At 67.6% G+C, this 51841-nt stretch carries 63 protein-coding genes and 1 tRNA gene; 41 read left to right on the plus strand and 23 right to left on the minus strand.

The window, feature by feature from the left end:
• The 13 genes from MMF98_RS15245 to MMF98_RS15305 all read left to right on the plus strand — a co-directional run.
• Window positions 1-129 (plus strand): EF-Tu C-terminal domain-related protein (locus MMF98_RS15245; RefSeq protein ID WP_481000464.1); only part of this gene is annotated, 129 nt, incomplete at its 5' end.
• A 6-nt stretch (window positions 130-135) separates the two neighbouring features.
• Window positions 136-450, plus strand: coding sequence for a 30S ribosomal protein S10 (rpsJ, locus tag MMF98_RS15250; protein WP_243307437.1), 315 nt, complete (start codon window positions 136-138; stop codon window positions 448-450).
• Window positions 451-687: 237 nt separating this feature from the next.
• Window positions 688-1362: a 50S ribosomal protein L3 gene (rplC, locus tag MMF98_RS15255; protein WP_243307438.1), complete on the plus strand. Its 675-nt coding sequence runs from the start codon at window positions 688-690 to the stop codon at window positions 1360-1362.
• Window positions 1362-1982, plus strand: coding sequence for a 50S ribosomal protein L4 (gene rplD, locus MMF98_RS15260; RefSeq protein WP_243307439.1), 621 nt, complete (start codon window positions 1362-1364; stop codon window positions 1980-1982). Before rplC ends, rplD begins: the two co-directional genes overlap by 1 nt.
• The gene (gene rplW, locus MMF98_RS15265) at window positions 1979-2293 is read left to right on the plus strand and encodes a 50S ribosomal protein L23 (RefSeq protein ID WP_243307440.1); all 315 of its coding nucleotides are present in this window, start codon (window positions 1979-1981) and stop codon (window positions 2291-2293) included. The genes rplD and rplW overlap by 4 nt, the downstream gene beginning before the upstream one ends.
• A 3-nt stretch (window positions 2294-2296) precedes the next feature.
• Window positions 2297-3121, plus strand: a complete 825-nt coding sequence (gene rplB / locus MMF98_RS15270; protein ID WP_243307441.1) for a 50S ribosomal protein L2 — start codon at window positions 2297-2299, stop codon at window positions 3119-3121.
• A 10-nt stretch (window positions 3122-3131) separates the two neighbouring features.
• The gene (gene rpsS / locus MMF98_RS15275) at window positions 3132-3410 is read left to right on the plus strand and encodes a 30S ribosomal protein S19 (RefSeq protein ID WP_243307442.1); all 279 of its coding nucleotides are present in this window, start codon (window positions 3132-3134) and stop codon (window positions 3408-3410) included.
• A gap of 9 nt (window positions 3411-3419) precedes the next feature.
• Window positions 3420-3749: a 50S ribosomal protein L22 gene (gene rplV, locus MMF98_RS15280; RefSeq protein ID WP_243307443.1), complete on the plus strand. Its 330-nt coding sequence runs from the start codon at window positions 3420-3422 to the stop codon at window positions 3747-3749.
• Between the two features lie 16 nt (window positions 3750-3765).
• Window positions 3766-4650, plus strand: coding sequence for a 30S ribosomal protein S3 (gene rpsC / locus MMF98_RS15285; RefSeq protein WP_243307445.1), 885 nt, complete (start codon window positions 3766-3768; stop codon window positions 4648-4650).
• Window positions 4651-4652: 2 nt separating this feature from the next.
• Window positions 4653-5069: a 50S ribosomal protein L16 gene (gene rplP / locus MMF98_RS15290; protein ID WP_243307447.1), complete on the plus strand. Its 417-nt coding sequence runs from the start codon at window positions 4653-4655 to the stop codon at window positions 5067-5069.
• 15 nt (window positions 5070-5084) lie between these two features.
• The gene (rpmC, locus tag MMF98_RS15295; RefSeq protein WP_243307448.1) at window positions 5085-5279 is read left to right on the plus strand and encodes a 50S ribosomal protein L29; all 195 of its coding nucleotides are present in this window, start codon (window positions 5085-5087) and stop codon (window positions 5277-5279) included.
• A 9-nt stretch (window positions 5280-5288) separates the two neighbouring features.
• The gene (gene rpsQ / locus MMF98_RS15300; RefSeq protein WP_243307449.1) at window positions 5289-5558 is read left to right on the plus strand and encodes a 30S ribosomal protein S17; all 270 of its coding nucleotides are present in this window, start codon (window positions 5289-5291) and stop codon (window positions 5556-5558) included.
• A gap of 119 nt (window positions 5559-5677) precedes the next feature.
• Window positions 5678-6184, plus strand: a complete 507-nt coding sequence (locus tag MMF98_RS15305; RefSeq protein ID WP_243307450.1) for a peroxiredoxin — start codon at window positions 5678-5680, stop codon at window positions 6182-6184.
• Between the two features lie 66 nt (window positions 6185-6250).
• On the opposite strand, the gene MMF98_RS15310 is transcribed toward MMF98_RS15305, so the two are convergent.
• A complete protein-coding gene (locus MMF98_RS15310; RefSeq protein ID WP_423837626.1) occupies window positions 6251-6745 on the minus strand; it encodes a GNAT family N-acetyltransferase in 495 nt (164 codons plus the stop codon).
• Between the two features lie 48 nt (window positions 6746-6793).
• Between MMF98_RS15310 and MMF98_RS15315 the strand changes: the two genes are divergently transcribed.
• Window positions 6794-7615: a M48 family metallopeptidase gene (locus MMF98_RS15315; protein ID WP_243307451.1), complete on the plus strand. Its 822-nt coding sequence runs from the start codon at window positions 6794-6796 to the stop codon at window positions 7613-7615.
• 363 nt (window positions 7616-7978) lie between these two features.
• Here the strand turns inward: MMF98_RS15315 and MMF98_RS15320 are convergent, their stop codons facing one another.
• Entirely contained in the window at window positions 7979-8644 is a 666-nt protein-coding gene (locus MMF98_RS15320) for a cytochrome b/b6 domain-containing protein (RefSeq protein ID WP_243307452.1), read from the minus strand.
• A gap of 179 nt (window positions 8645-8823) precedes the next feature.
• Between MMF98_RS15320 and MMF98_RS15325 the strand changes: the two genes are divergently transcribed.
• Complete coding sequence (locus MMF98_RS15325; protein WP_243307453.1) at window positions 8824-9279, plus strand: c-type cytochrome; 456 nt, start codon at window positions 8824-8826, stop codon at window positions 9277-9279.
• Between the two features lie 111 nt (window positions 9280-9390).
• On the opposite strand, the gene MMF98_RS15330 is transcribed toward MMF98_RS15325, so the two are convergent.
• Complete coding sequence (locus MMF98_RS15330; protein ID WP_243307454.1) at window positions 9391-9888, minus strand: TlpA disulfide reductase family protein; 498 nt, start codon at window positions 9886-9888, stop codon at window positions 9391-9393.
• 16 nt (window positions 9889-9904) lie between these two features.
• On the opposite strand from MMF98_RS15330, the gene MMF98_RS15335 reads away from it, so the two are divergent.
• A complete protein-coding gene (locus MMF98_RS15335; RefSeq protein WP_243307456.1) occupies window positions 9905-10609 on the plus strand; it encodes a DUF4197 domain-containing protein in 705 nt (234 codons plus the stop codon).
• A 7-nt stretch (window positions 10610-10616) separates the two neighbouring features.
• On the opposite strand, the gene MMF98_RS15340 is transcribed toward MMF98_RS15335, so the two are convergent.
• The 3 genes from MMF98_RS15340 to MMF98_RS15350 all read right to left on the minus strand — a co-directional run bounded on the left by MMF98_RS15340 (window position 10617) and on the right by MMF98_RS15350 (window position 13621).
• A complete protein-coding gene (locus MMF98_RS15340; protein WP_243307458.1) occupies window positions 10617-11771 on the minus strand; it encodes a hypothetical protein in 1155 nt (384 codons plus the stop codon).
• A 126-nt stretch (window positions 11772-11897) separates the two neighbouring features.
• Window positions 11898-12386, minus strand: a complete 489-nt coding sequence (locus MMF98_RS15345; protein WP_243307460.1) for a thioredoxin fold domain-containing protein — start codon at window positions 12384-12386, stop codon at window positions 11898-11900.
• Window positions 12386-13621: a CaiB/BaiF CoA transferase family protein gene (locus tag MMF98_RS15350; protein ID WP_243307462.1), complete on the minus strand. Its 1236-nt coding sequence runs from the start codon at window positions 13619-13621 to the stop codon at window positions 12386-12388. The genes MMF98_RS15345 and MMF98_RS15350 overlap by 1 nt, the downstream gene beginning before the upstream one ends.
• A 35-nt stretch (window positions 13622-13656) precedes the next feature.
• Here MMF98_RS15350 and MMF98_RS15355 point away from each other — a divergent pair, with 35 nt between their 5' ends.
• The 9 genes from MMF98_RS15355 to MMF98_RS15395 all read left to right on the plus strand — a co-directional run bounded on the left by MMF98_RS15355 (window position 13657) and on the right by MMF98_RS15395 (window position 22604).
• Entirely contained in the window at window positions 13657-14181 is a 525-nt protein-coding gene (locus MMF98_RS15355; RefSeq protein WP_243307463.1) for a hypothetical protein, read from the plus strand.
• Complete coding sequence (locus tag MMF98_RS15360) at window positions 14178-15416, plus strand: MFS transporter (RefSeq protein ID WP_243307464.1); 1239 nt, start codon at window positions 14178-14180, stop codon at window positions 15414-15416. The genes MMF98_RS15355 and MMF98_RS15360 overlap by 4 nt, the downstream gene beginning before the upstream one ends.
• Window positions 15413-15862, plus strand: a complete 450-nt coding sequence (locus MMF98_RS15365; RefSeq protein ID WP_243307466.1) for a PTS sugar transporter subunit IIA — start codon at window positions 15413-15415, stop codon at window positions 15860-15862. The genes MMF98_RS15360 and MMF98_RS15365 overlap by 4 nt, the downstream gene beginning before the upstream one ends.
• Window positions 15831-16100 carry an HPr family phosphocarrier protein gene (locus MMF98_RS15370; protein ID WP_243307469.1) on the plus strand — a complete coding sequence of 90 codons (270 nt, stop codon included), beginning with the start codon at window positions 15831-15833 and terminating at the stop codon, window positions 16098-16100. Before MMF98_RS15365 ends, MMF98_RS15370 begins: the two co-directional genes overlap by 32 nt.
• Window positions 16101-16181: 81 nt before the next feature.
• Window positions 16182-17945, plus strand: a complete 1764-nt coding sequence (gene ptsP / locus MMF98_RS15375) for a phosphoenolpyruvate--protein phosphotransferase (RefSeq protein ID WP_243307471.1) — start codon at window positions 16182-16184, stop codon at window positions 17943-17945.
• A gap of 84 nt (window positions 17946-18029) precedes the next feature.
• Window positions 18030-18551, plus strand: coding sequence for an OmpA family protein (locus MMF98_RS15380; RefSeq protein ID WP_243307472.1), 522 nt, complete (start codon window positions 18030-18032; stop codon window positions 18549-18551).
• A 93-nt stretch (window positions 18552-18644) separates the two neighbouring features.
• A complete protein-coding gene (locus MMF98_RS15385; protein WP_243307474.1) occupies window positions 18645-20258 on the plus strand; it encodes a CHASE2 domain-containing protein in 1614 nt (537 codons plus the stop codon).
• On the plus strand, window positions 20251-22110 hold the full coding sequence (locus MMF98_RS15390; RefSeq protein WP_243307475.1) for a caspase family protein: 1860 nt from the start codon (window positions 20251-20253) through the stop codon (window positions 22108-22110). The genes MMF98_RS15385 and MMF98_RS15390 overlap by 8 nt, the downstream gene beginning before the upstream one ends.
• A complete protein-coding gene (locus tag MMF98_RS15395; protein ID WP_243307477.1) occupies window positions 22107-22604 on the plus strand; it encodes a hypothetical protein in 498 nt (165 codons plus the stop codon). The genes MMF98_RS15390 and MMF98_RS15395 overlap by 4 nt, the downstream gene beginning before the upstream one ends.
• Before the next feature lie 73 nt (window positions 22605-22677).
• Here the strand turns inward: MMF98_RS15395 and lipA are convergent, their stop codons facing one another.
• Genes lipA through MMF98_RS15420 form a run of 5 tightly spaced genes read right to left on the minus strand, consistent with a single transcriptional unit; the run spans window position 22678 to window position 26036 of the window.
• Window positions 22678-23658 (minus strand): lipoyl synthase, encoded by a 981-nt coding sequence (lipA, locus tag MMF98_RS15400; RefSeq protein ID WP_243307478.1) that lies wholly within the window; start codon window positions 23656-23658, stop codon window positions 22678-22680.
• 4 nt (window positions 23659-23662) lie between these two features.
• Entirely contained in the window at window positions 23663-24361 is a 699-nt protein-coding gene (lipB, locus tag MMF98_RS15405) for a lipoyl(octanoyl) transferase LipB (protein ID WP_243307481.1), read from the minus strand.
• 3 nt (window positions 24362-24364) lie between these two features.
• Window positions 24365-24679, minus strand: coding sequence for a YbeD family protein (locus tag MMF98_RS15410; RefSeq protein WP_243307483.1), 315 nt, complete (start codon window positions 24677-24679; stop codon window positions 24365-24367).
• Window positions 24676-25563: a D-amino acid aminotransferase gene (locus tag MMF98_RS15415; RefSeq protein WP_243307485.1), complete on the minus strand. Its 888-nt coding sequence runs from the start codon at window positions 25561-25563 to the stop codon at window positions 24676-24678. The genes MMF98_RS15410 and MMF98_RS15415 overlap by 4 nt, the downstream gene beginning before the upstream one ends.
• Window positions 25564-25589: 26 nt before the next feature.
• Window positions 25590-26036 carry a CopD family protein gene (locus MMF98_RS15420; RefSeq protein ID WP_243307488.1) on the minus strand — a complete coding sequence of 149 codons (447 nt, stop codon included), beginning with the start codon at window positions 26034-26036 and terminating at the stop codon, window positions 25590-25592.
• A 173-nt stretch (window positions 26037-26209) separates the two neighbouring features.
• Here MMF98_RS15420 and MMF98_RS15425 point away from each other — a divergent pair, with 173 nt between their 5' ends.
• The 9 genes from MMF98_RS15425 to MMF98_RS15465 are packed head-to-tail and all read left to right on the plus strand — an operon-like array spanning window position 26210 to window position 33354.
• Window positions 26210-26707 carry an ATP synthase subunit I gene (locus MMF98_RS15425; RefSeq protein WP_243307489.1) on the plus strand — a complete coding sequence of 166 codons (498 nt, stop codon included), beginning with the start codon at window positions 26210-26212 and terminating at the stop codon, window positions 26705-26707.
• Window positions 26708-26722: 15 nt separating this feature from the next.
• Window positions 26723-27604: a F0F1 ATP synthase subunit A gene (gene atpB, locus MMF98_RS15430; protein WP_243307491.1), complete on the plus strand. Its 882-nt coding sequence runs from the start codon at window positions 26723-26725 to the stop codon at window positions 27602-27604.
• A 54-nt stretch (window positions 27605-27658) separates the two neighbouring features.
• On the plus strand, window positions 27659-27907 hold the full coding sequence (gene atpE / locus MMF98_RS15435; protein ID WP_011827793.1) for a F0F1 ATP synthase subunit C: 249 nt from the start codon (window positions 27659-27661) through the stop codon (window positions 27905-27907).
• 39 nt (window positions 27908-27946) lie between these two features.
• Window positions 27947-28417 (plus strand): F0F1 ATP synthase subunit B, encoded by a 471-nt coding sequence (locus tag MMF98_RS15440; RefSeq protein ID WP_243307493.1) that lies wholly within the window; start codon window positions 27947-27949, stop codon window positions 28415-28417.
• A gap of 11 nt (window positions 28418-28428) precedes the next feature.
• Window positions 28429-28959, plus strand: a complete 531-nt coding sequence (locus MMF98_RS15445; protein ID WP_243307495.1) for a F0F1 ATP synthase subunit delta — start codon at window positions 28429-28431, stop codon at window positions 28957-28959.
• A 47-nt stretch (window positions 28960-29006) separates the two neighbouring features.
• A complete protein-coding gene (atpA, locus tag MMF98_RS15450) occupies window positions 29007-30560 on the plus strand; it encodes a F0F1 ATP synthase subunit alpha (RefSeq protein WP_243307496.1) in 1554 nt (517 codons plus the stop codon).
• A gap of 28 nt (window positions 30561-30588) precedes the next feature.
• Window positions 30589-31473, plus strand: a complete 885-nt coding sequence (gene atpG / locus MMF98_RS15455; protein ID WP_243307497.1) for a F0F1 ATP synthase subunit gamma — start codon at window positions 30589-30591, stop codon at window positions 31471-31473.
• Window positions 31474-31521: 48 nt separating this feature from the next.
• Window positions 31522-32925, plus strand: coding sequence for a F0F1 ATP synthase subunit beta (gene atpD, locus MMF98_RS15460; RefSeq protein ID WP_243307499.1), 1404 nt, complete (start codon window positions 31522-31524; stop codon window positions 32923-32925).
• Window positions 32926-32928: 3 nt separating this feature from the next.
• Window positions 32929-33354, plus strand: coding sequence for a F0F1 ATP synthase subunit epsilon (locus MMF98_RS15465; protein ID WP_243307501.1), 426 nt, complete (start codon window positions 32929-32931; stop codon window positions 33352-33354).
• Window positions 33355-33428: 74 nt separating this feature from the next.
• Here the strand turns inward: MMF98_RS15465 and MMF98_RS15470 are convergent, their stop codons facing one another.
• The 5 genes from MMF98_RS15470 to MMF98_RS15490 all read right to left on the minus strand — a co-directional run bounded on the left by MMF98_RS15470 (window position 33429) and on the right by MMF98_RS15490 (window position 37020).
• A complete protein-coding gene (locus tag MMF98_RS15470) occupies window positions 33429-34412 on the minus strand; it encodes a Bug family tripartite tricarboxylate transporter substrate binding protein (protein WP_243307503.1) in 984 nt (327 codons plus the stop codon).
• Window positions 34409-34777: a chorismate mutase gene (locus MMF98_RS15475; protein WP_243307505.1), complete on the minus strand. Its 369-nt coding sequence runs from the start codon at window positions 34775-34777 to the stop codon at window positions 34409-34411. Before MMF98_RS15475 ends, MMF98_RS15470 begins: the two co-directional genes overlap by 4 nt.
• A 195-nt stretch (window positions 34778-34972) precedes the next feature.
• Complete coding sequence (locus tag MMF98_RS15480) at window positions 34973-35482, minus strand: TPM domain-containing protein (RefSeq protein WP_243307507.1); 510 nt, start codon at window positions 35480-35482, stop codon at window positions 34973-34975.
• On the minus strand, window positions 35482-36423 hold the full coding sequence (locus tag MMF98_RS15485; protein ID WP_243307509.1) for a TPM domain-containing protein: 942 nt from the start codon (window positions 36421-36423) through the stop codon (window positions 35482-35484). The genes MMF98_RS15480 and MMF98_RS15485 overlap by 1 nt, the downstream gene beginning before the upstream one ends.
• Before the next feature lie 9 nt (window positions 36424-36432).
• Window positions 36433-37020: a LemA family protein gene (locus tag MMF98_RS15490; protein ID WP_243307510.1), complete on the minus strand. Its 588-nt coding sequence runs from the start codon at window positions 37018-37020 to the stop codon at window positions 36433-36435.
• A gap of 44 nt (window positions 37021-37064) precedes the next feature.
• Here MMF98_RS15490 and MMF98_RS15495 point away from each other — a divergent pair, with 44 nt between their 5' ends.
• The 4 genes from MMF98_RS15495 to MMF98_RS15510 are packed head-to-tail and all read left to right on the plus strand — an operon-like array spanning window position 37065 to window position 39950.
• Window positions 37065-37811 carry a Rossmann-fold NAD(P)-binding domain-containing protein gene (locus MMF98_RS15495; protein WP_243307512.1) on the plus strand — a complete coding sequence of 249 codons (747 nt, stop codon included), beginning with the start codon at window positions 37065-37067 and terminating at the stop codon, window positions 37809-37811.
• Between the two features lie 45 nt (window positions 37812-37856).
• Window positions 37857-38306 carry a YybH family protein gene (locus MMF98_RS15500; RefSeq protein WP_243307514.1) on the plus strand — a complete coding sequence of 150 codons (450 nt, stop codon included), beginning with the start codon at window positions 37857-37859 and terminating at the stop codon, window positions 38304-38306.
• 55 nt (window positions 38307-38361) lie between these two features.
• A complete protein-coding gene (locus MMF98_RS15505; protein WP_243307515.1) occupies window positions 38362-39360 on the plus strand; it encodes a YheT family hydrolase in 999 nt (332 codons plus the stop codon).
• Window positions 39361-39401: 41 nt separating this feature from the next.
• A complete protein-coding gene (locus tag MMF98_RS15510; RefSeq protein WP_243307516.1) occupies window positions 39402-39950 on the plus strand; it encodes a DUF2946 family protein in 549 nt (182 codons plus the stop codon).
• Window positions 39951-40043: 93 nt separating this feature from the next.
• Here MMF98_RS15510 and MMF98_RS15515 read toward each other — a convergent pair whose 3' ends face one another.
• The 4 genes from MMF98_RS15515 to MMF98_RS15530 all read right to left on the minus strand — a co-directional run bounded on the left by MMF98_RS15515 (window position 40044) and on the right by MMF98_RS15530 (window position 46623).
• Window positions 40044-40625 carry a c-type cytochrome gene (locus MMF98_RS15515; protein WP_243307517.1) on the minus strand — a complete coding sequence of 194 codons (582 nt, stop codon included), beginning with the start codon at window positions 40623-40625 and terminating at the stop codon, window positions 40044-40046.
• A gap of 132 nt (window positions 40626-40757) precedes the next feature.
• Window positions 40758-42182 carry an efflux transporter outer membrane subunit gene (locus tag MMF98_RS15520; RefSeq protein WP_243307518.1) on the minus strand — a complete coding sequence of 475 codons (1425 nt, stop codon included), beginning with the start codon at window positions 42180-42182 and terminating at the stop codon, window positions 40758-40760.
• Window positions 42175-45336 (minus strand): efflux RND transporter permease subunit, encoded by a 3162-nt coding sequence (locus MMF98_RS15525; protein ID WP_243307519.1) that lies wholly within the window; start codon window positions 45334-45336, stop codon window positions 42175-42177. The genes MMF98_RS15520 and MMF98_RS15525 overlap by 8 nt, the downstream gene beginning before the upstream one ends.
• Before the next feature lie 12 nt (window positions 45337-45348).
• The gene (locus MMF98_RS15530; protein WP_243307520.1) at window positions 45349-46623 is read right to left on the minus strand and encodes an efflux RND transporter periplasmic adaptor subunit; all 1275 of its coding nucleotides are present in this window, start codon (window positions 46621-46623) and stop codon (window positions 45349-45351) included.
• Window positions 46624-46790: 167 nt separating this feature from the next.
• Between MMF98_RS15530 and MMF98_RS15535 the strand changes: the two genes are divergently transcribed.
• Both MMF98_RS15535 and MMF98_RS15540 read left to right on the plus strand, forming a co-directional pair.
• Window positions 46791-47441, plus strand: a complete 651-nt coding sequence (locus tag MMF98_RS15535) for a TetR family transcriptional regulator (RefSeq protein WP_243307521.1) — start codon at window positions 46791-46793, stop codon at window positions 47439-47441.
• A 27-nt stretch (window positions 47442-47468) separates the two neighbouring features.
• A tRNA-Arg gene (locus MMF98_RS15540) sits at window positions 47469-47544 on the plus strand.
• A gap of 383 nt (window positions 47545-47927) precedes the next feature.
• Here MMF98_RS15540 and MMF98_RS15545 read toward each other — a convergent pair.
• Genes MMF98_RS15545 through MMF98_RS15555 form a run of 3 tightly spaced genes read right to left on the minus strand, consistent with a single transcriptional unit; the run spans window position 47928 to window position 50787 of the window.
• Window positions 47928-48953, minus strand: coding sequence for an isopenicillin N synthase family dioxygenase (locus MMF98_RS15545; RefSeq protein ID WP_243307522.1), 1026 nt, complete (start codon window positions 48951-48953; stop codon window positions 47928-47930).
• A 27-nt stretch (window positions 48954-48980) separates the two neighbouring features.
• Entirely contained in the window at window positions 48981-49748 is a 768-nt protein-coding gene (locus tag MMF98_RS15550) for an aspartate/glutamate racemase family protein (protein ID WP_243307523.1), read from the minus strand.
• A 40-nt stretch (window positions 49749-49788) separates the two neighbouring features.
• Window positions 49789-50787 (minus strand): Bug family tripartite tricarboxylate transporter substrate binding protein, encoded by a 999-nt coding sequence (locus MMF98_RS15555; protein ID WP_243307524.1) that lies wholly within the window; start codon window positions 50785-50787, stop codon window positions 49789-49791.
• 125 nt (window positions 50788-50912) lie between these two features.
• On the opposite strand from MMF98_RS15555, the gene MMF98_RS15560 reads away from it, so the two are divergent.
• Window positions 50913-51833, plus strand: coding sequence for a LysR family transcriptional regulator (locus MMF98_RS15560; RefSeq protein ID WP_243307526.1), 921 nt, complete (start codon window positions 50913-50915; stop codon window positions 51831-51833).
• Window positions 51834-51841: the final 8 nt, after the last annotated feature.

The raw sequence follows: 51841 nt of genomic DNA on the forward strand, positions 1-51841 counted from the left end.
CCTGGCGACAACGTGACGATCACCGTCAAGCTGATCGCCCCCATCGCCATGGAAGAAGGCCTGCGCTTTGCCATCCGCGAAGGTGGCAAGACCGTGGGCGCCGGCGTCGTCGCCAAGATCATGGAGTAAGCAGCCATGTCGACCAAGCAAAAAATCCGCATCCGCCTCAAGGCTTTCGACTACAAGCTGATCGACCAGTCGGCCGCCGAGATCGTTGACACCGCCAAGCGCACCGGCGCCATCGTCAAGGGCCCCGTGCCCCTGCCGACGCGCATGAAGCGCTTCGACATCCTGCGTTCGCCGCACGTCAACAAGACCTCGCGCGACCAGCTCGAAATCCGCACCCACCAGCGCCTGATGGACATCGTCGACCCGACCGACAAGACCGTCGATGCCCTGATGAAGCTCGACCTGCCGGCCGGCGTGGACGTGGAAATCAAGCTGCAGTAACAACCACAGCAAAAGGGAAGGGCCCCCGGCCCGTCCCCTCTTTGGCCCCTGCGGGGAACGCGGACTTGCCTGAAAAGGAGGTTCGCGTTATAATTTTCGGCTCTGCCTGTTTTGGCTGCGTTGCTTCATGGGGCGCAGCCGCTGCCGGCGGAGTTTTATTAACCTTCTTTCACGTACGCAACCCGTACAACGCTGTCGCCAATTGAAGTGGCAGCGGTGGAAGTTTTGGAGAAACAAATGAGTCTGAGCAACTCCCTCGGGTTGCTGGGCCGCAAGGTGGGCATGATGCGTCTGTTCACCGATGACGGGGACGCAGTGCCCGTCACGGTGGTGGATGTGTCCAACAACCGCGTGACCCAGGTCAAAACCCAAGAGAACGACGGCTACGTGGCCCTGCAGGTCACGTTCGGCGCACGCAAAGCTTCGCGCGTGTCCAAGCCGCAAGCCGGCCACCTTGCCAAGGCAGGTGTGGAAGCCGGTGAGATCATCCAGGAATTCCGCGTCGCCGCTGACACCGCAGCCCAGTACAAGGCTGGTGCTTCCGTGCCCGTGACGGCCGTGTTCGCCGTGGGCCAGAAGGTGGACGTGCAGGGCACGACCATCGGCAAGGGCTTCGCCGGCACCATCAAGCGCCACCACTTCGGTTCGCAGCGCGCCTCCCACGGTAACAGCCGCTCGCACAATGTGCCCGGCTCGATCTCGATGGCGCAGGATCCGGGCCGCGTGTTTCCGGGCAAGCGCATGTCGGGCCACCTCGGCGACGACACCGTGACCACTCAAAACCTCGACGTGATCCGCATCGACGAAGCGCGTCAACTGCTCTTGATCAAGGGCGCTGTTCCGGGCTCCAAGGGTGGCTTCGTGACGGTGCGTCCGGCGATCAAGGCCAAAGCATCCAAAGGAGCGAACTGATGCAGCTCGAACTCCTGAATGACCAGGGCCAGGCCGCGTCCAAGGTGGACGCGCCCGAGACCGTGTTCGGTCGTGAATACAACGAAGATCTGGTGCACCAGATCGTGGTCGCCTTCCAGGCCAATGCCCGCCAGGGCACGCGCGCCCAGAAGGACCGCGAGCAGGTCAAGCACTCGACCAAGAAGCCTTTCAAGCAAAAGGGAACGGGCCGCGCCCGTGCCGGTATGACCTCGTCGCCGCTGTGGCGCGGGGGCGGCCGGATTTTCCCGAACAGCCCGGAAGAAAACTTCACCCAGAAGATCAACAAGAAGATGTACCGCGCCGGCATGGCCTCCATCTTCTCGCAACTGGCCCGCGAAGGCCGCCTGGCCGTGGTGGATTCCCTGAAAGTGGAAACCCCCAAGACCAAGCCGCTCGCCGCCAAGTTCAAGGCGATGAATCTGGAATCGGTGATGGTGATCGCCGACGAAGTGGACGAAAACCTGTACCTCGCTTCCCGCAATCTGGTGAACGTGCTCGTGGTCGAGCCGCGTTACGCCGATCCGGTGTCGCTGGTGCATTACAAGAAAGTGCTCGTCACCAAGGGCGCGATCGACAAACTCAAGGAGATGTTCGCATGAGCACGCTCAAGTTTGACGAAGGCCGTCTGATGCAGGTGCTGGTCGCCCCGATCGTGTCCGAAAAGGCCACGATGGTTGCCGACAAGAGCAATGCCGTGACGTTCAAGGTGCTGCAGGATGCCACCAAACCCGAGATCAAGGCCGCCGTGGAATTGATGTTCAAGGTTGAGGTCAAGGGCGTTTCTGTGGTCAACACCAAGGGCAAGACCAAGCGTTTTGGCAAGTCCATCGGCCGCCGCGACAACGTGCGCAAGGCCTATGTGACGCTGAAGCCGGGTCAGGAGCTGAACCTTGCCGGGGAGGCCGCGTAAATCATGGCAGTCATCAAGATGAAACCGACCTCGCCCGGCCAGCGCGCCGTGGTCAAGGTCACGCGCGATCACCTGTACAAGGGTGCGCCGCACGCCGCTCTGCTGGAGCCCCAGTTCCAGAAGGCCGGCCGCAACAACAACGGTCACATCACGACCCGTCACAAGGGCGGTGGCCACAAGCACCACTACCGCGTGGTGGATTTTGTGCGCAACAAGGATGGCATCCCGGCGAAGGTCGAGCGCATCGAGTACGACCCGAACCGCACGGCCCACATCGCCCTGGTGTGCTATGCCGACGGCGAGCGCCGCTACATCATCGCTCCGCGCGGCCTGGAAGTCGGCGCTTCGCTGCTGAGCGGCTCGGAAGCCCCGATCCGCGCCGGCAACACGCTGCCGATCCGCAACATCCCGGTGGGTTCGACCATCCACTGCATCGAGCTGCAGGTGGGCAAGGGTGCGCAGATCGCGCGCTCGGCGGGCACCTCGGCCACGCTGCTGGCCCGCGAAGGCACCTACGCCCAGGTCCGCATGCGCTCCGGTGAGGTCCGCAAGGTCCACATCGAGTGCCGCGCCACCATCGGTGAAGTCGCCAATGAAGAACACAGCCTGCGCCAGCTCGGCAAGGCCGGTGTGAAGCGCTGGATGGGCATTCGCCCGACGGTGCGCGGCGTTGCGATGAACCCGATCGACCACCCGCACGGTGGTGGTGAAGGCCGCACCGGCGAAGGCCGCCATGCTGTGGACCCCTGGGGTAACCTGACCAAGGGCTATCGCACCCGTAATAACAAGCGCACACAAGTCATGATTGTGTCGCGTCGCAAGAAGTAAGGGGTAACAAATGACTCGCTCTCTCAAAAAGGGTCCGTTTGTTGACCATCATCTGGTGGCCAAGGCCGACAAGGCCGTGACCACCAAGGACAAGAAGCCGATCAAGACCTGGTCGCGCCGCTCCATGGTCCTGCCCGAGTTCATCGGCCTGACCATTGCCGTGCACAACGGCAAGCAGCACGTGCCGGTCTACATCACCGACCAGATGGTGGGCCACAAGCTGGGCGAATTCGCCCTGACGCGCACCTTCAAGGGTCACCCGGCCGACAAAAAAGTCGTGAAGAAATAAGGAAAGACCATGGAAACACGTGCAGTCCTCCGGGGCGTTCGTCTGTCGGTCGACAAGGGCCGTCTGGTCGCTGACCTGATTCGCGGCAAGAAAGTGGATCAAGCGCTGAACATTCTGGAATTCACCCAGAAAAAAGCCGCGGTGATCATCAAGAAAGTGGTGGAGTCCGCCATTGCCAATGCCGAGCACAACGACGGTGCCGATATCGACGAGCTGAAGGTCAAGACCATCTACGTCGAGCAGGGTGCCACGCTCAAGCGCTTCACCGCGCGCGCCAAAGGCCGCGGCAACCGCATCAGCAAGCCCACGTGCCATGTGTACGTGACGGTCGGCAACTGAAAGGCCTGGAAGAACTATGGGACAGAAAATCCATCCTACCGGCTTCCGCCTGTCGGTCAGCCGCAACTGGGCCAGCCGCTGGTACGCCAACAACCGTGACTTCGCCGGCATGCTGGCCGAAGACATCAAGGTGCGCGAGTACCTGAAGGCCAAGCTCAAGAACGCCGCGGTTTCCCGCGTGCTGATCGAGCGTCCCGCCAAGAATGCCCGCATCACCATTTTCTCGGCTCGTCCGGGCGTGGTGATCGGCAAGAAGGGCGAAGACATCGAGGCCCTGAAGAAAGAACTGGCCAGCCGCCTGGGCGTGCCGGTCGCGGTCAACATCGAGGAAGTGCGCAAGCCCGAAATCGATGCCCAGCTGATCGCCGACAGCATCACCCAGCAGCTCGAAAAGCGCATCATGTTCCGCCGCGCCATGAAGCGCGCCATGCAGAACGCCATGCGTCTGGGCGCCCAGGGCATCAAGATCATGTCCGCCGGCCGCCTGAATGGCATCGAAATCGCCCGTGCCGAGTGGTATCGCGAAGGCCGTGTGCCGCTGCACACCCTGCGCGCCGATATCGACTACGGCTTCTCCGAAGCCAAGACCACCTATGGCGTGATCGGCGTCAAGGTCTGGGTCTACAAGGGCGACACCCTGGGCCGCAACGACCTGCCCGCCGTCGAGACGCCCCGTCCCGACGACGAGCGCCGTCCCCGTGGCCCGCGCCGCGATGCCCGTCCGGGCGACCGTCCTCCCGCACGCGGCCCGCGCCGTCCTGCCGGCGGCAACGTGGCACCGGCCGATGGCAGCGACAAACCCGCCGAGGCAACTGGAGCCGACGCACAGAAAACCGCCGTTAAGCGCGTCCGCAAGGTTGCCGCGCCAGCTGCAGCAGCTGACGGCGCCAAAGGAGAATAACCATGCTGCAACCCGCTCGCCGCAAATACCGCAAGGAGCAAAAGGGCCGCAACACCGGCATCGCGACCCGAGGCAACTCGGTCGCGTTCGGTGACTTCGGTCTGAAGTCCACGGATCGGGGCCGCCTCACGGCACGCCAGATCGAAGCCGCGCGCCGCGCGATTTCCCGTCACGTGAAGCGTGGCGGCCGTATCTGGATCCGTGTGTTCCCCGACAAGCCGATCTCCCACAAGCCCGCAGAAGTGCGGATGGGTAACGGCAAGGGCAACCCCGAGTACTACGTGGCTGAAATCCAGCCGGGCAAGGTGCTGTACGAGATCGTCGGCGTGCCCGAAGAGCTCGCCCGTGAAGCGTTCCGCCTGGCTGCTGCGAAGCTGCCGCTGCGCACCACGTTCGTCAGCCGCCAGATCGGCGCGTAATCAGGAGAATGAGAAATGAAAGCTGCTGAACTGCGCCAGAAAGACGTTGCCGGCCTGCAAACCGAGGTCAAGGAGCTGCAAAAAGCCCACTTTGGCCTGCGCATGCAGAAAGCCACGCAACAGCTGAACAACACCAACACGCTGCGCACCACGCGCCGTGACATCGCACGTGCGAAAACCATTCTTGCTGAAAAGCAAGCCGCCAAGTAAGGAGCCCACATGACGGAAGCTAAAAAATCCCTCAAGCGCACCTTGATCGGCAAGGTGGTCAGCGACAAGCGTGCCAAGACCGTGACCGTGCTGGTCGAGCGCCGTGTGAAGCACGAGCTCTACGGCAAGATCGTGGGCAAGTCGAGCAAGTACCACGCCCATGACGAAAAGGGCGAGTTCAAGCTGGGCGACACCATCGAGATCACCGAAAGCCGCCCGATCTCGAAGACCAAGAACTGGGTCGCCACCCGCCTGGTTCAAAAAGCGGCAGCCGTCTAAGTTTTCACGAACTTCAGCTGCAAGTTGCAAGGAAACGGCCCACAATGTGGGTCGTTTTTGTTTTTGGGCGCCGCTTTTTCGGGCCGCGCCATGTCCCACCCTTCTGACAGGAGCACAGCATGATCAAAGTTGGAGATACCCTTCCCGCCACCACCCTGATGGAATTCTCGGAAGTCGAGGGCAACGGCTGCAGCATCGGCCCCAACCCGGTGGACGTGGCCAAGGCCACGGCCGGCAAGACCATTGCGCTGTTTGCGCTGCCGGGCGCCTTCACGCCCACCTGCTCGGCCAAGCATGTGCCGGGCTATGTGGAGAAGTTTGCCGATCTCAAGGCGGCCGGCGTGGACGAGGTCTGGTGCCTGAGCGTGAACGACGCCTTCGTGATGGGCGCCTGGGCGCGCGACCAGAAGACCGACGGCAAGGTGCGCATGCTGGCCGACGGCAGCGCCGACTTCGCCCGGGCCGTGGGCCTCACGCTGGACCTGACGGGCAAGGGCATGGGCGTGCGCAGCGCGCGCTACTCGATGCTGGTGAAGGACGGCAAGGTCGTCACGCTCAATGTCGAAGGCCCCGGCAAGTTCGAGGTCAGCGACGCGGGCACGCTGCTGGCGCAAGCCCGCGGCTGAACAGCAAGCGCTTCTAATTTGATAGCAGTCCGCGTCCGCAGGGCGCGGACCTCCGGCCGAAAAGCCTCAAAGATCCGCCTTGAGGTAGTGTGCCCCGGGCACCGGGTTGTGGTAGTAGGGCGGAATCTCGGCAAAGCCCAGGTCCTCGTACAGCGCGCGGGCCGCTTCCATTTCGTCCAGCGTGTCGAGCAGCACGCAGTCGTAGCCGGCGCGGCGCGCCGCATCGAGGATGGCTTCGGCCAGCTGCCGCCCCAGCCCGAAGCCGCGAAAGGCGCGGCGTACATAGAGGCGCTTCATCTCGGCGGCATTGGGATAGTCCACCGTGTCCAGCGGGCGCAGCGCGCAGCAGCCCGCCGGCGCGCCGTCCACCAGGGCCAGCAGCAGCGTGCCGCGCGGCTCCGCATAGTCGCCGGGCAGGGCGGCCAGCTCGCTGTCGAACGCCTGGAAATAGAGGTCGATCGCCAGGCCGGCGGCGTATTCGCGAAACAGCTCGCGCGTGGTGTCAATGTCTGCGGCCTGTACGGGGGTGATCAGCTGTATCTGAGGAGTTTCCAAGGGCATCCCGACTACGATGTTGCGTTTCAAGTTTAACTTTCCCGGAAAGCCCGCATGCGCCCTCGTTCGTTTATTCGTTTCCGCTGGGTGGTTGCCCTGGCCCTGGCCGCCATTTCGGGCTGCCAGACCGTGCAGACCACGCAGCCCGGTGCCGTGGGCATCACGCGCACGCAGAGCATGGCTGTCAGCCGTGAGCAGATCGACCAGGCCTCGGTGCAGGCCTACGGCAAGATGCTGCAGGAGGCACGCGCCAAGAACACGCTGAACCGCGATCCGGCCATGGTGGCGCGCGTGCAGGGCATCGCGCGGCGGCTGATCGCCCAGACCGGCGTGTTCCGCAGCGACGCGCCGGGCTGGCGCTGGGAAGTGAACGTGTTCCAGAGCGATGAGGTCAACGCCTTCTGCATGGCGGGCGGCAAGATCGGCGTCTACTCCGGCCTGATCAACAAGCTGCAGGTGACCGACAGCGAACTGGCGGCCGTGATGGGGCACGAGATCGCGCACGCGCTGCGCGAGCATGTGCGCGAACAGGTGTCGCTGCAGTACGCCGCGCAGCTGCCGGCGATCCTGATCTCGGCCGTGACCGGCAGCCAGGCGCTGTCCCAGCTTGGCGACATGGTGGGTAGCGTCACGCTGGGCCTGCCGCGCAGCCGCCAGGCCGAGAGCGAGGCCGATGACATCGGCGTGGAGCTGGCCGCGCGCGCCGGCTACGACCCGCGCGCCGCGATCACGCTGTGGCAGAAGATGGCGCGCCTGGGCGGCGGCCGCCCGCCCGAGTTCCTGAGCACGCACCCCTCGCCCGCCACGCGCCAGCAGGACCTGGCCCGCTCCTCGCAGGTGGTGCTTCCGCTGTACCAGCAGGCGGGCGGGCGCTGAGAGCCTGTTCATAGTCTCCCAGGGGCCGCGTTGGGACGCAATCGGGATGAGTTGGCCGCCAAGATCACGCCGCATGGGCTCATGCCCATGCAAGGGATTTGGTGGGCAAATCGCCCGATTTCGTCCCAACCCGCAGGGCAAGCACCTTGCCGGGCGGTCTGCTGCGTTGCAAAGCCTCGCCGGGCATCAGCCCGGCTTCGTTTTGCGCCTTGCAGCCCATCCCGGCAAGGTGCTTGCGCGGCCCCTGGGAGACTATGAACAGGCTCTGAGAGCGTCAACCCGTTCGCAGGCAGCTTGCTCCTGAATCAGGAGCAATCAAGCACCGCCCTGCCTGGACATCGGGCGGATTTGGCTTGAAATTCCTCAGCCACCCAGCCCCACCAGCCAGCCGACGCCGGCGGCGCAGGCGGCGAGCAGGATCGCGGCCATCAGGCGCGAGGCGGCATCGTCGCGCGAGGACGGAACGGGGCGGGGGACCTCCTTGTCGCCCACGATCATCGCGCGCACCAGGTTCTCCTTTTTCTTCACGAGGTAGAACAGGATGGCGGCCACGTGCAGCAGCACCAGCGCGAGCAGCACCCACTGGCCCACGGCCTTGTGGTACCAGGTGGCCTGGCTCACCGTGGCGCCCGAGACGAAGCGGGTCAGCGGTCCGGCGAACGCGATCTCATCGTCGCTGAACAGCCCGGTGCCGACCTGGGCGCACAGGAAGATCAGCAGCGCGAACACCGAGGCCGCGCCCAGCGGGTTGTGGCCCACCAGGTGGTCCGGGTGGCTGCGCCCCCGCAGGTAGCTGCCGATGGCGGCGGGCGAGTAGAGAAACGAGGCAAAGCGCGACCAGCGCCCGCCGACCAGGCCCCAGACCAGGCGGAACAGCAGCAGGCTCAGCACCGCGTAGCCGAAGCGGAAATGCCACACCATGGCATTGCCGCCCGCATAGGCCGTGATGGCCAGCGCGATGACGCAGGCGGCCAGCGCCCAGTGGAAGATGCGGGTGGGCAGATCCCAGACGCGGACCTTGTTCGACATGGGTGATCCCTCTTGATGTGGTGGGGTGGATGACGCAGGCGCATCGCTGACTGCATTGTGCTGCGCAGAAACGACAGCCGGTTAGTAGATTCCCGCAGCCGTTGGTTCCGGCAGAACTTTTTCGCGAAGAATGCACTCTGCTGAATTCCAGCCATATCAACCCACGAAGGAAACGTTCCATGAAAGCAATCGCCTCGCTCGTCGTGGCTGCCGCCGCCGTCACCCTGGCCGCGCCGGCATCTGCCCAGTTCGCGAAGCCGGAGGATGCCATCAAGTACCGCCAGAGCGCGCTGTTCGTGATGGGCCAGCATTTCAGCCGCCTCGGCGCCATGGCCAACGGCCGGGTTCCCTTTGATGCCAAGGCCGCCGCCGACAATGCCGAAGTCGTTGCCGACATGTCCAAGCTGCCGTGGGCCGGCTTCGCCCCCGGGACCGACAAGGCCGCGCCGACCAAGGCCAAGCCCGAGGTCTGGGCCGAGCAGGCCAAGTTCAAGGACTACAACGAGAAGCTCGTGGCGGAAACCACCAAGCTGGCCGCCGCCGCCAAGACCGGCAACCTGGACAACCTGAAGGTGGCGTTCAGTGCCACCGCGGGCGCCTGCAAGACCTGCCACGACGCGTTCCGCAGCCAGTGAGCTGAGCTTTTGCGGGCGCTATGGAAAACATAGCACCCAATGACCGCTGCACTTGGACCAACGGCCAATTTCTCGCGAAATTGGCCGTTGTTGCTGGAGCGCCGCCGGAGTTCAGGTTTCGGCCAGCAGCTTTTCGATCAACTGGTGCAGCTCGCCGAAATCGGGCTCGCCCACATAGCGCTTCACGATGGCGCCGCGCTTGTTGACGATGTAGGTGGTGGGCGTGAGCTGCACCTCGCCCCAGGCCTTGGCCACCGCGCCGGTGTTGTCGATCGCCACCTTGAACGGCAGCTTGCGGGTTTCGGCGTAATTCACCACGTAGGCCGGCGGGTCATAGCTCATGGCCACGGCCAGGGTGTCGAAGCCCCGGTCCTTGTACTTGTCATAGGTGGCGACGACCCGCGGCATCTCGGCCACGCAGGTGACGCAGCTCGTGGCCCAGAAATTCACCAGGGTCACCTTGCCCTTGAGGTCGGCCGTGGTCTGCTTGGAGCCATCGAGCAACACGAACGTGGATTCCGGCGCGGACGACGGGCCCGTGCTCAGCCAGACGCCGGCACCGATTGCCAAGACTGCCGCTGTTGCGGCAACATACAGGATTCGTTTCATTTCAAGGGAGGTCCCTATGGACCGACGCCAGTTTAATTCCGTTTCAGCGGGCACGCTGGGCGCGCTGCTGATCGCCACCTACGAGCAGGCCCATGCGTTGTCGCTGGGGGACCTGACCAACGCGGAGGCCTCGCAGGGCCTGAAAGCCGCGCTCGAAAAAGGCGCCCAGACGGCGGTCAGCCTGCTCGGCAGACCAGATGGATTCCTTGGCAACGCAAAAGTTCGCATCCCGCTGCCCGGATTCCTGGACGACGCGGCCAAGCTCCTCAAGACCCTGGGCCAGGGCAAGCGGGTGGACGAGCTCGTCACCGCCATGAACCGGGCGGCCGAGCAGGCGGTGCCGATGGCCAAGGACCTGCTGGTGGGCGCCGTCAAGTCGATGAACGTGGACGACGCCAAGAAGATCCTGACCGGGGGCGACAACTCGGTCACCCACTTCTTCGCCGAAAAGACCCGCGCGCCGCTGGGCGTCAAGTTCCTGCCGGTGGTGACCCAGGCCACCGAGAAGGTGGGCCTGGCCGACAAGTACAACCAGGTGGCGGGCAAGGCGGCCGGCCTCGGCCTGATGAAGAAGGAAGACGCCAACATCCAGCAGTACGTGACGGGCAAATCGCTCGACGGGCTGTACCTGGTGATCGGCGACGAGGAAAAGAAGATCCGCCAGGACCCGGTGGGCTCGGGCAGCGCCATCCTGCAGAAGGTGTTCGGGGCGATCCGCTAGGGGATCGTCAGGCCACCTTTGCCAGCTCGAGCACCAGGATCGAGGGGAGCTGCGCCCGCAGGCTGTCGCGGCTGATGCGCGTCATGCTGTTGCTCATCCAGCTCGCCATCTCGAAGGTGTTGGACTGGATGGCGATTTCCAGGAACGGGAAGTTCGGGTCGGTCTTGTGCAGGTCCTTGCGCAGCTCGTCCAGGTCGCGGTCGTGCAGGCGCTCGTCGATGATGATCAGGTGCGGCTTGTCCAGCTCGCAGAAGCGGACCGCCTGGAGCGAGCTCGGCACGCTGTCCATCACCAACCCCATGCTGCGGCAGATCTGCCGGATGTTGGTGCGCAGGGTCTCGTCCGTGCTCACCAGCAGGATGCGGTGGCCCGCGAGCGGCTTGGACTCGCTGTGCATCGCGGAGTCGCCGTCCACGTCCATCTCGACCGCGGTCAGCCCCTCGAGCTGCTTGACGGTGCGGGGAAACTCGATCATCAGCATGGTTTCGTCGGGAGACGCCACGCGGTCCAGCGTCACGCCCATGGCCCGGGCGGTCTGGGACAGCAGGTGCCAGCTCAGGCTTTCTTCCTCGCCGCCGATGGCGTCGGGCCGCTCACCGGTGGCCACCGTCTGGCTGGCCTTGATCAGCAGCAGGCCATGCTCGGGCCAGTTCTTGATGTCCAGCGACACCACCAGGCGCTGGCCGCGGCTGGCGGCCCAGACGATGGCGGCATCCACCAGGCTGGACAGCAGCCCCGGGTCGACGATGATCTCCACCGGCTTGATGCTGCGGTACAGCTCCTTGCCGTGCTGCTGAAAGTCGGCCGTGTGCTCGTCCAGCGCCTGGTTCAGGATGGCGTCCAGGCTCAGGCGCTCGTGCGACTGGCGCAGCCGGCCCCCGGCCAGCCGGGCGATCTGCTGGCTCTGCATGGCCACCCGGCGGGCCAGATCGATGGTGTCGTGCAGCAGCCGCAACTGCGCCCGAGAAATTTTCTGCGTTTTCGTGAAATTCTGGACAATGTGTTGCGCCGTTGCCAACGGTCCGGACAGTTCCGCGCCAATGATGCCGGCCAGCAGGCAGTCGGATTTGTCCGGCTCGGGCGCCACGCTGGCGTCCGAGCTGGCTTTCGATGCCGTCAGGGGCGACGGTGCCGTGCCTAGAAAGCCGCTGGTGGACTGCATGAAGAAGCCTTTTTAATCCCTGGAACAACGTCCTGCCGCCACCAGACAGGCTGGCCGCAGGATTTATGTAACAGAATTTAACAAACAACGGCGTGGCCGGCCACCCCTGCGCGCCGCGCCTGGCCGTCAACTGGCGGCGGCGAGTTTCTTGCGCGCCGTGGCCAGCGCCTCGTCGAGATAGGCGCCGTAGAAATCAGGCACGGCCACGCCCACCAGGCGCGGGGCCAGCTCCTGGCCGCGGGCATCGAAGAACAGCACGGTGGGCGTGAAGCCGGCCTTCCAGCGCTCGGCCAGTCCGGCGCCGGTGGCGGGCTGGCCCTTGAAGTCGTGCACCACCTGGCGGCGGTCAGTCACGTCGATCTGCCAGGCGTGCAGGCCTTCGGCGCGCAGCGGCAGCAGGTAGCTGCGGCGCACCAGCTCGCAATAGGGGCAGCCCGGCAGGCTGACCAGCAGCACCAGCGGCTCGCCCCGGCGTGCGGCGGCGCGCGCTGCCACCTGCAATGACGCGGGCACGGGCAGCGCGGAATCGGCGGCCCGCGCGGGCCTGCCGGACAGCGCCGCCAGGCTGGCCAGCCCGGCGACGGCGCGGCGGCGGGTCCAGACGGTGCCGGCCATCAGATCGCTCCGCTGCTGCGCAGCTCGGCCAGCCGCGCCGCGGAACAGGCCAGCAGCTCGCCCAGCACCTCCTCGGTGTGCTGGCCCAGCAGCGGCGGCGGCAGGTCGGCGCGCACCGGCGTGGCGCTGAACTTCATGGGGCTGGAGACCAACTGCAGACCGCTGTTGAGCGGGTGCTGCCATTCGGTCACCATGCCGCGCGCCTGCACCTGGGGGTCGGCGAACACTTCGGCCAGGTTGTTGATGGCGCCGCAGGGCACCTTGGCGGCTTCCAGCGCGGCCAGCCAGTCGGCCTTGCTGCGGGTTTTCATGAGGTCCTGCAGGATCGGCACCAGCGTGGCCCGGTGCCGCACGCGGTCCTGGTTCCGGACGTACCGCGGGTCGGCGCCCAGGTCGGGCCGGCCGGCGACGCTGCAGAACTTCGCGTACTGGCCGTCGTTGCCGACGGCCAGGATCAGGTGGTCGCGGCTGCCGTCGGCCGCCGGTGCGACCTCGAACACCTGGTACGGCACGATGTTCTGGTGCGCGTTGCCGGCGCGCCCCGGCGCCTGGCCGCTCACGAGGTAATTCGCGCCGAGGTTGGCCAGCATCGCCACCTGCGTGTCCAGCAGCGCCATGTCCACCTGCTGGCCTTCGCCGGTTTTCTCGGCGTGGCGCAGCGCGGCGAGAACGGCCACGGTCGCATACATGCCGGTCAGCAGGTCGGCCACCGCCACGCCGACTTTCTGCGGCCCGCCGCCGAGGTCGTCGCGCTCGCCGGTCACGCTCATCAGGCCGCCCATGCCCTGGACCGCGTAGTCGTAGCCGGCCCGCTCGCGGTACGGACCGGTCTGGCCGAAGCCGGTCACGCTGCAGTACACCAGCCGCGGGTTGATGGCCTGGAGCGAGGGATAGTCCAGCCCGTAGCGCGCCATGTCGCCGACCTTGAAGTTCTCGACGAACACGTCGCAATGGCGCACCAGCTCCCGCACCAGCGCCTGGCCCGACGGCTGCGCGATGTCGCAGGTGATCGAGCGCTTGTTGCGGTTGGCGCCCAGGTAGTAGGCGGCTTCGGCGGTGTCGTGGCCGGCCTCGTCCTGGAGGAACGGCGGGCCCCAGCTGCGGGTGTCGTCGCCGGTGCGGGGGCGTTCGACCTTGATCACGTCGGCGCCGAGGTCGGCCAGGGTCTGGGTGCACCAGGGGCCGGCGAGAACGCGGGACAGGTCGAGAACGCGAATGCCATCGAGAGAGTTCATGTGCAGCATTTTCGGGGCAAACCGATAATCGGGTGATGCACCGTCCGTTCACCGCGGCAGTCCTCGGGGCCTCCCTGCTGCTGGCTGCCTGCCATCCCACGTTCAACTGGCGCGAGGTCCGTGCCGACCCGGCGGGCCTCACGGTCCTGCTGCCCTGCAAGCCCGACGAGGGCGCGCGCCGGGTGCCGTTCGGCGATCGCGAGGTGGAGTTGCGGATGCTGGGCTGCGACGCCGGCGGCGCCACGTTCGCGGTGGCCTACACCGATGCCGGGGACGCGGGGCAGGTGGTTGGCGCGCTGGCCCTGTGGAAGGCCGCGACGCTGGCCAACATGCGGGCGGCGGGCGCGCCGAGTGAAGCGGCGGCCGAGATCAAGGGCGCGGACGGGTGGCCCGCGCCTGTGCGGGTCAGCGCCGCGGGCCGGCGCGCCGACGGCAGCGCCGTGACCGCGCAGATCGTCTGGTTTGCCCGGGGCACGCGCATCTTCCAGGCCGTGATGTACGCCGACAAGCCCGAGCCGGAAGCGGCCGAGACCTTCTTCTCCGGAATCAGCCTTTCATGAATTTCCTGCCGCGCCGCACGGCGCTGGTCCTGTTTCTCGCCTTTGCGATCGCGTATTTCTTCTCGGCGCTGCTGCGCGGCATCACCGCCACGCTGGCGCCGGTGCTGACGGCGGACTTTGCGCTGAATTCGCGCGACCTGGGCCTGCTGGCCGGCGGCTATTTCCTGGGTTTCGCGATCATGCAGCTGCCGCTGGGCCAGTGGCTGGACCGCCACGGGCCGAAGAAGGTGCTGGTGTACTTTGCCGGGGCCGCGGTGCTGGGCTGCGTGGCGTTCTCGCTGGCCACCGGCTTTGCCGAACTGCTGGCCGCGCGCGTGCTGTGCGGCGTCGGCGTGAGCGCCTGCCTGATGGCGCCGCTCACCGCCTTTCGCCGCTGGCTGGAGCCGATGCAGCAGCTGCGCGCCAACTCGTGGATGCTGATGACCGGCTCGCTGGGCATGGTGGCGGCCACGCTGCCGGTGCAGTGGCTGATGCCGGTGGTCGGCTGGCGGCCGCTGTTCTGGGGGCTGGCGCTGCTGATCGCGCTGTCCTCGCTGCTGATCGCCTGGCAGGTGCCGGCCTGGGGGGCCGTGGAGGCCGGCGAAGAAGCGGACGCGCCGCGCGCCGGCTACGCGGACGTGTGGCGCCACCCCTACTTCCGGCGCATGATGCCCATTGGTTTCTTCAACTACGGCGGCATGGTGGCGATGCAGACGCTGTGGGCCGGCCCGTGGATGATCCAGGTGACCGGCAACACGCCGCTGCAGGCCGCCACGGGCCTGTTCTTCATCAACGTGGCGATGCTCTGCACGTTCTGGAGCTGGGGCATGCTGACGCCCTGGCTGATGCGCCGGCGCCTGCTCCAGGTGGACCGCCTCATCGCCTGGGGCCTGCCCCTGAGCTTCGCCGTGCTGGCCATGATCATCGTCGCGGGCGAGAAGGCCGGGGCGGGGGCCTGGGCGGTTTTCTGCGTGTCGTGCACCTTCGTGTCGCTGGCCCAGCCGGCGGTGGGCATGGCTTTTCCTGCGCCGCTGGCGGGGCGGGCGCTGTCGGCCTACAACCTGGTGCTGTTCGCCGGCGTCTTCATGGTGCAGTGGGGCATCGGCCTGGCGGTGGACGCCTTTGCCGCGGCCGGCCTGTCGACGGTGGGCGCGTTCCAGGCCGCCATGAGCGTGTTCCTGGTGCTCAGCATGGCCTCCTATGCCTGGTTCCTGCTGGCGAGAAGCCATAATCAAGCAGCGCACGCCCCATCATGAACAACAGCATCCTCATCATCGCCCACGCCCCGCTGGCCAGCGCCCTGCGGCAATGCGCCTTGCATGTGTTCCCCGACTGCGCCCCGGGCGTGGCGGCCCTGGATGTGCAGCCCAACGTGCCGCCCGAGGAAACCCTGGCGGCCGCGCGCATCGCGCTCGAGCAGCTCCACACCGTGCACACGCTGGTGCTGGCCGACGTGTTCGGTGCCACGCCCTGCAACGTGGCGCAGAAGCTGGTGGACGGCGTCAAATCGAAACTCATCACCGGCGTGAACCTGCCCATGCTGCTGCGCACCGTGAACTACCGCCACGAGTCGCTCGACGCCCTGGTGTCGCGCGCCGTGGTGGGCGGAACGCAGGGCGTCATGCAGGTGGCCATCACCGCGCCGCAGAATCAGGCGAGAAGAAAGAAGAATGATCAAGACCACCACGACCATCAGCAATAAGCTGGGCCTGCATGCCCGTGCCTCGGCCAAGCTCACCAAGCTCGCCGGCAGCTTCCCCTGCGACGTGTGGATCGCCCGGGGCGAGCGCCGCGTGAACGCCAAGAGCATCATGGGCGTGATGATGCTGGCCGCCGGCATCGGCACCGCGGTCGACCTGGAAACCATCGGCGAGCGCGAGCAGGAGGCGATGGACGCCCTGCTGGCCCTGATCGCCGACAAATTCGGGGAGGGCGAATGAAGCCGCTCCCGGCCCGGGCCGCGCGCCGCGCGCCGCCTTTGATTCGCCGCGCCGGACGGCCTGCGGCGGCAGGGGCCTGACATGACCTTCAGCATCCAGGGTCTGGCCGTCGCCCGGGGCATCGCCATCGGGCGGGCCGTGCTGGTGGCCTCCAGCCGCATGGATGTGGCGCATTACTTCATTGCTGCCGGCCAGGTGGAGGCCGAAATCGCGCGCGTGCGCGCGGGCCGCAACGCGGTGGTGGAGGAAATCCACCGCCTGCAGCACACCATCGCGCAGATGGACCCGCGCGAAGCGCCGCCCGAGCTGACCGCACTGCTCGACGTGCACCTGATGCTGCTGCAGGACGAAACCCTGATCACCGGCGTGAAGCACTGGATCACCGAGCGGCTGTACAACGCCGAGTGGGCGCTGACCACCCAGCTCGAGGTGATCGCGCGCCAGTTCGACGAGATGGAGGACGAGTACCTGCGCGAGCGCAAGGCCGATCTCGACCAGGTGGTCGAGCGCATCCTGCGCCACATGAAGGGCGTGGCCTCCCCGGTGGCGCCGCCGGCCGTGCGCCGTCGCACGCAGCAGGACCTGCTGCTGGACGACACGGTGGATGTGCCGCTGGTGCTGATCGCGCACGACCTGTCGCCGGCCGACATGCTGCAGTTCAAGCAGAGCGTGTTCGCCGGCTTCGTGACCGACGTCGGCGGCAAGACCTCGCACACCGCGATCGTGGCGCGCAGCATGGACATCCCCGCCGTGGTCGGCGCGCGCGGCACCAGCCAGCTGATGCGCCAGGACGACTGGGTCATCATCGACGGCGATGCCGGCGTGGTGATCGTCGACCCCTCGCCCATCATCCTGGCCGAGTACGGTTACAAGCAGCGCCAGGGCGAGGTCGAGCGCGAGCGGCTGTCGCGGCTGCGGCACACGCCCGCCGTCACGCTGGACGGCCACAAGATCGAGCTGCTGGCCAACATCGAGATGCCCGAGGATGCGCCCGCCGCCGTCAAGGCCGGCGCCGTCGGCGTGGGGCTGTTCCGCAGCGAGTTCCTGTTCATGGGCCGCCAGGGCAACCTGCCGGGCGAGCAAGAGCAGTACCAGGCCTACCGGCGCGCGGTCGAAGGCATGCAGGGCCTGCCGGTGACCATCCGCACGGTGGACGTGGGCGCCGACAAGCCGCTGGACCGCGCGCTCAAGGACGACGCGCACCTGAACCCGGCGCTGGGCCTGCGCGCCATCCGCTGGAGCCTGGCCGATCCGGCGATGTTCCTGACCCAGCTGCGCGCCATCCTGCGCGCCGCCGCGCACGGCCAGGTCAACCTGCTGATCCCGATGCTGGCCCATGGCAGCGAGATCCGCCACACCCTGGCCCTGATCGACCATGCGCGGGCCGAGCTCGACAACAAGGGCGTGGCCCATGGCCCGGTCAAGCTCGGCGCCATGATCGAAATCCCGGCGGCGGCGCTGTCGCTGCGGCTGTTCCTCAAGCATTTCGATTTCCTGTCCATCGGCACCAACGACCTGATCCAGTACACGCTGGCGATTGACCGCGCCGACGAATCCGTGGCGCACCTGTACGACCCGATGCACCCGGCCGTGCTGCGGCTGGTGGCCGACACCATCGCCGAATGCCATGCCCAGGGCAAGGGCGTGAGCGTGTGCGGCGAGATGGCGGGCGACGTGGTGTTCACGCGGCTGCTGCTGGGCCTGGGCCTGCGCAGCTTCTCCATGCACCCGGCGCAGATCCTCGCGGTCAAGCAGGAGGTGCTGCGCGCGGACGTCGCTCGGCTGCAGGGCTGGGCCCGGCAGGTGCTCGAGTCCGACGACCCGGCGGCGGCGCTGGCGCCCTGAGGGGCCGGGCTCCCACGTTCATGGGATGGGGGCCGCGCGGGCGGGAGAGAGAATCGGATGAACCATGGAGACGAGGCAGTGGCAATGATCAGGATTTCACGCATCACGGGCGCGGCGCTGCTGGCGCTGGCGGCCCTCGGGGTGCTGCCCGCCGCGGCGCAGCCCGCGCCGACCGCCGAGCAGATGATCGAGCAGCTCAAGGCCGCGCCCCAGGCGCCGCGCACGCGCAGCCTGCGCAACCTCACGGTGGAGGCGGCGTCCGCCGCGCGGCCTTCGCTGTCGCTGCTGATCCAGTTCGACTTCGACTCGGCGCGCGTGCGCCCCGAGAGCCAGCAGGCGCTGGCCAACCTGGCGCAGGCGCTGCAGTCGAGCGAGCTGTCCGCGTCCAAGTTCGTGATCGAAGGCCACACCGACGCCAAGGGCCGCGCCGACTACAACCAGCGCCTGAGCCAGCAGCGCGCCGACGCCGTGCGCGACTACCTCGCGCAGCAGGGCGTGGCCGTGGTGCGCCTCACCGCGGCCGGCAAGGGCTCGAGCGAGCCGGCCAATGCCGCCGATCCGTTCGCCGCGGAGAACCGGCGCGTGCGCATCGTCAATCTCGACTGATTTCCAGTCAAAACAGCCCAAGGTCCAGGCGGCGCGGTTCATGAGTGCTATGAAAAATATAGCAACCCCGGCGGGGCCGGCGGCCCGGCGCTGATGCAGCGCTGGCGCTCCATCCTGCTGCCGCTGGGCGGCCTGCCCGCGCGGCGCGTGACCTGGGGCCTGGCGGCGCTGTTCTCGCTGTGGGCCGTGCTGGACGTGATGGTGCTGCACGTCAGCGGCGGGCTGGCGCAGTCCACCTACGACGCCATGGTGCGCGCGCGCTTTCACGCGGCCGCGCCCGATCCGCGCGTGGTGATCATCGACATCGACGAAGCCTCGCTGGCCCGCATGGGGCGCGAGTTCGGCCGCTGGCCCTGGCCGCGCGACACGCTGGCGGCGGTGCTCGATCACGTGGAGAAGCAGCAGCCGGCGGCGCTGGTCTGGGACATCATCTTCTCCGACCCCGACCGCCTCAACCCGGGCGGGGATGCGGCATTCAACGAGGCCGTCCGGCGCAGCCCGCGCAGCCATTTCTCCGTGGTGCGGCTGCCCCGGGCCAACGATGGCGCGAGCCAGATCACGCGCGCCCAGCTGCCGGGGCTGTGGCTCACGCCGCAGGACGGCAGCGCCACCGTGGCGCTGATCGCGCCGGCGCTGCCGGCGGTGGCGGCCGCGCGGCTGGGCTTCAACAACGGCTACCCGGACAACGACGGCATCCTGCGGCGCTACCGCGCGTTCGAGCAGCTGCCCGACGGCAGCGTGATCCAGTCGATCGCGCGCTCGGTGGCCGGCAGCCTCCAGCCCGCGCCCGGCCAGGACGCCGCCCCGGCCGACCGCGACGCGCTGATCGCCTGGCGCAAGCGGGCCCAGAGCTACCCGCGCGTGAGCTTCGCCGACGTGTTCGCGCAGGCCGACGGCGGCCGGCCGCTGGGCGCCGTGCCGGATTTCGCGGGCAAGCTGGTCATCATCGGCGCCACCGCGCCCAGCCTGCACGACATTCACCCCGCGCCGCTGTCGGCCACGCAGGCCGGCGTGGAGTCGCTGGCGACGGTGATCGACAACGCGGTCAACCAGCGCCACCTGGCCGAACTGCCGCGCTGGCTGCAGGCGCTGCTGGCCGTGCTGCTGTGCGCCGGCATCGCGCTGTGGGTGCAGGTGCGCTCCGTGGCCTCGCTGGCGCCGGCCCTGCTGGTGCTGCCGGCCACGCTGCTGGGCATCAGCTACCTCACGCTCAACGGCTCGCCGGTGTTCGTGGACCTGAGCCTGGCGGCCGGCGTGGCGCTGGTGTTCCTGGCGGTGCTGCGGTACTGGAACCGGCTGCGGCGCGAGTACTGGTGCCTGCCGCCGGCGCCCGGCGCGGGGCCCCTGTGGGTCTGGCCCTGGCTGCGCGCCACGCCCTGGGTGGACTCGGCGCTGGACCGCCTGCTCGACGCCGTGGAGCGCCACGCGCCCGGCTGCCGCGTGATCGTGCTCGACGCCCACTACGTCTGGCCCGGCCGGCTGCGCTGGCCCGAGCTGGCGCGCTGCGCCGCGGTGGTGGGCTCGCGCGAGGCGCTCCAGGCGGCGCGGCCCGCGCTGGAGCCCGCCCTGGGCCGGCTGGCGCAGCGCAGCGGCGAACCCGTGCCGGTGCAGGTGCCGGCCGGGCCCGGCGACGGGCGCGAGGCCCTGGCCACTACCACATTCATGGCATGGGCGGCCCTGCAAAATCCGGGTACAACCCATGGCTGAAAGACACACCGGCATGACATCCAAGCTCGCTCCCAGGTATTTCCTCGCCCTGCTCGGCCTGCTGGCGGGGCTGTGCAGCCATGCCCAGACCACCACGGCGCTGCGCGCCACCGAGCTGCGCGCGGACAAGCTCGGCTCGTCGCCGGTGCTGTCGTCGCTGGCCGCCGGCACCACGCTGCGGGTGCTTGGCATCGAAGGCGGCTGGGCCCAGGTCGAGAGCGCCGGCAAGACCGGCTGGGTGCGCGCCAGCGCCGTCAACCTGCAGGCCGGCAGCTCGGCCGCGGCCAGCGTGAGCAGCGGCCGCGAGGCCAGCGGCAACACCGCCCTGACGCTGGGCGTGCGCAGCCTGCCGCCGCGCGCCAACCGCCATGCGCTGATCATCGGCATCGGCCGCTACGCCGATCCCGCCACGCCGTCGCTGCCGGGCACGCGCATCGACCGGCAGTCGGCCACCCAGATGGCGCAGGCCATGCAGGTGCCGCAGTCCAACATCCGCTACCTGCAGGACGAGCAGGCCACCGGCGACAACATCCGCAAGGCGCTGGCCGATCTCACGGCCCAGGTGCAGGACGGCGACCGCGTGTTCATCCACTACTCGGGCCACGGCACGCGCTACAACGACCCGGCCGCCGGCGGCTGCGTGGAGGCGCTGCTGGCCTATGACGGCGGCCAGAGCGGCACCATCACCAACCGCGAGATGGCCGACCTGCTCAAGACCATCACCGGCAAGACCGACAAGCTGTTCGTGATGTACGACGCCTGCCACTCGGGCGGCCTGGTCAATCTGGCCTCCGGCGCGCGCACGCGCGGGCTGGCCAACGCCAACGACGAAGGCCTGCTGCGGCCCAAGTTCTCCGCGATCTCCGAGGAGTGCGGGCGGCCGGTCAACGTGAAGACGCGCAACCTGCTGGTGGAGAGCACCGCCAAGGGCGCGCTGCCGCAGGACATCATCCACCTCTCGGCCTCGCGCGACAACGAGATCAGCTTCGACGATGAACTCAAGGGCGGCCTGGCCACCCAGTTCATGCGCGACTGCATGCTGCGCGACGCCCGCGACCTGGACGACTCGGGCGCCATCAGCATCGACGAGATCAAGCAGTGCGCGCAGGAGAAGATCAACAAGCGCATGCAGAACGACGCGAATTTCAAGCCCCACAACCTCACGCTGTCGGGCAACGCGGGCTTCGTGCCGGCCTGGTTCGGCCAGGCCCTGCCGGCCGCCGCGCCGGCGGCACCGGTGGCGGCAGCCGCTCCTGCAACCACCGTGGCGCCCGCAGCGCCTGTGGCGGCCGCACCCACCGCCGCCGCGCCGCCGCCGCTGACCGGCGCGCAGGCGCTGCGCCAGATGTTCGACCAGCGCGACGCCAAGCGCCGCGTGCAGGTGACGCTTGGCAAGAACAAGCTGCGCATCGGTCAGGACGCGCTCGATTTCTCGGTGCAGTCCGACCGGCCCGGCTACGTGTACGTGGCGCTGGCCGGATCCGACAACAAATCGGTCTACCTGCTGTTCCCCAACGACCTGGACCAGAACAACAAGCTCGAGGCCGGCCAGCAACTGCTGCTGCCGCGCCCGAACTGGCGCGTCAAGGCCGGCGGCCCGGCCGGTATCGACAACCTGCTGGTGCTGGTGAGCGACGGCCCGCGCGACCTGACCCCGCTGGCCGCCTCCAAGGCCGGCCCGTTCGTGTCCTCGCTCAACGACGCCGAGGGCCGGGCCCGGCTGGGGGCCCTGCTGTCGACCTCGCGCATGGTGAGCGGCCAGGAATGCGCGAGCCCGGCCGCCCGCAAGAACAACCCCTTGTGTTCCGACGCCTTTGGCGCCTCGATGCTGTCCGTGGAGGAAGTGAAATGAAATCCCTGGTTGCTACTTTTTTGATAGCGCTCGTTGTCCAGCCCGCCTGGACCCAGAGCCCCAATGACTCCAAAAACGGTGCCATCGGCCCGCTGCCCGGCGGCTGGCTGGTGAGCCCGGCCGAGGCGCGCGAGTTTCGCGGCGAGGACGGCTTCAACGAGCCGCCCGCGCTGCGCCCGCGCGCCGTGGTGCCGCAGATCGACATCCTCAAGCCCGAGCCGGCGCCCGACCTCAAGGTCAAGGCGCCGTTCCCGATCACGGTGCAGTTCAAGGCCCAGAACGACGCGGCCATCGACCCGGCCACTTTCAAGGTGATGTACGGCGCGCTCAAGATCGACATCACCAGCCGCATCACCAAGTACGTCAAGGTCTCGCCCGAGGGCTTCTCGCTCGAGAACGCGCAGATCCCGGCCGGCCGGCACCGCCTCACGCTGCAGGTGCAGGACGAGAAGCAGCGCGTGGCCGAGCGCGAGCTGCGCGTCGAGGTCGAGTGATCCGCGGCCTCAGAACGTAAACACGTTTTCAGCGCGCGCGTGCCCCGCACCGCCGCGCCGATGAACAGAGGCCCTAGACGCCGGCGGCGTGCGCCTGCTGGTCGGCGTGGTAGCTGGAACGCACCATCGCGCCCACGGCGGCGTGCGAGAAGCCCATCTTGTAGGCCTCTTCCTCGAACATCTTGAAAGTGTCGGGGTGCACGTAGCGGCGTACCGGCAGGTGGCTGGTGCTGGGGGCCAGGTACTGGCCGATGGTCAGCATGTCGATGTCGTGCGCGCGCATGTCGCGCATGACCTGCAGGATTTCCTCGTCGGTTTCGCCCAGGCCCACCATGATGCCGCTCTTGGTCGGCACGTTCGGGTGCAGGGCCTTGAACTTCTTGAGCAGGTTCAGGCTGAAGGCGTAGTCGCTGCCGGGGCGCGCTTCCTTGTACAGGCGCGGCGCGGTTTCGAGGTTGTGGTTCATCACGTCGGGCGGCGCGGCCTTGAGGATCTCCAGTGCGCGGTCGTCGCGGCCGCGGAAGTCGGGCACCAGGATCTCGATCTGCGTGCCGGGCGAGAGTTCGCGCGTCTTCCGGATGCACTCGACGAAGTGGCCGCTGCCGCCGTCGCGCAGGTCGTCGCGGTCCACGCTGGTGATGACCACGTACTTGAGCCGGAGCCGGGCGATCGTCTTCGCCAGGTTCTCGGGCTCGTTCACGTCCAGCGGGTCGGGCCGGCCATGGCCCACGTCGCAGAACGGGCAGCGGCGCGTGCACTTGTCGCCCATGATCATGAAGGTGGCCGTGCCCTTGCCGAAGCATTCGCCGATGTTGGGGCAGGAGGCTTCCTCGCAGACCGTGTGCAGGTTGCTCTCGCGCAGGATCTGCTTGATTTCGTAGAAGCGCGTGCTCGGGCTGCCGGCCTTGACGCGGATCCACTCGGGCTTCTTGAGCACCTCGCCCTGTTCCACCTTGACGGGGATGCGCGACAGCTTGGCCGCGGCCTTCTGCTTGGCCGAGGCGTTGTAGGTTTCGACGGATTGCGCTTCGCGCACGACTTCGGTGGTGCTCATCAGATCACGGTGCGAGGTAGGTGCCGAGCTTCTGGCCCAGCACGCCCGCAGCTTCGTCCCAGGTGGTTGATACGCCGATTGTAGAAAGATCGACGGTTGCGAGCCCGGCGTAGCCGCAGGGGTTGATGCGGGAGAAGGGTTCGAGGTCCATCGCCACGTTGAGCGCCACGCCGTGGTAGGTGCAGTGGCGGCTGACCTTGATGCCCAGGGCGGCGATCTTGCCCAGGCCGCGGAACGGGTCGCCGGGCGAGGGCTCGCCAGGGCGCGCCGCGACCGGCGCGCGCGGGCCGGTCAGCGCCGCGTGCGAGAACGGGTCGTCCAGCCGCACGTAGATGCCGGGTGCGCCGGCCACGCGGTGGCCGGTCACGCCGTAGTGGGCGAGCGTGCGCAGCACCGCCTCTTCGATGCGGTAGACGTATTCCTTGACGTAGTAGCCCGCGCGCTGCAGGTCGAGCAGCGGGTAGGCCACCACCTGGCCGGGGCCATGGTAGGTGACCTGGCCGCCGCGGTTGGTGGCCACCACCGGAATCGCGCCGGGCACCAGGATATGGCCGCTTTGGCCCGCAAGTCCTTGTGTGTAGGTGCTCGGGTGCTCACAAATCCATAGCGCATCGGGGGTGTCTCCGGTGCGCGAGGCGGTGAAGTCCTGCATCGCCTGGTAGGTGGGCAGGTAGTCGACCCGGCCCTTGACGCACAGCTCCATGCGTCAGAGCACGACCTTCACCATCGGGTGCGAGGTCAGCGCGCGGTACAGGTCGTCGAGCTGCTCGCGGCTGGTCGCGGTGACGGTGACGGTGACGCCGAGGTAGTTGCCGGCCTTGCTGTCGCGCAGCTCGATGGTCGAGGCGTCGAAGTCGGGGTCGAACCGGTGCGCGATCTCGGTGATGGCGTGCACGAAGCCGTCGGCCTTGGCCCCCATCACCTTGATGGGGAACTTCGAGGGGTACTCGATCAGCGAGTCGCGGCGCGGATCGGTGGGCGAGGGCTCGGTCGCGGCCGGGGTCAGTGGGGTCGTGGTCATGGGCTGGGCTCCTGTTTGGCACACTGGTAACCTGCGTGCAACTGGGCATAGATGGGGCCGGGGCGGCCGTTTCCAACCGGCTGGCCGTCCAGCGTGGTGATGGGCAGCACCTCCTTGGTGGCCGAGGACAGGATCAGCTCGTCGGCGCCGAACACTTCGCTGCGGGCCAGGCGCCGCAGCTCGAAGCCGATGCCGCCGGCGCGGCAGAGCTCCTCGATCAGGCCATAGCGGATGCCTTCGAGCACCAGATGGTCCTTGGGCGGCCCCATGACGACGCCGTGCTTCACGACCCAGACGTTGCTGGCCGCGGCCTCGCTCAGGAAGCCGTCGCGGAACATCACGGTCTCCAGCGCGCCGGCGTCGGCGCTGATCTGGCGCGCGAACACCGCGCCCAGCAGGCTCACGCTCTTGATGTGGGCCTTCTGCCAGCGGAAGTCGTCGGCCGTGACGCAGGCCACGCCCTGGCTGCGCTGCGCCTCGGTGGGCAGCTTCATCACGTTGGTCATGACGAACACGGTGGGCGGGATGTCCTGCGGCATCACGTGGTCGCGCATGGCCACGCCGCGGGTCACCTGGATGTACACCAGTTGATCGGATTTTTCGGCAGAGGTCCCCGTGGATCGGGCAAAGTCTGCTATCAGTTTGAGAGCGATCTCGCGCCACTGCGCGTGCGTGAGCGGGTTCGCCATGCGCAGCTCGCGCAGGCTGCGGTCGAGCCGCGCCATGTGCTGGGCGAAGCGGAACGGCTGCCCGCCATACACCGGCACCACCTCGTAGACGCCGTCGCCGAAGATGAAGCCGCGGTCCAGCACGCTGATCTTCGCGTCCTTGAGCGAGGTGAACTCGCCGTTGAGGTAGCAGGGGAGGTCGGGCAGGGTGTTCATGGCCTGATTATCGGCAGGGGGCGGCGTCATTTCCAGAGCAGCACCGCCGCGATGGCCAGCCAGCCCAGCCCGAGGTTGATCTTGGCCAGCAGCGTCACCTGCCCCAGCCGGCGGCCCGCCTCGGGCCAGTTGTGCGCGGCGACGGCCTGCTTCAGGCGGCGGTAGGGCGAGGCATGGAGATGGCCGAAGATCAGCATCATCAGCACGCCCAGGCCGAGCATGGCGTGCCAGCCCGCCGGCGCGGCCTTCATGCCGACGGCGGCCAGCATCAGGGTGCCCGTGAGCAGCAGCACCGCGATGCTGACCCACACCACGATGAAGAAGCGCCCCAGCACCGCGGCCATGAGCGGCAGGCGGACCGGCGCCTCGAGCTGCGCCGCGACCGGCGGGCGCAGCGCCAGCATGATGAACGCCATGCCTCCGATCCAGAAAATGGCGGCGGCGAGATGCAGGAGCTTGAGCAGGTTGTCCATGGCGGTCTTCGGGGGAGTTGCGGGGGCGCGGCCATTGTGACGCGGCACGCAAAACACCTGCGATCGGGCGGCTTATCCGACGGGTCGCACGGAAATGGTTGGACGCTGCGGGTTTTTACTTATAATCAATGGCTTTGTAGAAATTTCGGGCCGTAACCTGAGCGTAATTTGAAATGACAACAATCGCTCCAGTTCCCGAGGTGGATGCAGAGGTGCCCGATTTCAAGCCGCTGACCGCCGAAGAGGCGCAGCAGCTGCGCGAAAAGGATCCGCCGGTTTCCCCTTGGCGGGTGGTTGCGGGGCAGGTCGTGGTGGGGCTGCTGGTGGCATTGGCCGCCTGGGGCCTGACCGGGAGGCAAAACATAGGTTGGTCGGCCGGATACGGCGCGCTGGCAGTGGTGATTCCCGCTGCCCTGTTCGCGCGGGGGCTGATGAGCCGCGTGTCTTCCGTCGGCACGGCAGGGCAGAGGGCGGGTGCCGCGGCATTCAGCTTCCTGCTGTGGGAAATGGTCAAGATTGCCTTGACGGTCGCAATGCTGTTTGCGGCGCCAAGGCTGGTTGCCCACTTGAGCTGGCCAGCAATGCTGATCGGCCTGGTGGCGACGATGAAGGTGTATTGGGTGGCGCTTGTGTTCAAGGACGCATTTCGCCCGAAACGTAAAACGACGTAAAAGACGAGCAAACAGATGGCTGCTGAAAACGCTGCAGAGAATTTGGCCCACGCAGGCCCGACCGCCGGTGAGTACATCGCTCACCACCTGACGCATCTGCAGAACAAGCCGATGCAGGGCGTTGTCGATTTCACGGTCTTCAACCTCGATTCGATCTTCTGGGCCGTGCTGCTGGGCGTCGTCGGCAGCCTGCTGCTGTGGAAAGCCGCCAAGTCCGCCACCGCGGGCGTGCCGGGCCGCTTCCAGGCCGCCGTGGAAATCCTGGTCGAGATGGTCGACAGCCAGGCCAAGGGCATCATCCACAACGCCAACAGCCGCAAGCTGGTGGCCCCGCTGGCGCTGGCCGTGTTCGTCTGGATCTTCCTGATGAACGCCATGGACCTGCTGCCGGTGGACCTGCTGCCCAAGGTCTGGGGGCTGTTCTATGGCGCCGCTGGCCACGACCCCCACCATGCCTACCTGCGCGTCGTGCCCACGGCCGACCTGTCGACCACGCTGGGCCTGTCGGTCTCGGTGCTGCTGGTCTGCCTGGTCTACAACATCAAGATCAAGGGCCTGGGCGGCTGGCTGCACGAAATGGTGTCCGCTCCGTTCGGCGGCCACCCGATCCTCTGGCCGTTCAACTTCGTGTTCCAGATCATCGAATTCATCGCCAAGACCGTCTCGCACGGCATGCGACTGTTCGGCAACATGTACGCCGGCGAGCTGGTGTTCATGCTGATCGCCCTCATGGGCGGCGCCGCCGCCGCGTCGCTGTCGGGCGTGCTGCTGCCGATCGGCCAGATCATCGCCGGCACCGTCTGGGCGATCTTCCACATCCTGATCATCACCCTGCAGGCCTTCATCTTCATGATGCTGGCGCTGGTGTATGTCGGCCAGGCGCACGACGCCCACTGATTTCCCTTTCCCTTCCCTTTCAACTCACCAACTTCCATCCACAGGAGCAAAAAAATGGAACACGTACTCGGCTTTGTCGCACTCGCCGCTGGTCTGATCATTGGTCTGGGCGCCATCGGTGCCTGTATCGGTATCGGCATCATGGGCAGCAAGTACCTCGAGTCGGCCGCCCGTCAGCCCGAGCTGATGAACGAACTGCAAACCAAGATGTTCCTGCTGGCCGGCCTGATCGACGCCGCCTTCCTGATCGGCGTCGGTATCGCGATGATGTTCGCGTTCGCCAACCCCTTCGTGCTGAAGTAATCGTTCGCTTGTCCATCAACTGACTGAAAGGGTGTTGCTGTGAGCATCAACGCAACCCTGTTCGTCCAGGCGATTGTTTTCGCGATCCTGGTGTGGTTCACGATGAAATTCGTGTGGCCACCCATCGCTGCTGCGCTCGACGAACGTGCCAAGAAGATCGCCGACGGCCTCGCTGCCGCCGACAAAGCCAAGTCCGAGCTGTCCGCCGCCAACCAGCGCGTGGAGGCCGAACTGGCCAAGTCGCGCAACGAGACGGCTGCACGCCTGGCGGATGCCGAGCGCCGTGCACAGGCGATTGTCGAAGAAGCCAAGACCAAGGCCACCGAAGAGGGCAACAAGATCGTTGCCGCTGCCAAGGTGGAAGCCGAACAGCAGACCGTGAAGGCCCGCGAAGCCCTGCGCGAGCAGGTGGCCGCGCTGGCGGTCAAGGGCGCCGAGCAGATTCTCCGCAAGGAAGTCAATGCGGGCGTCCACGCCGATCTGCTGAATCGCCTGAAGACCGAGCTGTAAGAGGGACAACCATGGCTGAACTTGCCACCATTGCCCGTCCTTACGCCGAAGCGCTGTTCAAGGCTGCCGGTGCCGACCTGGGCGGCACGGCCGCCTGGGTCAGTGAGCTGGCCGAGATCGCCGCCAACCCTCAGCTGCAGCAGTTTGCCGACAATCCCAAGGTCACGGTGAACCAGGTGTTCGACGTGATGGCCGGGGTGGCCAAGTCGGCCCTGCCCGACACGGCGAAGAACTTCCTGCGCACCGTGATCGAGAACGGCCGCCTGGCCGCGCTACCCGAGATCGCCGCGCAGTTCCGCGCGCTCAAGAATGCGCAGAGCGGCTCGTCCGACACGGTCGTGTACAGCGCCTTCCCGATCGACGGCGCGGCGCTGGCCGATGTGGCTGCCGCGCTCGAAAAGCGCTTCGGCCGCAAGCTCAATGTGAGCGTCGAGCTCGAGCCGGCGCTGATCGGCGGCATTCGCGTGGTGGTGGGCGACGAGGTGCTGGACACCTCCGTCAAGGCCCGTCTGGAACAAATGAAAATGGCCCTCACTGCCTGAGCCCCAGGCTTGAGCTGTTGGCAATTTAACGAAAGAAGGAAAGAGTCATGCAACTCAATCCCGCAGAAATCTCCGAACTGATCAAGAGCCGCATCGAAGGGCTGGCCGTCAGCGCCGACATCCGCAACCAGGGCACCGTCGTCTCGGTGACCGACGGCATCGTCCGCATCCACGGCCTGTCCGACGTGATGCAGGGCGAAATGCTGGAATTCCCCGCCACCAAGGACGGCGCCGCCACCTACGGCCTGGCGCTGAACCTCGAGCGCGACTCGGTCGGCGCCGTGATTCTGGGCGAATACGAGCACATCTCCGAAGGCGACACCGTCAAGTGCACGGGTCGCATTCTGGAAGTGCCGGTCGGCCCCGAGCTGATCGGCCGCGTGGTCAACGCCCTGGGCCAGCCGATCGACGGCAAGGGCCCGATCAACGCCAAGATGACCGACGTGATCGAAAAGGTCGCTCCCGGCGTGATCGCGCGTAAATCGGTGGACCAGCCGATGCAGACCGGCCTCAAGTCGATCGACTCCATGGTGCCCGTGGGCCGTGGCCAGCGCGAGCTGATCATCGGCGACCGCCAGACCGGCAAGACCGCCGTGGCGATCGACGCGATCATCAACCAGAAGGGTCAGAACATGACCTGCGTGTATGTCGCCATCGGCCAGAAGGCGTCGTCCATCAAGAACGTGGTGCGCGCACTGGAGCAAGCCGGCGCGATGGAATACACCATCGTCGTGGCCGCCTCGGCCTCCGAGTCCGCCGCCATGCAATACGTGTCGGCCTATTCGGGCTGCACCATGGGCGAGTACTTCCGCGACCGCGGCCAGGACGCCCTGATCGTGTACGACGATCTGTCCAAGCAGGCCGTGGCCTACCGCCAGGTCTCGCTGCTGCTGCGCCGCCCGCCGGGCCGCGAAGCCTACCCCGGCGACGTGTTCTATCTGCACAGCCGCCTGCTGGAGCGTGCCGCTCGCGTGAACGCCGACTACGTCGAAGCCTTCACCAAGGGCGAAGTCAAGGGCAAGACCGGTTCGCTGACCGCGCTGCCGATCATCGAAACGCAGGCCGGCGACGTGTCCGCGTTCGTGCCGACCAACGTGATCTCGATCACCGACGGCCAGATCTTCCTGGAAACCAGCCTGTTCAACGCCGGCATCCGCCCCGCCATCAACGCCGGTATCTCGGTGTCGCGCGTGGGTTCCTCGGCCCAGACCAAGATCATCAAGGGCCAGTCCGGCGGTATCCGTACCGACCTGGCGCAGTACCGAGAGCTGGCTGCGTTCGCGCAGTTCGCCTCCGACCTGGACGAGTCCACCCGCAAGCAGCTCGACCGCGGCGCCCGCGTGACCGAACTGCTCAAGCAGACCCAGTACAGCCCGCTACCCATCAGCCTGATGGGTGCCTCGCTGTTCGCGGTGAACAAGGGCTTCATGGACGACGTCGAAGTCAAGAAGATCCTGGCATTCGAGCATGGCCTGCACGCCTGGCTGAAGGACAAGCACGCCGCCCTGCTGGCCAAGCTGGAAGACAGCAAGGCCATGGACAAGGACGCCGAGGCCGAGCTGACTGCCGCTGTGGGCGCATTCAAGAAGACCTTTGCTTGATTTCCACCTGACGAATTAGGAGCCATCGATGGCAGCAGGCAAGGAACTACGCACCAAGATCAAATCGGTGGAAAACACCAAGAAGATCACCAAGGCCATGGAAATGATTTCCGTGTCCAAGATGCGCAAGGCGCAGGAGCGTATGCGCGCCGCCCGTCCTTACAGCGAGAAGATCCGCAACATCGCCAGCAACCTGGGGCAGGCCAATCCGGAGTACGTGCACACGTTCATGAAGACCAACGACGGCAAGTCGGTGGGCTTCATCGTGGTGACGACCGACAAGGGCCTGTGCGGTGGCTTGAACACCAACCTGCTGCGCGCCGTGACCACCAAGCTGCGCGAGACGCAGTCGGCCGGCAAGACGGTGCAGGCGGTGGCCATCGGCAGCAAGGGTTTGGGTTTTCTCAACCGTGTGGGCGCCAAGGTGGTGTCGCATGTGACGCACCTGGGTGACAAGCCGCATCTGGACCGCCTGATCGGCCCGGTCAAGGTGCTGCTGGACGCCTACGCCAAGGGCGAAGTGAGCGCAGTGTACCTGTGCTACAACGATTTCGTCAGCACCATGAAGCAGGAGCCGGTGGTGTCGCAGCTGCTGCCGCTGTCGGCCGCGGCGATGCATGCGGAAACGCAGGCCAGCGGCACGCAGCACGGCTGGGACTACATCTACGAGCCCGACGCGCAGACCGTCATCGACGACCTGCTGGTGCGCTACGTGGAAGCACTGGTGTACCAGGCCCTGGCGGAAAACATGGCCTCGGAGCATGCGGCGCGCATGGTGGCCATGAAGGCCGCCACCGACAACGCCGGCAATGTGATCGGTGAGCTGAAACTGATCTACAACAAGACCCGGCAGGCCGCGATCACCAAAGAGCTGTCTGAAATCGTGTCCGGCGCCGCGGCGATCAGCGGCTGATCGCCCACGCCCACAGCACAGCAAGATTCAAATTTACTGGAGCAAAAAATGGCTCAAGCCCAAGGAAAAATTGTTCAATGTATCGGCGCCGTGGTGGACGTGGAGTTCCCGCGCGATCAGATGCCCAAGGTGTACGACGCCCTCAAGATGGAAGGCTCCGCGCTGACCCTTGAAGTGCAGCAGCAGCTTGGCGACGGCATCGTGCGCACCATTGCACTCGGCTCGTCCGACGGCCTGCGCCGCGGCCTGATCGTCTCCAACACCGGCAACCCGATCACGGTGCCCGTGGGCAAGGCCACGCTGGGCCGCATCATGGACGTGCTGGGCTCGCCGATCGACGAGCGCGGCCCGGTCAGCCAGGAACTCACCGCCTCCATCCACCGCAAGGCCCCGTCGTACGACGAGCTGAGCCCCTCGCAGGAACTGCTGGAAACCGGCATCAAGGTGATCGACCTGATCTGCCCGTTCGCCAAGGGCGGCAAGGTGGGCCTGTTCGGCGGCGCCGGCGTGGGCAAGACCGTGAACATGATGGAACTCATCAACAACATCGCCAAGGCGCACTCGGGCCTGTCGGTGTTCGCCGGCGTGGGCGAGCGGACCCGCGAAGGCAACGACTTCTACCATGAAATGGCCGACTCCAAGGTCGTGGACCTGGAAGATCTGCCGAACTCCAAGGTGGCCATGGTCTACGGCCAGATGAACGAGCCGCCGGGCAACCGCCTGCGCGTGGCCCTGACCGGCCTGACCATCGCCGAATCCTTCCGCGACGAAGGCCGCGACGTGCTGTTCTTCGTCGACAACATCTACCGCTACACGCTGGCCGGTACCGAAGTGTCCGCCCTGCTGGGCCGCATGCCTTCCGCCGTGGGCTACCAGCCGACGCTGGCCGAGGAAATGGGCCGCCTGCAAGAGCGCATCACCTCCACCAAGGTCGGCTCGATCACCTCCATCCAGGCCGTCTACGTGCCCGCCGATGACTTGACCGACCCGTCGCCCGCCACCACCTTCGCCCACCTGGACTCCACCGTGGTGCTGTCACGCGACATCGCCTCGCTCGGCATCTACCCCGCCGTGGACCCGCTGGACTCCACTAGCCGCCAGCTCGACCCGCTGGTCGTGGGGGCCGACCACTACGAAACTGCCCGCGCCGTGCAGGGCACGCTGCAGCGCTACCGCGAACTGCGCGACATCATCGCGATCATGGGCATGGACGACCTGGCGCCGGAAGACAAGCTGGCCGTGGCCCGCGCCCGCAAGATCCAGCGTTTCCTGAGCCAGCCGTTCCACGTGGCCGAAGTGTTCACCGGCTCGCCCGGCAAGTACGTGCCGCTGGCCGAAACCATCCGCGGCTTCAAGATGATCGTGGCCGGCGAATGCGACCACCTGCCCGAGCAGTCGTTCTACATGGTCGGCAGCATCGACGAAGCCTTCGAGAAGGCCAAGAAGGTCTAAGCGATGGACACCACGCACACCATCCACGTCGATGTCGTGAGCGCCGAAGAGTCCATCTTCTCGGGCGAAGCCAGGTTCGTGGCCCTGCCCGGCGAAGCGGGCGAGCTCGGCATCTACCCGCGCCACACGCCGCTGATCACGCGCATCCGGCCCGGCTCGGTGCGCATCGAGAAGGCCGACGGCAGCGAGGAGTTCGTCTTCGTGGCCGGTGGCATTCTTGAAGTGCAGCCGAACTGCGTGACCGTGCTGTCCGACACCGCCATCCGCGGCAAGGACCTGGACGACGAGAAGGCGACGGCGGCCAAGGCCGCGGCCGAGGAAGCGCTGAAGAACGCCAAGAGCGAGCTGGACCTGGCCAAGGCTCAGTCCGAACTCGCCGTGATGGCGGCCCAGATCGCCGCCCTGCGCAAGTACCGCCAGAAGAAATAAGCCTTCGTTCGGCAGACCTCTCGCAAAAAAGCCGCCCTCGGGCGGCTTTTTTCTTGGCCGGCAGAAGAGGCGGCTCAGAGGTCGGGCTTGAGCCCGGAGCGCTCGATCACGGGCTTCCAGCGCTGCAGCTCGTCCTGCATGAATTTCGCCAGTTCCTCGGGCGTGCTGCCCACCGGGTCGAAATAGGCGGTCTGCAGGCGGCGCAGCACCTCCGGGTCCTTCAGCACCGCCGCGATCTCGCGGCTCATGCGCTGGACCACGGCCGGCGGCGTGCCCTTGGGCGCCATGTAGGCGAACCAGGGGGAGGCCTGGATGTCGTTGAGGCCCGACTCCTTCAGGGTCGGCAGCTCCGGCAGCAGCGGTGAGCGCTGCGTCGAGGTCACGGCCAGGGCCTTGAGCCGGCCGGCCTTGGCCTGCGGCATGATCGCCACCGGCGGCAGGCACGCGAACTGGATGTCGCCCTGGATCATGGCGGTCACGGCCTGGCCCGATGCGGCGTAGGGAAAGTGCACCGCGAACGAGTTCGTGCGCAGCTTGATCAGCTCCACGCTCAGGTGCGAGATCGAGCCGTTGCCGCTGGACGCGAAGTTGTATTTGCCCGGGTTGCGGCGCAGCGCCTCGAGCCAGCCCTTGACCGAGTCCACGCCGAGCGCATTGGACACCGCGCAGACGTTGGGAGTGGTCGCGGCCAGCGACACCGGGACCAGGTCACGGAACGGGTCGTAGGGCAGGTTCTTGTAGAGCACCGTGTTGTAGACCAGCGGCGCGTTGACCGACAGCAGGAAGGTGTAGCCGTCGGGCGCGGCCTTGCTCGCCAGGTCGGTGCCGGTGTTGCCGCCGGCGCCGGGCCGGTTCTCCACGATCAGCGCCTGGCCCAGGCGCGCGGCCAGCTTGTCGTTGATGATGCGCGCCAGGATGTCGGGCGACGAGCCCGCGCCGAACGGCACCACCACGCGCACCACGCGCTGCGGCCAGTCCTGGGCCTGGGCCGCGCCAGAGCCGAGCGCCAAGGCGAGGGCGGCGCAGGCCGCGAGTCTGGAGCCGAGCTGCTGCTTCATGCCGGTACCTCCGGCACGGCTTCCATGCCGGCGAAATCCTGCTGCTCCCGCGCGATGAAGCCGGCGATCAAGGCCCGGTAGCAGGCCTCGACCACCTCGGGGTAGGCGCCATGCTCGGCGGCCAGTTGCAGCACCTTGTCGATGACCTCCTGCTGGCGCTGCGGCGCCGACACCTGGAAGGCATCGCGCTTGAAGCGCGCGGCGTCCTTCACGTAGCGGCCGCGCTCGGCCAGCAGCGGCACGATGAGGCGGTCGAGCCGGTCGATGTTGGCGCGCACTTCGGCGAGCGTCCGGCACAGGGGCTGGTAAGCGGGATCGCGGTAGCGGCGCAGCGCGGCGCCGTCGGGGGAGGGTTCTTGGTTCATCGGGTGTCTCGGGATCGTGCGATGGAGGGCGCATGGCCCGCAGGAGGCGGGCGGGTGGCACGAGTGTACGCGCGCCGCCACTCATGAAAACCGGCGCGGCTCAGGCCAGGGCACCGCGGAGCCGGCTTTGCCGGGCCGCTGGTGGCGCCCCCTTGAGGGGGAGGCGCCGCAGGCGCTTCGGGGGGGAGGGTTGCTTTAGCCCAGCACGGGCCGGTCCGGCAGTTCGTTGTGGTGCTGCTCGCCCTCGGCCAGCGGGAAATGGCGCACCAGCACGGCCGACAGCTCTTCCAGCGCCTGCGTCAGCCCGTCCTCGAAGCGGCGCTCGCTGAAGGCCTGGCCCATGCGCCGCGTCATGGCCCGCCACTCGGCGGGGGGCACGTGCTGGTTCAGGCCGCGGTCGGCCACCAGCTCGATCGCGTGCTCGGCCAGCAGCAGGTAGACCAGCACGCCGTTGTTGTGCTCGGTGTCCCAGACGCGCAGCTTGCCGAACAGCGTGACGGCGCGCTCACGGGCCGTCGCGCCGCGCCACAGGTAGCTCATCGGCAGGCCGGCCTCCACGCAGATGCGGATCTCGCCGCTGTGGCGCTTCTCGCTGGCGGCCACGCGCTGCATCAGGCGCTTCACCATGGCCGGCGGCACGGCGCGGTGCGTGTCGGACTCGTCGAGCCAGCGGTGCTTGAGGATGCGTCGCAGCGTCTTGAACATCACCAGTCTCCCGAGGCGCCGCCGCCGCCAAAATCGCCGCCGCCGCCCGAGCTGAAGCCGCCACCACCGCCGCCGCTGCTCCAGCCGCCGCCACCTCCACCGCCACTGCCGCCCCAGCCGCCGCCGAAGCCGCCGCGTCCGCGACCGGCCGGCAGCGTGGGCGTGAAGCTGGAGAACAGTGCGAACAGCAGCGCGACCATGGCCGCAAGTCCGGCCACGAAGAGGCTGGAGGTGATGGCCAGCGCCAGCACGCCCACGCCACCGCCCGTGACCAGCGCGCCCAGCTTGCGCCCCAGCAGGCTGCGCAGCACGGCGCCGCCGATCGGCACCGCGAAGAACAGGAAGACCGCCAGATCCATCCAGTCGAAGCCCTCGTCCAGCGGCGAGCCGTGGTGTCGCGTGGCGGTGCCCGCCGGCGCCTGCGGCGCGGGCAGCGCCTCGCCGCTGATGCGCGCCGTGAGCTGGTCCACCGCCGCGTCCAGCCCGGCCGCGTAGTCGCCCTTCCTGAAGTTCGGCGTGATGGCCTCGTCGATCACCTGCTTGGCGGCCAGGTCGGGCACGGCGCCTTCCAGCGTCTTGGCGACCTCGATGCGCACCTTGCGGTCGTTCTTGGCGACCAGCAGGATCAGGCCGTCGCCCACGCCCTGGCGGCCGATCTTCCAGGCGTTGCCCACGCGGTTGGCGTAGGCCGCGATGTCCTCGGGCTGCGTGGTCGGCACCATCAGGATCACCAACTGCGAGCCCTTGGCCTGCTCGAAGGCGGCCAGCCGGGCTTCCAGCGCCTGCTGCTGCGAGGCCTGCAGCGTGCCGGTGGTGTCCAGCACATGGGCCGTCAGCGCCGGAATGGGCTGCAGCGGCTGCGCCCAGGCGGCCAGGGCGAAGCTCGCGAGTGCTATGAAAAAAAGAGCAGCCAGTGACCGGGTGATGCGGACCTGGAGCATATTCGGCACTTATTTCTTGGTGAAATCGACCTGCGGCGGCGTGGCGAGCTGGGCTTCGTTCTGCACGCTGAAGTTGGGCTTGGGCGCATAGCTGAAGGCCATGGCCGTGAGGTTGCTGGGGAAGCTGCGCGCCAGCACGTTGTACTCCTGCACCGCCTGGATGTAGCGGTTGCGCGCCACGGTGATGCGGTTCTCGGTGCCTTCGAGCTGCACCCGCAGGTCGCGGAAGCCCTGGTTGGCCTTGAGCTCGGGGTAGCGCTCGCTCACCACCATCAGGCGGCTCAGCGCGCTGCCGAGCTCGCCCTGCGCCTGCTGGAACTTGTTGAAGGCCTCGGGGTTGTTCAGCGTCTCGGGCGTGACCTGGATCGAGGTGGCCTTGGCGCGCGCCTCCACCACCTTGGTCAGCGTGTCCTGCTCGAACTGGGCCTCGCCCTTGACCGTGGCCACGATGTTGGGCACCAGGTCGGCGCGGCGCTGGTACTGGTTGAGCACCTCGCTCCAGGCCGCCTTGGTCTGCTCGTCCAGCCGCTGGAAATCGTTGTAGCCGCAGCCGCCCAGGGACAGCGTTGCGATGAGGATGAGAAGCCAGCGTTTCATCGGATTGATCTCCTGCCTGTGGAATGCGACGGTAGCATAGTTGGATGCCGATCGATCCGATTCAAGTCCTGCAGGCCGCGCAGCGGCCCGTGTCTGCGGGCCCGCTGCCGCCGTCCCTGCTGGTGGCCGGCGCCACCGGCGCGCTGGGCAACGAGGTGCTGCGCCGGCTGGTGGGCGCGCAGCGCTTCGCGCCGGTGCAGGTGCTGGCGGGCGAGCCGATCCAGGCCGGCCTGCGCGGCGTGCAGCTATTGCAGGTGGCGGCCGGCGGCGCCGCGCACTGGCCACCGGCGCCGGCCGAGGCGGGGCTCATCATGTTCGAGCCGCCGCGCCTGTACCACGACCGCGAGCGCGCGCTGTGGACGCCCATGCCCGGGCAACTGGTCGAGGTGGCGGCCTGGATGCGGCGCAGCGGCGTGCGCACGCTGGCCGTGGTGCTGCCGCATGCGCAGGGGCGGCTGCCCGAGGCGCTCAAGCGCGGCCTTGCCAGCCTGGACGAGCAGGCCGTGGCCGCGCTCGGCTTCGAGCGGCTGTTGATCGTGCGCTCGGCCGGCGAGCCAGCGGCTCGCACTGCCTCCGGGCTGCTGCCCAGGGTGGCGGCCTGGATGCTGTCCGTCTTCAGCTACATGGTGCCCAGCAGCGAGCAGCCGGTGCGCGCGGCCAAGGTCGCCGAGCTGGTGGACGCGGCGCTGCAGCTGGCGCCGCCGGGCATCCACATCGCCGCGCCCGAGCTGGTGTGGCGGGCGGCCCAGGGCGACGTGCGCGGCGTCGCCGCCCAGTGGCTGCGCCCATGACCCCGGCCCGCTGTCGGGCGGGGCGCGCAGGTATGATCGATCATCATGCCCAAAGCCAAACTCCATGCCGCCACGGTGGGGGGCTCCGCCGACGACATTGAAGCGGCCTTCTACGAGGCGCTGCAAGGCGGCGATATCGACAAGCTCATGGCCTGCTGGGCCGATGAGGACGAGATCGTCTGCGTGCATCCCGGGGGGCCGCGCCTAGTGGGCGCCGCCGCCATCCGGACGGCGTTCGACGCCATGTTTGCCAATGGCAGCATCCGGGCCTGGCCGGAGCGGGTGCGCAAGGTCGATTCGCTGGCCAGCGCCGTGCACAACGTGCTCGAGCGCATCGAGGTCATGACGCCGGAAGGCCCGCACGAAGCCTGGGTGATCGCCACCAACGTGTACCACAAGACGGCGCAGGGCTGGCGCCTGGTGGCCCATCATGCCAGCCCCGGAACGCCCCACGAGGTGCAGGAGGGCAGCGAGGCGCCGCAGATGCTGCATTGACCGGAAAAAGCATGATGTTGTGCTCCATGTCCTTGTCCAGCGGACATTGTCTGCTATGAATTACGTAGCGCCCTTCTGGCTGCCCGGCGGCAATCTGCAGACCATCTGGCCCGCGCTGTTCTCGCGCCGTGCCTTCGGCCCGCCCCCGCAGTACCAGCGCGAACGCTGGGGCACGCCGGACGGCGACTTCATCGACGTGGACTGGCTGGCGCCGCCCGGCGCCTCCCGCGAGCCCCGGGGCGCGGCGCAGCCCCTGCTGGTGCTGTTCCATGGCCTCGAAGGCACCTCGCGCAGCCATTACGCCGAAGCCTTTGCCGATCTCGCGCGCGAGCGCGGCTGGGCCTACGCCGTGCCGCATTTCCGCGGCTGCAGCGGCGAGATCAACCTGGCGCCGCGTGCCTACCACTCGGGCGACTTCGAGGAGATCGGCTGGATCCTGCAGCGCTTTCGCGCGCAATGGAAGCACCAGGGCGGCGGGCCGCTGGTGGCGGTGGGCATCTCGCTGGGCGGCAACGCGCTGCTGCGCTGGGCCGAGGAGATGGGCGAGGCGGCCGCCCCGGTGGCAGAGGCGGTGGCCTCGGTCTGCTCGCCGGTGGACCTCACGGCCGGCGGCCAGGCCATCGGGCGCGGCTTCAACCGGCTGGTCTACACGCGCATGTTCCTCAACACCATGGTGCCCAAGGCGCTGCAGAAGCTCGACCAGCACCCGGGCCTGTTCGACCGCGAGGCGCTGCTGGCGGCGCGCAGCCTGTACGAGTTCGACAACGTCTTCACCGCGCCGCTGCACGGCTTTCGCAGCACCGACGACTACTGGGCGCGGGCCTCGGCCAAGCCGCAGCTCGACCGCATCCGCATCCCGGCGCTGGTGGTCAACGCGCGCAACGATCCCTTCGTGCCGTCCTGGTGCCTGCCGCGGCCGGCCGAGGTGGGCGAGCGCGTGACGCTGTGGCAGCCGGTGCACGGCGGCCATGTCGGCTTTCCGCAGGGGCCGCTGCCGGGGCATGTGCGCAGCATGCCGGACGCGGTGGGCGGCTGGCTGGCCGAGCACAGCTAGGGTTCAGCAGGCACGGCCGTCGGGCCGGGCACAATCCCTCCATGGATGACATCGTTCGCCAGGCCATCGCCAAATGGCCCCACGTGCCCCACTGCTACGGCTGGCTGGGCCTGGATGCGCGCGGCAACTGGTACATGCGCGACGACCGCACCCAGGCGCTCGGGGCTTTCGCCAGCGGCGTGGCGGGCGCCCGGGGTTCGCTGCTGCGGCACGACAAGCTGGTCGACTTCATCCACCGCAACTACGAAAGCGATGCCCAGGGCCAGTGGTTCTTCCAGAACGGCCCGCAGCGCGTCTATGTGGAGCTCGAAGCCACGCCCCTGGTCTGGCGCGTGGGCGGCGATCTGGCCGTCGCGGCGCACACCGGCCGCCCGGCCCGGCCGCAGCGCTGCGTGCTGGACGAGCACGGGCGCCTCTACCTGGACACCGATCTGGGTTTCGGGCTGGTGCACACCCAGGATGTGGCGCTCGCGGCCGAGGCGATCGAGCAGGGCCTGTGGGTGCCGCAGGACATGGCCACGCACGAGCTGCCGGCGCGTTTTGGCTATGTGCGCAGCCCGGCGGCCCGCCAGGCGCTACAAAATCAATAGCAAACAACGACCGGTGGACCTGGACATCGGGCCGATTCGGGCATGAAAAAGCCGGTCGGCGACCGGCTTGGGGGAACAGGCGGGCAGAACGCCTTACTTGGTGGCCTGCGAAGCCGCGGCGGCCGGGGCCGAGGCGGCTGCTGCCGGGGCCTGCGGCTCGGCGAACTTGGCGCCGCCGGCGTTGGCCATGTAGACCACGGCGCGGGCGACCTCGAGGTCTTCGAAGTCACCGCCGCCCTGTGCGCCCATGGCGCCCTTGCCATGCAGGGCCGCGTTCAGCAGGGTGTCATACCCGGTCTTGATGCGCGGGCCCCAGGCGGCGGCATCGCCGAACTTGGGCGCGCCGGCCAGGCCGGCCGAGTGGCAGGTGGTGCACTGGGCCTTGAACACTTCCTCGCCGGTCTTGAGGGCGCGGTTGGCGTCGCGGATCTCCACGGTGCCGACCTTCTGCAGGCGCTCGGCCACGCCCTTGTCGCGCGCCTGCTGGCTGATGCCCCCCAGCGCCATGCTGTCCGCCTCGGCCGTGCCGGCGGGCTTGGCGCCCGACACCACGTAGTACACGAGGCCGATGATGGCGAAGACGGGAACGACGAACGAGAAAAATACCGCAATCAGCAGCTGCTTGGGGTTCTTGATCGGGCCGGTATGGGCTTCTTCGTGGCTGTTATCGCTCATGGCGTCCTCAAAAAATCGGGGGCTTTGAAATCAACCTTTGATTATAGCTGCCGCCCCTGGTAAACCCCTAAACAACGGCCGAGGGGCCGTTGCTCGGGGGCTACCTGCGAGTGAAGAGAGGCGTCGGGGCGTTCAGGACGCCGGCGCGGCCGCCGGTTCCTTCCAGCCGCCGCCCAGCGACTTGTACAGCGTGACCTGGTTCTGCAGCTGCGCCAGCTGGATCTGCAGCGCACCCTGGCGCGCGGTGAACAGCGAGCGCTGGGCATCGAGCAGGTCGAGGTAGCTGGCCACGCCGTTGCTGTAGCGCAGGTCGGACAGCTTGTAGCGCGTGGTCTCGGCCTCCACCTGGGCCTGCTGCGCGCGCAGCTGCTCGCCCAGCGTGGCGCGGCCGGCCAGCGCGTCGGCCACTTCGCGGAAGGCGCCCTGGATCGCCTTCTCGTACTGCGCCACGGCGATGTCGCGCCCGGCCCGGGCTGAGTCCAGCCGCGCCTGGTTGCGGCCGGCGTCGAAGATCGGCAGCACCAGCTGCGGCGCCCAGCTCCAGGCGCCGACCGCGCCGCCGCTGAACAGGTTCGACAGCTCGGTGCTGGCCCGGCCCACGCTGGCGGTGAGGGTGATGCTCGGGAAGAACGCGGCGCGCGCCGCGCCGATGCTGGCATTGGCCGAGAGCAGTTGCTGTTCGGCCTGCCGGATGTCGGGCCGGCGCGTGAGCAGGTCGCTCGGCAGCCCGGCCGGCACGTCGGCCAGCAGGGGCACGCCGCTGAGCAGCTCGGGGCCCGCCGGCAGGTCGGCCGGGATCGGCTGGCCCAGCAGCAGCACCAGGGCGTTTTCGTCCTGCGCGCGCTGGCGCTGGGCCTGCGCCAGCGTGGCCTTGGCGGCTTCGAGCAGCGAACGGGCCTGGGCATAGTCCAGCTCGGAGGCCACGCCGTTGTCGAAGCGCAGCTTGGTGAGCTTGAGCGATTCCTCGCGCGTGGTCAGGGTTTCGCGCGTCAGCGCCAGCAGCTCGTTGTCGGCCAGCCAGTTGAGGTAGCCGTTGGCGACCGACGCCACCAGGCTGATCTGCACCGTCTTGCGCGCTTCCTCGGTGGTCAGGAAACTGGCCTGGGCCGACTGGCTGAGCGCGCGCACGCGGCCGAAGAAGTCGAGCTCGTACGAGGTGACCGACAGCCCGGCCGTGGCCACGCTGGAGAGGCCGGGGCCGGTAGCGCTCGGGTTCTGGCGCGTTTCGGTGACGGCCGCGCTCACACTGGGCAACTGGTCGGCGCGCTTGATCTGGTACTGCGCGCGGGCCTGCTCGATGTTGAGCACGGCGATGCGCAGGTCGCGGTTGTTCTGCAGGGCCAACTCGATCAGCCGCCTCAGCCGCGCGTCGCTGAAGAAGTCGCGCCAGTCGATGTCGGCCGCCGCCTGGCTGGCCGGCGCGGTGGCCGCCGGGGCGGGCCAGGTGGTGGCCACCGGGGCGGCCGGCCGCTCGTAGGCCGGGATCATCGAGCAGCCCGCCAGCAGCAGGGCAGCAGCCAGCGCGCTCAGGGCCGGGAGGGAAGAGGTGTTATGCATGAGGGGTTTCTCCCACGCCGGCATGCTCGGCATGTTCGGCATAGATCTTTCTCTGGCGCTCGCTGCCTTTGAAAATCGAGCGCACGACCACGAAGAACGTCGGCACGAAGAACACGGCCAGCGCCGTGCCGGTCAGCATGCCGCCCAGCACGCCGGTGCCGATGGCGCGCTGGCTGGCCGAGCTGGCGCCCGTGGCGATGGCCAGCGGCAGCACGCCCAGCATGAAGGCCAGCGAGGTCATGACGATGGGGCGGAACCGCAGGTGGGCCGCGGCCAGCGCCGACTCGACCACGCCCTTGCCCTGGGCCTGCAGGTCCTTGGCGAACTCGATGATCAGAATCGCGTTCTTGGAGGCCAGGCCGATGATGGTGATCAGCCCCACCTGGAAGTACACGTCGTTCGACAGGCCGCGCAGCAGCGTGGCCAGCAGCACGCCCAGCACGCCCAGCGGCACCACCAGGATCACCGACATCGGGATCGACCAGCTCTCGTACAGCGCGGCCAGGCACAGGAACACCGCCAGCAGCGCGAAGCCGTAGAGCAGCAGGGCCTGCGAGCCGGCGAGTTTTTCCTCGCGCGACTGGCCGGTCCACTCGAAGCCGAAGCCCTCGGGCAGCTTGGCCGCCAGGCGCTCCATCTCGTTCATGGCGTCGCCCGTGCTGTAGCCCTGCGCGGCGTCGCCGCCGATGCGCATGGCGGGGTAGCCGTTGTAGCGCACGGTCTGCATCGGGCCGCTGATCCAGCGCGTGGTGGCCACGGCCGACAGCGGCACCGTTTGGCCCTGCGTGTTGAGCACGTTGATCCGCAGGATGTCCTCGGGCTGCATGCGCGCGGCGGCCTCCGCCTGCACCACGACGCGCTGCATCCGGCCCTGGTTCGGGAAGTCGTTGACGTAGGACGAGCCGAGCGCCGTGGAGATCGCGCTGTTGATCGCGGCGAAGCCCACGCCCTGGGCATTGGCCTTGTCGCGGTCGATGTCGATCTGCAGTTGAGGCGCGTCTTCCAGGCCGTCGGGCCGCACGCCGCTCAGGATCTTGCTCTGCGAGGCCATGCCCAGCATCTGGTTGCGCGCGCCCACCAACGCCTCGTGTCCCTTGCCGCCGCGGTCCTGCAGCCGGAAGGTGAAGCCCGAGGCCGTGCCGAGCTCGGGGATGGGCGGCGGCGACAGCGGGTAGATGAAGGCGTCGCGGATGCCCATGAGCGCGCCGAAGGCACGGCCGGCCAGGCCCTGGGCGCTGTGCCCGGCGCCCTTGCGCTCGGCCCAGTCCTTGAGCGTGACGAACGCCAGGCCGGCGTTCTGGCCCTGGCCCGAGAAGCTGAAGCCCAGCACGCCCACCATGCTCTGCACTTCAGGCTGCTTGAGCATGAAGCCTTCGACCTGCGCCATCACCGACTGGGTGCGCTCGAGCGTGGCGCCCGGGGGCAGCTGCACGTTCACGATGATGTAGCCCTGGTCTTCGTTGGGCAGGAACGAGGAGGGCAGGCGCTTGTAGACCAGCGCCACGGCCGCGATGATCGCCAGGTAGATGATCATCATGCGGCCGCTGCGCCGCAGGATGCGGGCCACCCAGCCTTCATAGCCCTTGGCGGTGCGCGAGAAGCCGCGGTTGAACCAGCCGAAGAAGCCTTTCTTCTCGTGGTGGTGCCCGGCCTCGACCGGCTTGAGCAGCGTGGCGCACAACGCGGGCGTGAGCGACAGCGCCATGAAGGCCGAGAAGCCGATGGAGGCCACCATCACCGCCGAGAACTGGCGGTAGATGTTGCCGGTCGAGCCGCTGAAGAAGGCCAGCGGCACGAACACCGAGATCAGCACCACGGTCACGCCGATGATGGCGCCCGAGATCTGGCTCATGGCCTTGCGCGTGGCCTGCAGCGGCGGCAGCCCTTCCTCGCTCATGATGCGCTCGACGTTCTCCACCACCACGATGGCGTCGTCCACCACGATGCCGATCACCAGTACCATGCCAAACATGGTCAGCACGTTGATCGAGAAGCCCAGCGCCAGCAGCGCGGCGAAGGTGCCCAGCAGGGCCACCGGCACCACGATGGTCGGAATGACGGTGTAGCGCCAGTTCTGCAGGAACAGGAACATCACCAGGAACACCAGCACCACGGCTTCGATCAGGGTCTCGGCCACCTGCGAGATCGAGATCTTGACGAAGCGCGAGCTGTCGTAGGGGATCTCCCACTTCACGCCCTTGGGGAAGTAGCGCTCGAGTTCCTGCATGCGCTGGCGCACTTCCTTGGCCGCGGCCAGCGCGTTGCCGGTGGGCGAGAGCTGCACGCCGATGCCGACCGCGGGCTTGCCGTTCAGGCGCGCCGAGGTCGAGTAGGCCTGGGCGCCGAGCTCGATGCGGGCCACGTCCTTCAGGCGCACGGCGGAGCCGTCGGTGTTGGCGCGCAGCACGATGTTGCCGAACTGCGCGACGCTGCCGAGCTGGCCCGGCACCACCACCGTGGCGGCCATGGTCTGGCCGGGCACGTTGGGCAGGTTGCCGATGCTGCCGGCCGAGACCTGGGCGTTCTGTGCCTGGATCGCGTTGTTCACGTCGCCGGCCGACAGGCCGTAGCTGACCAGCTTGGCCGGATCGATCCAGATGCGCATGGCGCGCTCGGAGCCGAACAGCTGGGCCTGGCCGATGCCGGGCAGGCGCTGGATTTCGGGCACCACGTTGCGCGCGGCATAGTCACCCAGGGCGTCGATGTCGAACGAGGGGTCGTCCGAGGACAGCATGGTGAACAGCAGGAAGTTGGCGCGCGATTTTTCCACGCGCACGCCTTGCTGGTTGACCACGCTGGGCAGGCGCGGTGTGGCGCGCGAGAGGCGGTTCTGCACCTCCACCTGCGCCAGGTCGGCATTGGTGCCGGGCTCGAAGCTCAGCGTGATCTGGCCGGAGCCGTCGGCCTGGCTGACCGACTCCATGTAGGCCAGGCCGGGCGCGCCGTTCATCTCGCGCTCGATCACGGCCAGCACGCTGTCTTCCAGCGTCTGGGCCGAAGCGCCCGGGTAGGCGGCGGAAATCACGATGGTCGGCGGCGCCACCGACGGGTATTGCGCGATCGGTAGCTGGGTGATGGAAACCGCGCCCATCACCATGACGAACAGCGCGATCACCCAGGCGAAGATGGGCCGATCGATGAAGAACTTTGCCATGCAGCAGTCTCCTTATTGCTTGGCTGCGGAGGCCGCGGCGGTCGGGGCGGAGGCGGCTGCCGCGGGGCCGGAGGCTGCTGCGGCCGGCGCCTTGGCCCCGCCGGGTTGCCACGGCACGGGTTTGACCTTGGTGACGCCCGGCATCAGTTTCATGACGCCGTCCACCATGACCTGCTCGCCAGCCTTCAGGCCGTCGAGGATGATCCACTGGTTGCCCTTGGCGCCGCCCACCTTGACGGAGCGCGGGCTCAGGGCGCCGTCGGCGCCGACCACCATCACCGTGTCGCCCTGGGCGGTGCGCGTGACCGCCTGCTGCGGCAGCATGATGGCGTTGCTGGCCTGCGCCTGCTCCAGGCGCACGCGCACGTACAGGCCGGGCAGCAGCAGGCCGCTCGGGTTGGGCACCTCGGCGCGCAGCGTGATCTGGCCCGTGGTGGCGTCCACCGTCAGGTCGGAAAACAGCAGCTTGCCGGCCTGGGTGTGTTCGGTGCCATCTTCGAGCACCAGGCGCACGCTGGCGGCCTCGGAGCCCGGCGCGCGCTTGAGCTGGCCGTCGGCCATGGCCTTGCGCAGCTTCATCACGTCCGTGGCCGACTGGGTGAAGTTCACGTACATCGGGTTGATCTGCTGCACCACGGCCAACTGCGTGGCCTCGCCCTGGCCCACCAGGGCGCCCTCGGTGACCAGGGCGCGCCCGATGCGTCCGGCGATCGGCGCGGTCACGCTGGCGTAGCCGAGATTGATCCTGGCGGTCTGTACCGCGGCCTTGCCGGCGGCCACGTCGGCCTGGGCCGATTTCTGCGAGGCCACGGCGGTGGCGTAGTCTTGCTTGCTCACGGCATTGGCTTCCACCAGCGGCTTGTAGCGCTCGGCCAGCGCGGTGGCCTGGGCCAGGTTGGCCTCGGCGCGCGCCAGCGTGGCCTGTGCGCTTTCGTAGGCGGCGGCATAGGGGGCCGGGTCGATCTGGAACAGCGGCTGGCCGGCCTTGACGTCGCTGCCCTCGCGGAACAGCCGTTTTTGCAGGATGCCGGCGGCACGCGCCCGGACCTGCGCAATGCGCGAAGCCTCCAGGCGGCCGGGCAGCTCGGTCACCAGGCCCACATCACCGGGCGTGACGGTGACCACGCCCACTTCGGGCGGCGGCATGCCGCCTCCACCGCCCTGGGCCTGGGCGGCATCCTTGGCGCCGCAGCCGGCGAGCAGCAGGGCCAGGGCCAGGCCGCCGAGCACGAAACGGCCGGGACGGGCAAACAGCGGATCAGACTTGATATTGCTCAAGGCAGGCATGGGATTCCTTCCGGATGATTGAACGCTTCGGCGCGGGCTGGGGCGCACGGGAGTGCGCACAGCAGTATGGCCGTTAAAAGGGATGATGCAAGTATACATACATTGTTGAATGTATAGTAGGGGCTGTTGGGAAAACTCGCCCCAGGCGTGGGCACTGGAGACATGCAATGGTTCGACGTACCAAGGAAGACGCGCTCGCCACGCGCAACAGCTTGCTGGATTCTGCCGAAATTCTGTTTCAGGCGCATGGCGTGTCGCGCACCTCGCTGAACGACATCGCCCAGGCCGCCGGCACCACACGTGGTGCCATCTACTGGCACTTCAAGGACAAGGCCGATCTTTTCAATGCCATGATGGAGCGGGTGACGCTGCCGATGGAGGATGCGCTGCTCAAGGTCGACGACGGCATCGCCGCCGACCCGGTGAAGCACATGCGCGCGGCCATGCTGCATGCCCTGCACAAGACGGCCCATGACGAGCAGACGCGCCGTGTCTTCGAAGTGGCCACTCACAAAGTTGAGTACGTGGATGAGCTGAGTGCCGTGCGCGAGCGCCACCTGAGCGTGCGCAACGAATGCCTGACCCGTGTGGCGCAGGACTTGCGTGCCGCCGCCCGGCAACGGGGCCACCGCCTGCCCATCCCCGCGCCCGCGGCCGCACATGGCCTGCATGCCCTGATCGACGGGCTGATCCAGAACTGGCTGCTCGATCCCCAGGCGTTCGACCTGGTGGCCACCGGCCGAAAAGTCTTCGATACCTACCTGTCGGGGCTGGGTCTGGCTGGTGACCCGCAACCCGCTGCGGCCGATGAGGGATAATGCAGCCCTGCTTACAGCAAGAAACACGCGGCTGTAGCTCAGTGGATAGAGTATTGGCCTCCGAAGCCAAGGGTCGTGGGTTCGATCCCCGCCAGCCGCACCAATGAATTTGATCTGTTTTCTTGTCGCCCGCCGACTGGATGGGTTCCGCATGTAAGCGCTGGTGCAAGCTGGCTGTATCCACGTCTTTCTACGCCGTTCTACACGGCAGCATGGTGCCGCTCGCCGGCAATCACCGTCCAGTCCTCGCTCCAGTCAAACTGGAATACCTCGCCCGGGCCGAACCCCAACGGGACGAAGGTGTCACGCCCAGTGTTCCGCCACGCTTCCTCTGACTTGTGCGGATTCTTTTCTATGGCCTTGTCTCTCGGCAGCGAGCACGTGTCCCAGGGGCTTTGGCCAGCAGTGGCAACGCCCAGGGCTTTCTGCGGCCGCTTCCGCTTGGCCAGCTACTGCCGGGCCGGGGCCATGCCAACAATGGCCTCTCTAGGCTTGCTTGCCGCCCTGCTGGTACTGCGTGAAGTTTTTTTTGTTTTTCCCATGGATGTAGTCCGAAACCGTGATCGGCGGATACTTCTCCATGCCTTCGGGGAAGCCCAGGTCTTCCGGGCTCACGACAGCGTCGGGGTCAGGGTCGAAGAAGATCGCGATCGAGTGGCGCTCGTTGCCTGAGCGGTTGATCACGCGGTGCAGGTTGGAGCTCAGCGTCTCGTTCGACCAGCGGTTCAGCAGGTCGCCGATGTTGCAGACCAGCGTGCCCGGGATCGGCGTGGCCGCGACCCATTCGCCTGTGCGGTTGCGCACCTGCAGGCCGCCGTTCATGTCCTGTAGCAGCAGGGTGAGCACGCCGAAGTCGGTGTGCGGCGCGGAGCCGAAGCGCTCTTCGCTTTCGTCCTTGGCGGTGGACACGGGGTAATACACCAGCTGCCCCCGCGCCATCGGGCTGGTGTAGCGCTGCTCGAAAAAGTCAGCGCCGCGCCCCAGCCCCACGGCAATGGCGGACAACAGCTTGCCACCCACGCGCTGGATCTCGTCGTAGTAGGGCAGCAGGTCGCGGCGCAGCGCCGGGAAGGACTCGTCGGGCCAAGTGTTCTCGGCCACCAGCGAGTCCACGCCCTTGCGGGCGTCCAGGCGCGGGTGCCATTGCTCGGGCCCCCAGAAGAAGATTTCCTTCAGGTCGTGGGTCTTGGAGCCTTCGAGTTTGGCCATGCCCGTGGCCATCCAGCCGCGCTGGCTGGTGTTGACGGGCGTCCGGGCCTTGACCTCGGCGGGCAGCGCGAAGTAGCCGCGCATGGCGCGGCTGGCGCCGTCGATCACGGCCGGGGCGATGCCGTGGTTCTTGACGTAGAAGAAGCCGATGCGCTGCGACGCTTCGACGATCTGGCTGGCCACCGCTTGGACGGCACCCGGCGTGCCGGCGACCAGGTCGGCGAGGTCGATGACGGGGATGTCGTCCAGCTCGACGGACTTCGCGTCGGCATAGGCGGTGGATGAAGAGGTGGTGGGGCTCAAGGGATGTCTCCTGATGAGGGGCGGGCGTTACAGCCGTTCCCTCCACCCGTACGCGGGCGTGCTGCTGCTCGGGTAGCCGAAGTTGCGCGGCTCCAGGCCCGACTGAAACCACTTGACGAAGGTATAGACGTCGTACACCGGGATGCCCAGCTCGTTCTGCAGGCGCCAGGAATACGGCGCCATGTTGTGGCACTCCAGCACCAGGGCGCCAACGTCGGGGTGGCGGTCGCGCATCTCGTAGCCGGCGGCCAGCACTTCTTGCTCCGCGAGGGCGTAGTCCATCTCCATCTCGTCACCGAGCAGGACGCGGGTGAACTCGCGGCCGTTCTCGGTGCCCACGATCGGCGTGTCCAGCGGCGCACCCACGGCAGTGAGGTGCTCAGCGTCCAGCCGCTGCGCCTGCACGGTGAGCACGCCCACGCGCTTGCCGGCTGGCAGCAGGGCCTGCACCAGCGGAATCTGCATCAGCGACGAGCTTGCCACCGGCACGCCAGTGTGCGCCGCGAGCTGCTTCTGGAAAATGCCCAGGAAGCCGCCGGTGGTGGTGATGCCGTCGGCGCCTTCGCGCACCAGCTCGGCCGCCGCCTCGAGGAAGGCCGGGCCCAGCCCCTTCCCCTTCTCGTGCACCACGACGCGGGCCGTGGCGCCCTTGACCACCTTGTACAAAACCGGGAACGGCCAGGTGGCGGCGTGGCCGGTGTCGCCCGGCACGCGCGGCCACTTCGTCTCCAGCATCAGGATGCCGACACGTGCGCCGTACACGGTCTTGCCGCCGCGCGCTTTTCTCGAAACCATCGATTTCTCCATTTTTCAAGTACTCCGAATTCGTTCCGCCCTACTTCGGCGAAAGGTCCACCACCTTGGAGAGTTCGCGCCAGCGCGCGCTATCCTCGGCGATCATTTGCTGGAACTGGTCGATGCTGCCGCCCTTGACCTCCAGCCCCTGCGGCTCCAGCCGCTTTTTCATGTCGGGCGTGCCCAGCAGCGCGTTCACCTCGCGCGACATGAAGTCGACGACCGGTTGCGGCGTGCCGCGTGGCGCCATCAGCCCGATCCACAGCTTGGCGACAACCTGGGGCAGGCCGGCTTCCGCGAAGGTGGGAACGTCGGGCAGCGACTCGAGCCGCTTCTCGGCGGCCACCGCGATCGGGCGCACCCTGCCGCTGTCGACCATGGAACGCGCCGAACTCACGTAAGTGAAGAGCAGCGGCACCTGGCCGCTGGCCAGGTCGGGCAGGGCCATGCTGGCGCCCTTGTAGGGAACGGCCGTGAACTTCACCTTGGCCTCCTTGGCCAGCAGTTCCATGGCGAGGTGCGAGACGCTGCCCGAGCCGGTGTGCGCGAAGTTCACCGCGCCTGGCATCGAGCGCGCCTTGGCGAGCACGTCCTGCACGGTGCGGTAGGGCGAGTTGACGCCCGCGTACAGCACCGCCGAACTGTCCACGATGTGGACGATGGGCGCGAGGTCCCGCTCGGGGTTGTAGGGCAGCGACGGGTAGACGTAGGGTGCCACCGAGATCTGGCCGTTGCTCGCCAGCAGCAGCTGGTAGCCGTCGTTCGGCGCGCGGGCGATCTGCTGCGTGGCGATGGTGCCGCCGGCCCCGCCGAGGTTATCGATCACCCAAGGCTGGCCGGTGGTGCGCTGAAAGGCCTCGCCCAGCGGCCGGCCCACCGCGTCGAGCGCGCCGCCGGCAGCGAACGGGATCAGCACGCGGATCGGTTTGGCCGGGTAGCTGCGGGCTTGAGCGAAGACCAACCCCATCGCGAGGGCCAGCGCAATGGCAACGGCGATGGCGGCGGAACGGCGGGATGTCACGCGAAGACGGTTCAACATCAGGTACTCCGAATCAAACGAGCGAAGAGGCACACTCTAGGTTTTTGCCGGGCATCAGTCTTGCGACATCTCGGAACAGGAGTTTTCCGAAAATAGAAAGGCCGGCCTGCCGCCAGGTATCCACCATGTCACCTGCTCTGAACCTCGATCTCGTCTCCCTGCGCATCTTCGTGCTCGTCTGCGAAGCCGGCAGCCTTTCGCGCGTAGCTCAGCAAGAGGCGCTGGTGGTCTCCGCGATCAGCAAGCGCATCGCACAGCTGGAAGACCGCGTGGGCACCCGCCTGCTTGATCGGCGCATGTCTGGCGTGGCGCCCACCCCGTCGGGCCTCACGCTGCTGGAGCATGCCCGGGCGATGCTGGCGATCATGGACGACATCGAGCGCGACATCGTGGCGCGGGCGCGCCTGCCTCAAGGCCAGGTCCGCGTATTCGCCGCGGCCGCCGCGCTGGCCGAACAGGTGCCCGAAGACGTCGCGGAATTTCTCACTGCCGTCGGGCACGAAGGCATTCGCGTGTCCGTCGAGGAGCGGTTGAGTCATGCCGTGGTCGAGGGCGTGCGCAGCGGCGCCGCAACGCTCGGCATTTGCTGGGACGTGGTCGACAGCGGCGCCCTCCACGCAGTGCCCTACCGCACCGACCATTTGGGGTTGGTGGTGCCCGACGGCCACCCGCTGGCCGGGCGCGAGGCCGTCCGCTTCAGCGAAACCCTGCCGTACGACCACATCGGCTTGCCCGCGGCCAGCAACTTTCAGACGACGCTGCGCGACGCCGCCCGCGTCTCGGCAGAGGGCCTGCACTACCGTGCGGTCGTGGAAACCTTTGAAGCCGCCGCGCGGCTTGCGCGCGCTGGCGTCGGGGTCGCCGTCGTCCCGCGCGAGGTTGCCTTCAAGGCCTTGCCGCAGGAAGCCCGGCAGCGTGGCTTCGTGCCGCTGTCCGATGGCTGGGCCACGCGCCGCTTCATCATCTGCTGCCGCAGCCGCGACCAGCTGAGCGTTGCTGCAGGCATGTTGTTCGACTTCATGGCCAGCCGCGGGGACTCGCTGTGAAGGCTCAA

This window comes from Variovorax terrae, from assembly GCF_022809125.1.
In the GTDB taxonomy this organism is placed as follows: Bacteria; Pseudomonadota; Gammaproteobacteria; order Burkholderiales; family Burkholderiaceae_C; genus Variovorax_A; species Variovorax_A terrae.

Bases quoted from the DNA above. Each gene is read 5' to 3' on its own strand.
- MMF98_RS15560 (WP_243307526.1), top strand. From the start codon at position 50,913: ATGTCACCTGCTCTGAACCTCGATCTCGTCTCCCTGCGCATCTTCGTG.
- MMF98_RS15350 (WP_243307462.1), bottom strand. From the start codon at position 13,621: ATGAACTCTCTCGATGGCATTCGCGTTCTCGACCTGTCCCGCGTTCTC.
- lipB (WP_243307481.1), bottom strand. From the start codon at position 24,361: ATGGAGCTGTGCGTCAAGGGCCGGGTCGACTACCTGCCCACCTACCAG.
- atpE (WP_011827793.1), top strand. From the start codon at position 27,659: ATGGAACACGTACTCGGCTTTGTCGCACTCGCCGCTGGTCTGATCATT.
- MMF98_RS15490 (WP_243307510.1), bottom strand. From the start codon at position 37,020: ATGAAACGCTGGCTTCTCATCCTCATCGCAACGCTGTCCCTGGGCGGC.
- rpsQ (WP_243307449.1), top strand. From the start codon at position 5,289: ATGACGGAAGCTAAAAAATCCCTCAAGCGCACCTTGATCGGCAAGGTG.
- lipA (WP_243307478.1), bottom strand. From the start codon at position 23,658: ATGAGCACCACCGAAGTCGTGCGCGAAGCGCAATCCGTCGAAACCTAC.
- MMF98_RS15310 (WP_423837626.1), bottom strand. From the start codon at position 6,745: ATGCCCTTGGAAACTCCTCAGATACAGCTGATCACCCCCGTACAGGCC.
- MMF98_RS15410 (WP_243307483.1), bottom strand. From the start codon at position 24,679: ATGACCACGACCCCACTGACCCCGGCCGCGACCGAGCCCTCGCCCACC.
- MMF98_RS15555 (WP_243307524.1), bottom strand. From the start codon at position 50,787: ATGTTGAACCGTCTTCGCGTGACATCCCGCCGTTCCGCCGCCATCGCC.
- MMF98_RS15505 (WP_243307515.1), top strand. From the start codon at position 38,362: ATGAATTACGTAGCGCCCTTCTGGCTGCCCGGCGGCAATCTGCAGACC.
- MMF98_RS15335 (WP_243307456.1), top strand. From the start codon at position 9,905: ATGGACCGACGCCAGTTTAATTCCGTTTCAGCGGGCACGCTGGGCGCG.
- MMF98_RS15325 (WP_243307453.1), top strand. From the start codon at position 8,824: ATGAAAGCAATCGCCTCGCTCGTCGTGGCTGCCGCCGCCGTCACCCTG.
- MMF98_RS15415 (WP_243307485.1), bottom strand. From the start codon at position 25,563: ATGAACACCCTGCCCGACCTCCCCTGCTACCTCAACGGCGAGTTCACC.
- MMF98_RS15425 (WP_243307489.1), top strand. From the start codon at position 26,210: ATGACAACAATCGCTCCAGTTCCCGAGGTGGATGCAGAGGTGCCCGAT.
- MMF98_RS15465 (WP_243307501.1), top strand. From the start codon at position 32,929: ATGGACACCACGCACACCATCCACGTCGATGTCGTGAGCGCCGAAGAG.
- ptsP (WP_243307471.1), top strand. From the start codon at position 16,182: ATGACCTTCAGCATCCAGGGTCTGGCCGTCGCCCGGGGCATCGCCATC.
- MMF98_RS15480 (WP_243307507.1), bottom strand. From the start codon at position 35,482: ATGTTCAAGACGCTGCGACGCATCCTCAAGCACCGCTGGCTCGACGAG.
- MMF98_RS15535 (WP_243307521.1), top strand. From the start codon at position 46,791: ATGGTTCGACGTACCAAGGAAGACGCGCTCGCCACGCGCAACAGCTTG.
- rplV (WP_243307443.1), top strand. From the start codon at position 3,420: ATGGAAACACGTGCAGTCCTCCGGGGCGTTCGTCTGTCGGTCGACAAG.
- MMF98_RS15420 (WP_243307488.1), bottom strand. From the start codon at position 26,036: ATGGACAACCTGCTCAAGCTCCTGCATCTCGCCGCCGCCATTTTCTGG.
- rpmC (WP_243307448.1), top strand. From the start codon at position 5,085: ATGAAAGCTGCTGAACTGCGCCAGAAAGACGTTGCCGGCCTGCAAACC.
- rpsC (WP_243307445.1), top strand. From the start codon at position 3,766: ATGGGACAGAAAATCCATCCTACCGGCTTCCGCCTGTCGGTCAGCCGC.
- rplC (WP_243307438.1), top strand. From the start codon at position 688: ATGAGTCTGAGCAACTCCCTCGGGTTGCTGGGCCGCAAGGTGGGCATG.
- MMF98_RS15330 (WP_243307454.1), bottom strand. From the start codon at position 9,888: ATGAAACGAATCCTGTATGTTGCCGCAACAGCGGCAGTCTTGGCAATC.
- MMF98_RS15355 (WP_243307463.1), top strand. From the start codon at position 13,657: ATGCACCGTCCGTTCACCGCGGCAGTCCTCGGGGCCTCCCTGCTGCTG.
- MMF98_RS15515 (WP_243307517.1), bottom strand. From the start codon at position 40,625: ATGAGCGATAACAGCCACGAAGAAGCCCATACCGGCCCGATCAAGAAC.
- MMF98_RS15370 (WP_243307469.1), top strand. From the start codon at position 15,831: ATGATCAAGACCACCACGACCATCAGCAATAAGCTGGGCCTGCATGCC.
- MMF98_RS15520 (WP_243307518.1), bottom strand. From the start codon at position 42,182: ATGCATAACACCTCTTCCCTCCCGGCCCTGAGCGCGCTGGCTGCTGCC.
- rplP (WP_243307447.1), top strand. From the start codon at position 4,653: ATGCTGCAACCCGCTCGCCGCAAATACCGCAAGGAGCAAAAGGGCCGC.
- rplB (WP_243307441.1), top strand. From the start codon at position 2,297: ATGGCAGTCATCAAGATGAAACCGACCTCGCCCGGCCAGCGCGCCGTG.
- MMF98_RS15385 (WP_243307474.1), top strand. From the start codon at position 18,645: ATGCAGCGCTGGCGCTCCATCCTGCTGCCGCTGGGCGGCCTGCCCGCG.
- MMF98_RS15445 (WP_243307495.1), top strand. From the start codon at position 28,429: ATGGCTGAACTTGCCACCATTGCCCGTCCTTACGCCGAAGCGCTGTTC.
- rpsS (WP_243307442.1), top strand. From the start codon at position 3,132: ATGACTCGCTCTCTCAAAAAGGGTCCGTTTGTTGACCATCATCTGGTG.
- MMF98_RS15485 (WP_243307509.1), bottom strand. From the start codon at position 36,423: ATGCTCCAGGTCCGCATCACCCGGTCACTGGCTGCTCTTTTTTTCATA.
- MMF98_RS15395 (WP_243307477.1), top strand. From the start codon at position 22,107: ATGAAATCCCTGGTTGCTACTTTTTTGATAGCGCTCGTTGTCCAGCCC.
- MMF98_RS15340 (WP_243307458.1), bottom strand. From the start codon at position 11,771: ATGCAGTCCACCAGCGGCTTTCTAGGCACGGCACCGTCGCCCCTGACG.
- MMF98_RS15550 (WP_243307523.1), bottom strand. From the start codon at position 49,748: ATGGTTTCGAGAAAAGCGCGCGGCGGCAAGACCGTGTACGGCGCACGT.
- MMF98_RS15525 (WP_243307519.1), bottom strand. From the start codon at position 45,336: ATGGCAAAGTTCTTCATCGATCGGCCCATCTTCGCCTGGGTGATCGCG.
- MMF98_RS15475 (WP_243307505.1), bottom strand. From the start codon at position 34,777: ATGAACCAAGAACCCTCCCCCGACGGCGCCGCGCTGCGCCGCTACCGC.
- atpB (WP_243307491.1), top strand. From the start codon at position 26,723: ATGGCTGCTGAAAACGCTGCAGAGAATTTGGCCCACGCAGGCCCGACC.
- MMF98_RS15470 (WP_243307503.1), bottom strand. From the start codon at position 34,412: ATGAAGCAGCAGCTCGGCTCCAGACTCGCGGCCTGCGCCGCCCTCGCC.
- MMF98_RS15390 (WP_243307475.1), top strand. From the start codon at position 20,251: ATGGCTGAAAGACACACCGGCATGACATCCAAGCTCGCTCCCAGGTAT.
- MMF98_RS15305 (WP_243307450.1), top strand. From the start codon at position 5,678: ATGATCAAAGTTGGAGATACCCTTCCCGCCACCACCCTGATGGAATTC.
- MMF98_RS15510 (WP_243307516.1), top strand. From the start codon at position 39,402: ATGGATGACATCGTTCGCCAGGCCATCGCCAAATGGCCCCACGTGCCC.
- MMF98_RS15365 (WP_243307466.1), top strand. From the start codon at position 15,413: ATGAACAACAGCATCCTCATCATCGCCCACGCCCCGCTGGCCAGCGCC.
- rplD (WP_243307439.1), top strand. From the start codon at position 1,362: ATGCAGCTCGAACTCCTGAATGACCAGGGCCAGGCCGCGTCCAAGGTG.
- rplW (WP_243307440.1), top strand. From the start codon at position 1,979: ATGAGCACGCTCAAGTTTGACGAAGGCCGTCTGATGCAGGTGCTGGTC.
- atpA (WP_243307496.1), top strand. From the start codon at position 29,007: ATGCAACTCAATCCCGCAGAAATCTCCGAACTGATCAAGAGCCGCATC.
- MMF98_RS15360 (WP_243307464.1), top strand. From the start codon at position 14,178: ATGAATTTCCTGCCGCGCCGCACGGCGCTGGTCCTGTTTCTCGCCTTT.
- MMF98_RS15345 (WP_243307460.1), bottom strand. From the start codon at position 12,386: ATGGCCGGCACCGTCTGGACCCGCCGCCGCGCCGTCGCCGGGCTGGCC.
- MMF98_RS15315 (WP_243307451.1), top strand. From the start codon at position 6,794: ATGCGCCCTCGTTCGTTTATTCGTTTCCGCTGGGTGGTTGCCCTGGCC.
- MMF98_RS15380 (WP_243307472.1), top strand. From the start codon at position 18,030: ATGATCAGGATTTCACGCATCACGGGCGCGGCGCTGCTGGCGCTGGCG.
- MMF98_RS15495 (WP_243307512.1), top strand. From the start codon at position 37,065: ATGCCGATCGATCCGATTCAAGTCCTGCAGGCCGCGCAGCGGCCCGTG.
- MMF98_RS15320 (WP_243307452.1), bottom strand. From the start codon at position 8,644: ATGTCGAACAAGGTCCGCGTCTGGGATCTGCCCACCCGCATCTTCCAC.
- MMF98_RS15530 (WP_243307520.1), bottom strand. From the start codon at position 46,623: ATGCCTGCCTTGAGCAATATCAAGTCTGATCCGCTGTTTGCCCGTCCC.
- rpsJ (WP_243307437.1), top strand. From the start codon at position 136: ATGTCGACCAAGCAAAAAATCCGCATCCGCCTCAAGGCTTTCGACTAC.
- atpD (WP_243307499.1), top strand. From the start codon at position 31,522: ATGGCTCAAGCCCAAGGAAAAATTGTTCAATGTATCGGCGCCGTGGTG.
- MMF98_RS15500 (WP_243307514.1), top strand. From the start codon at position 37,857: ATGCCCAAAGCCAAACTCCATGCCGCCACGGTGGGGGGCTCCGCCGAC.
- atpG (WP_243307497.1), top strand. From the start codon at position 30,589: ATGGCAGCAGGCAAGGAACTACGCACCAAGATCAAATCGGTGGAAAAC.